Consider the following 57,671-nt stretch of genomic DNA (forward strand, 5'->3'; position numbering starts at 1 on the left):
GTACTCCTTGCCCGAGAGCTCGGCTGCCCGGTCGATCACAGGACGCACCTGATCGGTCTCGTACATGTTCTCGACGCCCTGGAGGATCATCGCGAGGCGCTCCATGCCGAGGCCCGTGTCGATGTTCTTCTTGGGGAGCTCGCCGACGATGTCGAACTCGACCTTCGAGCGCACGTTCTCGATCTGGTACTGCATGAACACGAGGTTCCAGATCTCCACGTAACGGTTGTCGTCCACGGCGGGACCGCCCTCGACGCCGTAGGCGGGGCCGCGATCGTAGTAGATCTCGGAGCACGGGCCGGCAGGGCCCGGCTGGCCCGTGGACCAGTAGTTGTCGCTCTTGCCCAGGCGCTGGATGCGCCCGGCGGGGATGGACGTGTTCGCGAGCCAGAGTCGCTCGGCCTCGTCGTCCTCCTCGTAGACCGTGACCCAGAGGCGCTCGGCTGGAAGGCCGTAGCCGCCGTCGTCAACGCTCTTGGTGAGCAGCTCGAACGCGAACTTGATCGCGTCTTCCTTGAAGTAGTCCCCGAAGGAGAAGTTGCCGCACATCTGGAAGAACGTGCCGTGGCGCGCGGTCTTGCCGACCTCCTCGATGTCGCCCGTGCGGATGCACTTCTGGACGCTCGTGGCGCGCGGGAAGGGCGCCTCCTCGCGGGCAGTCAGGTACGGGATGAACGGCACCATGCCTGCCACCGTGAAGAGGAGCGAGGGGTCGTTCGAGACGAGGGATGCCGAAGGCACGGCCGTGTGACCCTTGCTGACGAAATAGTCGACCCAGCGTCGGGTGATCTCGTGCGACTTCATGGCCTGTGCTTCAACCCTTCCACTTCCTTCTCGGCTGCGCTCTTGTGTGCGCGCCGTGCGCGGTGCGCAGATAGTGCGCTACCGCAACATTCCATTGTGCCCCGATTTCGCGGTCCGCCGCGAACTCCGGCGGGGCTCACCCGTCGAACCCGAGCCCCTTGCGCAGCTCTGCCTCGCGCTCCGCCATGCCCTGCCGGACCTGATCCGCGAAGTGCGCCGCGGAATCGACGAGGCGGCTCGCGGAGCGGTTGAGGCCGCCGGGCTCCGATTCGGCCCGCAGCTGCTGGACCTTGCGATAGGCCACGGCGCCGACGACGCCGCCGACGGTCAGCCAGAAGAGACGCTTCATGCTCTACCCCGTTCGTGTACCGAGCCGTTGATGAGATCCCCGGCTACCGGCTGCGCCGGCCCGAGGGCGTCGCGCCGTTGCCCCGCTGGGACCAGGCCGAGCGCACGCCGTACGTGAAGGACGCGACCTTGACCAGCGGCGAGCCGACCGTGGCCGCGACGAGGGACGAGAGGGCGGAGACGTTCGCGGTCGCGTCCGAGACGTTCGCGGCGATGCCGTCGACCTTCCTGAGCTGCTCATGGGTGGTCGAGACGGTCGAGGTGACCTCGTCCATGAGCGGCGTGGCACCGTCGGCGAGGGTCCGGATCGAGCCGCGCAGTTCGTCGAAGACCCGGCCCAGCTTGAGGATCGGCACGGCAAGCAGTGCGACGAGCACCGCGAAGACGCCAGCGGCGATCAGGCCGGCAATGTCGGACCCGGACACGTTTCCTCCTCACGGTGCGCCGCTCGGCGCCCCTCCGTTACCTTACAGGGGCATAACGGGGGCATAACGCAAGGAGCCCGCGGCTTGCGGCCGCGGGCTCCTTCCTGCTCGGCCGGGACGGCCGCGCTGAATCAGCGAGCGTAGTACTCGACGACGAGCTGCTCTTCGCAGGTCACGGGGACCTCGGAGCGCTTCGGGCGGCGGACCAGACGGGCCTGGAGCGCCTCGAGCTTGACGTCGAGGTAGCCCGGGACCGTCGGAAGGACGTCGCGGTGGGCGCCGGCGGCGGCAACCTGGAACGGCGTCATCGTCTCGGAGCGCTCGTGGACGCTGATGAGCTGACCCTCGGCGACGCGGAACGACGGGCGGTCGACGCGCTGGCCGTCCACGGTGATGTGGCGGTGCACGACGAGCTGGCGGGCCTGGGCGATCGTGCGGGCGAAGCCGGCACGGAGCACGAGCGCGTCAAGGCGCATCTCGAGGAGCTCGATGAGGTTCTCACCGGTGAGGCCCTTGGTGCGCTTGGCCTCTTCGAAGGCGCGGGTCATCTGGGCCTCGCGGATGCCGTACTGGGCGCGGAGGCGCTGCTTCTCGCGGAGGCGGACCGCGTAGTCCGAGTCCTGCTTCTTGCGCGCGCGGCCGTGCTCACCGGGGCCGTACGGGCGGCGCTCCATGTACTTGGCGGCCTTGGGGGTCAGGGCGATGCCCAGAGCGCGGGAAAGTCGCGTCTGACGGCGTGCACGAATGCTCGACACGTGTGTCCTTTCGTTTGCGGCGGTTCATGGATCCTGGCCTCCAGGAGGGAGAGCTGCGGCCCGCTGCTGCCTTGAGCTGCCGTCTGGGTGCTCCTACCTGAGAACAGGGGGCATCCACGACGTGCCAGACGGTTGTCTAGCCTATCATGAGCCGCGGATAATCGAGCGCAGCCGCTCGAGCCGGGCGGCGATGTCCCGCTCGGCGCCGTTGCCCGTCGGGGTGTAGTAGTCCTTGCCCACGAGGTCGTCCGGCGGATACTGCTGCTTCGCGACGGAGTGCGGGGCATCGTGCGAGTAGGTATAGCCTGCGCCATGGCCCAGCCGCTGGGCGCCTGAATAGTGCGCGTCGCGGAGATGCGCCGGTACGCCCGTGCCGAGGCCGGCCCGGACGTCCGAGATCGCCGCATTGATGCCCATGTAGGCGGCGTTCGACTTCGGTGCCGTGGCGAGGTGGACGACGGCCTCGGCGAGGACGATCCGCCCCTCGGGCATGCCGATGAGCTGGACGGCCTGCGCCGCCGCAACAGCGGTCTGGAGCGCGGTCGGGTCCGCCATGCCGATGTCCTCGGCCGCCGAGATGATGAGCCGCCGGCCGATGAAGCGCGGGTCCTCGCCCGCCTCGATCATCTTCGCGAGATAGTGCAGCGCCGCGTCGACGTCTGAGCCGCGGATCGACTTGATGAACGCGCTGATCACGTCGTAGTGCATGTCGCCCTGGCGGTCGTAGCGGACCGCGTGCACGTCGAGGGCCTTCTCCGCGTGCCGCACCTCGACGGTGACGGGCTCGCCCGCGGCGGCCGCGCCGTCGTCGTCCTCCTCCGGCGTGGGGCGCGAAGCCTCGTCGAGGGCGACGGCGGAAGCCGCTTCGAGCGCTGTGAGGGCCCGCCGCGCGTCTCCGCCGGCCAGGCGGACGAGGTGCTCCGCGGCGTCGTCGGAAAGCACGACGGCGCCGCCCAGCCCGCGCGGATCGGTCACCGCACGCTCGAGCAGGCCGGCGATGTCCGCCTCGGTGAGCGGCTGGAGCGTGAGCAGGAGGGAGCGCGAAAGGAGCGGCGAAATGACCGAGAACGAGGGGTTCTCCGTTGTGGCCGCCACGAGGACGACCCAGCGGTTCTCGACGCCCGGCAGGAGTGCGTCCTGCTGCGCCTTGGTGAAGCGGTGGATCTCGTCGAGGAACAGGACGGTCGTGGTGCGGTGCAGATCACGGGCCGTGAGGGCCTCGTCCATGACGCGCCGCACGTCCTTGACGCCGGCGGTGATCGCGGAGAGCTCCACGAACTTGCGGCCGGGGCCGCGCGCGATGACGTGCGCAAGCGTCGTCTTCCCGGTTCCGGGCGGCCCCCACAAAATGACGGAACTCGGCCCCGTCGGTCCACCGGAGGCCCCGGCGCCGGCGGCAAGCTGCCGCAGGGGCGAGCCCTGCCCGAGCAGGTGCTGCTGGCCCACGACCTCGTCGAGGCTCCGGGGGCGCATCCGCACGGCGAGGGGGCTGCGCGGGGCCTCGCGGCCCACCCGGCCGGCCCGGCCGTGCGGCGACGCGGGCGCGGCCGCAGAGGACGCGCCCTCGGCCTCGTCGCCGCCCGAGGATTCGAGTCCGAACAGATCTTCCATCACCCTTTACGCTACCGCCGCGCACCGACAGCTCGAGAACGCGAGAGGGGCGGCACCCGCAGGGGCCGCCCCTCGTCGTCGTCCGCGGGGTCGAATCAGGCTCCTGCCGTCTCGCCCTTGCCCTTCTCGGTCGGCTTGAAGTCCACGCCGGCCTCCTTGCGCTGCTCGGGCGTGATCGGCGCGGGCGCGGCCGTGAGCGGGTCGTAGCCGTTGCCGGTCTTCGGGAACGCGATGACCTCGCGGATGGAGTCCACGCCCGCGAGCAGCGCGACGACGCGGTCCCAGCCGAACGCGATGCCGCCGTGCGGCGGCGCGCCGTACTTGAAGCCCTCGAGCAGGAAGCCGAACTTCTCCTGCGCGGCCTCGTGGTCGATGCCCATGACCTTGAACACGCGCTCCTGGACGTCGCGCTGGTGGATACGGATCGAGCCGCCGCCGATCTCGTTGCCGTTGCACACGATGTCGTAGGCGTACGCGAGCGCGCTCCCCGGATCAGTGTCGAAGGAGTCCATGAACTCGGGCTTGGGCGACGTGAACGCGTGGTGCACCGCGGTCCACGCCGAGTAGCCGAGGGCGACGTCGCCCGAGGCCACCGCGGACTCGCTCGACTCGAAGAGCGGCGCGTCGACCACCCACACGAACGCCCAGCCGTTGGGGTCGATGAGGCCCGTCCGGTGGCCGATCTCGACGCGGGCGGCGCCGAGCAGCGCGCGCGACGCCGACTGCTCGCCGGCCGCGAAGAAGACGCAGTCTCCTGGCTGGGCGCCTACAGCCGCCGCGAGCCCTTCGCGCTCGGCCTCGGTGAGGTTCTTCGCCACTGGGCCAGCGAGCTCGCCGTCCTCCTTGAGGAGCACGTAGGCGAGGCCCTTCGCGCCGCGCTGCTTGGCCCACTCCTGCCATGCATCGAGCGTCCGGCGGGGCTGCGACGCGCCGCCCGGCATGACGACCGCGCCCACATAGGGCGCCTTGAACACGCCGAAGGTCGTGTCCTTGAAGTACTCGGTGAGGTCCGTGAGCTCGAGGCCAAAGCGGAGGTCCGGCTTGTCCGAGCCGTACTTCGCCATCGCCTCGGCGTACGTCATGCGCGGGATCGGGGTCGTGACCTCGACGCCGACGAGCTTCCAGATCGCGGCGACGATGCGCTCGCCGAGCGCAATGATGTCCTCCTGCTCCACGAAGCTCGCCTCGATGTCGAGCTGTGTGAACTCCGGCTGCCGGTCGGCGCGGAAGTCCTCGTCGCGGTAGCAGCGCGCAATCTGGTAGTACTTCTCGATCCCGCCGACCTGCAGGAGCTGCTTGAAGAGCTGCGGCGACTGCGGGAGCGCGTACCAGGACCCGGGCGCGAGGCGCGCGGGCACGAGGAAGTCGCGCGCGCCCTCGGGGGTCGAACGCGTGAGCGTCGGCGTCTCGACCTCGATGAAGCCCTCGTCGTGGAGCAGCTCGCGCGCGACGCGGTTGGCCTCGGAGCGCAGGCGCATGGCGCGCGCGGGGCCGGGGCGGCGAAGGTCGAGGTAGCGGTGGCGCAGGCGCGCCTCCTCGCCGACCTCGACGTGCTCGTCGACCTGGAACGGGAGTGGATCGGCGCTGTTGAGCAGCGTCACCTTCTTGGCGATGACTTCGATCTCGCCGGTCGCGAGGTGCGGGTTCTCGTTGCCCTCGGGACGGCGCTCCACCGTGCCCTCGATCTGCAGCACGAACTCGTTGCGCAGGCCGTGGAAGACCTCTTCCTCGCGCACGACCACCTGGGACACGCCCGAGGCATCGCGCAGGTCGACGAATGCCACCCCGCCGTGGTCGCGGCGGCGGGCCACCCAGCCCGCGAGGGTGACGGTCTGTCCAATGTGCTCGGCACGCAGCGAACCGAGGTCATGTGTGCGCAGCACAACGCTCCTCTTCAAACAAGTCGGATTTCCCGCAAGAGTCTACCCGTACGGCCCGGGGGCTCAGCCCTCGGCGGCCACGCTCGCGGCGGACCGCCGCACGCTCGGGATGATGTCCACGGCGGGCGGCATCCACGTCTCCGGGTCCGCTGCGAGCTGCTCGCCCGAGCGGATGTCCTTGACCTCGTGCCGGCCGTCGTGGTGCATGAACCAGACGAACGGGATCCCGCGGCGGTCCGCGTACTTGATCTGCTTTCCGAACTTCTCCGCCGTTGCGGCGACCTCCGTTGCGATCCCCCGCGCCCTAAGCTGCGCCGCCACGGCCTGCGCGGCGCCCCACGATGCGTCGTCGGCAAGGGCCACGAGCACCGCGGTCGGCACCGTGCGGCTCGCGACTGCCAGCTCGGCCGAGAGGATGCGGCTCACGAGCCGCGTGACACCCACGGAGAGGCCCACGCCGGGGAACTTGCGGTTGCCCTTCGTGGCGAGCGCGTCGTAGCGCCCGCCCGAGCAGATCGAGCCGAGGTGCTCGTGGCCCACGAGGACAGTCTCGTAGACGGTGCCGGTGTAGTAGTCGAGCCCCCGCGCGATGCTCAGGTCGGCGATCACGGTCCCCGGGGCCGTGGCCGAGGCGGCCGCGATGACCTCCTCGAGCTCCGCAAGGCCCTCCTCGAGCAGGTCGTCCTCGACGCCGAGATCGCGCACGCGCTGTACGAACGAGGTGTCCTCGGTCCGGATCGAGGCGAGTTCGAGCGCGGCCTTGGCCTGCTCGGGCGTCGCACCGAGCTCCTCGTGGAGGAGCTCCGCGACACGCTCAGGCCCGACCTTCTCGAGCTTGTCGATGCTGCGCAGGACGCCGGCCGTGTCCGTGAGGCCAATGCCCCGGTAGAAGCCCTCGGCGAGCTTGCGGTTGTTGACCCGGAGCCGGAACGGCGGGATCGGCAGGGCGGAGAGCGCCTCGCAGATGACGAGCGCCAGTTCCACGTCGTAGCGGAACGGGAGCGTGCCGTCGCCCACGACGTCGATGTCCGCCTGGGTGAACTCGCGCGCTCGGCCCTCCTGAGGCCGCTCGCCGCGCCATACCTTCTGGATCTGGTACCGGCGGAACGGGAACGCGAGGTAGCCGGCGTTCTCGACCACGTAGCGCGCGAACGGCACGGTGAGGTCGAAGTGGAGGGCGAGGGCGTTCGCGTCCGCCTTGCTCGCGGAGTCCTCGTCGTCCTGGAGCCGGCTGAGGCCGTAGACCTCCTTGTCGATCTCGCCCTTGCGCAGCAGCTGGCCCACCGTCTCGACCGCTCGCGTCTCGATCGACGAGAACCCGTGGAGCTCGAAGGTGCGCCGCAGCGTGTCGAGCACATGGAGCTCCACCAATCGCTCCTGCGGAAGCCACTCGGGGAATCCGGACAGCGAGGCGGTACGTGCCATGAGGTGAATGCTCCTTGTGAAGGTGTCGGCGCTGCAAGGGTGACGGCGCAGCGAGGATGACGGCGTAAAGGATGCCAGCGTGCGTAGACTGGCTGATGCCCAAGTTTATGCGGTAGCCAGGGAGGTCAGTCCGCGTGTCGAAGCGCAACGCCCAGGAGTCGCGCCGTCGCGTGCAGCTCATGGAGGCAAAGCAGGAGCTGCGCCGCGGCCATGAGGCCCGCCGTCGGCGGGACAACGTCATCGCCTCGGCCGCCGTCGTCGTCGCCATCGCGCTGGCCGGCGTGCTCCAGGGAACGGTCTTCGCGTCCAATCCCACGGCGGCGGACTACGAGGCGGTCAAGGCGGGCCTCAGCAATCCGAGCGCGAGCCCGAGCGCCAGCGCGAGCCCGAGCGCGCCGGCGACCAACGCGCCCGGCGTCCCGGCCGCCAGCAGCGCATCCGGGAAGACGTTCAACGGCAGCCTCGTGCTCAACGGCGGAACGGTCGGAGTGCAGGTTGACGGCAAGGCGGCTCCGCAGGCCGCCGCCGTGTTCAAGTCGCTCGCCGATCAGGGCACGCTCAAAGGCCGCGTGTGCCACCGGCTCACCACGAGCGCGTCCGCGTCGATCCTGCAGTGCGGCGCCGAGGACGCGACCGGCAAGTCCGACGCGAGCTACACGTGGGGTCCGCTCGAGAACACGCCGAAGGACCAGAAGTACCCCGCCGGGACCATCGCGGTGGCACGCACGTCCAACAACGCCTACGGCAACGGCCAGCAGTTCTTCATCGCCTACAAGGACTCGACGTTCCCGGACGACTCGGCGGGCGGCTACACGATCGTGGGCCATGTGACGTCGGGCCTCGATGTCATCTCGAAGATCGGCGCGGCGGGCGTTACCCCGGGCGGAGCCTCCGCAGATGACGGGGCTCCCGTGACTCCAGTCACGATAGACTCGTTCACACTGAACTAAGCAGCGGGCGCCTGCCTGCACTCCAGTCCACACCAAGCGAAAGAACTTCTAGCGGTGACCGAAAGTCAGAAACCCGACGACTCCGCAGCTGCACAGGCTGCTCCCCTTCCATCCGTCCCCTCGCCGGCGGCCTTCGCGAAGGCCAAGCCGGGCCCTGTGCCCGCAGCCCCGGCGGCAGCACCTGCCGCTCCGCCGGCCGCCGTGCCGGTCAACCTGGAGGAAGCCCGCAAGTGGGGCCGCGTCGAGGGAGACGGGCACGTCTTCCTCACGGTCGACGGCGAAGAGCACACCGTAGGCCAGTACCCAGGGGTTTCGGAAGACGAGGCCCTCGCGTACTTCGCACGGAAGTTCGAAGACGTCGTCGCCCAGATCTCCCTCCTCGAGCAGCGCGTCTCGTCGCACGCGGCGGCTGGGGACATCCGCAAGGCCGCGGGTCACCTGCGGGCTCAGCTCGCGGAGCGGACGGTGCTCGGAGACGTCCGGGGCGCGGAGACACGTCTTGACGCCCTCGAGGCTGCCCTCGTCCAGGTGGAGGCGGAGCAGAAGGCTGAGCACGAGAAGGCGAGGGCCGAGGAGCTCGCGAACCGCGAGGCCATCGTGGCCGAGGCCGAGTCGATCGCGGGCCAGGATCCGCTGCGCACGCAGTGGAAGACGAGCGGCGCCCGCATGAACGAGCTGTTCGATGCGTGGAAGAACTCGCAGAAGTCCGGCCTCCGTCTGGGCCGCGCCGCCGAGGACGCCCTGTGGAAGAGATTCCGTGCTGCGCGCACCCAGTTCGACCGGCACCGGCGTGCGTACTTCTCGCAGCTCGACAGCGCGAACGCCGCGGCGAAGTCCGTCAAGGAGCAGCTCATCGCCGAGGCCGAGGCGCTTCAGACCTCGACCGAGTGGGGCTACGCCGCGGGCGAGTACCGCCGTCTCATGGACGAGTGGAAGGCCGCGCCGCGCGCCAACCGCAAGGAGGACGACGCGCTGTGGTCCCGCTTCCGGGCGGCCCAGAACGTGTTCTTCGAGGCCCGCAAGGCTGCGAACGAGGCGATCGACCGCGAGTTCTCCGAGAACCTCACGGTCAAGGAGGCCCTCCTGGCCGAGGCGCAGCAGCTGCTCCCGATCAAGGACGTCGCTGCGGCCAAGAAGGCGCTGCAGTCGATCCGCGACCGCTGGGAGGACGCCGGCAAGGTTCCGCGCGCCGACATGGGCCGCATGGAAGCGGGTCTTCGGAAGGTCGAGGACGCCATCCAGCACGCCGACAACGAGAACTGGCGCCGCACGGACCCCGAGATCCAGGCCCGCACCGATTCGGCGCTCTCGCAGCTCGAGGCGTCGATCGCGAGCCTTCGGGACGACCTCGCGGCAGCTGAGAATTCCGGAAACGCCCGCCAGGCCGCCAAGGCCCGGGAGGCGCTCGAGGCCCGCGAGGCGTGGCTCGAGACACTGCGGAAGTCCGCGAGCGAGCTCGGCTGAGCCGCTCAGCCAGATTCTCCAGAGGCCCCGCCTCCGTCCGTGAGGGACGGGCGCGGGGCCTCTCGGTTATCCACATACGGCCGCCGGCGGTCGCGGCGCGGACGCTCCGTGGGGAAGCATGGACCGCATGCCTCCTCCGCCCGCCGCGCCGAGCCAGCCCGTCCGCCGGTCTCCGTCTGCGGCCCCGGCTGCAATCCTGACGCCGGGGCGGCCCTTCTCGCCTGCGGAGCTGCAGGCCATGGCGAACGACGGCGTGCTCCGCCTCCTCGTGGGCGACTCCTACGCGCCAGCCGCCGTACCGCTCACCGCCGAGCTGAGAGCCACGGCGCTCGCCGCGGCGTACGAACCGAGGCTCCGCGCCCGCACCGTGGTGGGACGGCAATCTGCCGCGTGGATCTATGGGTGCGCGCCCGCGCCCGCCGTCCCCGTGCTCCTCGTCCCGGCACCGCGCCGCATCTCCTCTGCCCGCAAGGCCCGCGGAATCCTCGTCCACGAGGTCTGGCTCGGCGAGTACGACGTCGTGGAGCTCGGCCCACTCTTCGTCACGAGCCCGCTCCGCACGGCGGTCGACCTCGCAATGCACGGAGACACGCCGATTGCCTCCGTCGCACTCAGGAGGCTGCTCAGCCGACGCGGACTCGGCCTCACGCCGTCGCTCGTCGCCCGCGCCCTGGACGCGCTCCCCCGCCAGCCGCGCAAGCAGCGCGGCCGCGACGTCATCGCGCGCCTGCTCCGCGAGACGCGGAGCCCGTCGGCGTGAGCCTAGGTGCGGCGACGGTTTCCGGTTGTGCGGTAGACGTCGAAGACGCCGTCGATGCGGCGCACGGCGCTCAGCACGTGGTTGAGGTACTTCGGGTCGCCCATCTCGAACGCGAACCGCGACAGGGCGAGCCTGTCGCTCGACGTGTGCACGTGGGCCGAAAGGATGTTGACGTGATTCTCCGCAAGCACCCGCGTGACGTCCGAAAGCAGGCTCTTGCGGTCGAGGGCCTCGACCTGGATCTCCACGAGGAAGACGCTCGACTGGGTCGGCGCCCACTCCACCTCGACGATCCTGTCCTGCTGTGCGCGCAGGCCGGCCGCATTCGTGCAGTCAGTGCGGTGGACGGAGACCCCGGAACCGCGCGTCACGAAGCCGAGGATCGGATCAGGCGGCACGGGTGTACAGCACCGCGCGAGCTTGACCCACACATCGTCAACGCCCTTGACGATGATGCCCGAGTCGGAATAGCGCGGCGGCGCCGGCGTCGTCGCGGCGATGGTCTCGGCGATGTCCTCCGCCGTGCCGGCGGCACCCCCGAGGCTGTCCACGAATTTCTCGACGACCGACTGGGCCGAGGCATGGCCGTCGCCGATCCCCGCGTAGAGTCCCGCGATGTCCTGATAGCGAAATTCCTGCGCGACCGCGAGGAGCGCGTCGTGGCTCAGAAGGCGCTGAAGCGGAAGGTTCTGCTTGCGCATGGCGCGCGTGAGCAGCTCCTTGCCCTTGTCGATGGCCTCCTCGCGCCGTTCCTTGCTGAACCACTGGCGGATCTTGTTGCGGGCGCGGGCGCTCTTGACGAAGTTCTGCCAGTCCTGGCTCGGGCCGGCCCCCTCCGCCTTGGACGTGAAGATCTCGACGACGTCGCCGTGGTTCAGCTCACTGTTGAGCGGGACGAGCTTGCCGTTGACGCGGGCGCCGATGGTCCGGTGGCCCACCTCGGTGTGGATCGCGTAGGCGAAGTCGACTGGAGTCGACCCCGCGGGGAGCGCCATGACCTCGCCCTTGGGCGTGAAGACGAAAACCTCGCGGGCGTTGATCTCGAAGCGCAGCGAGTCGAGGAATTCCCCCGGGTCCGAGGTCTCCTGCTGCCAGTCGACGAGCGAACGCAGCCAGCCCATCTCCGCGGCTCGGCCGTCCGGGGCGTGAGAGGTGCGGTTCGGCTGGTCCTTGTACTTCCAGTGGGCCGCGACGCCGTACTCGGCGCGTCGGTGCATTTCATGCGTCCGGATCTGGATCTCGACCGGCCTGCCATTGGGGCCGATGACCGTCGTATGGAGCGACTGGTACATGTTGAACTTGGGCATCGCGATGTAATCCTTGAACCGCCCCGGGAGGGGGTTCCACCGCGCATGCATCGCGCCCAGCACCGCATAGCAGTCCCGCACAGAGTCCACGAGGATGCGGACGCCCATGAGGTCGTTGATGTCGTCGAATTCCTTCTGGCGGACGATCATCTTCTGGTAGATCGAGTAGTAGTGCTTGGGGCGCCCCGTGACCTCGGCGCGGATCTTGCTGGACCGGAGATCCTCGGCGATCTGGTCGCGGATCACGGCGAGCTGCTTCTCACGCTCGGGGGTCCGCGCGCCCACCATGCGCACGATCTCCTCGTACACCTTCGGGTACAGCGCGGCGAACGAAAGGTCCTCGAGTTCCCACTTGATCGTGTTCATCCCGAGCCGGTGCGCTAGCGGCGCGAAGATCTCGAGCGTCTCGCGCGCCTTGCGGGCCGAGGATTCCGGCGAGACGAATCGCCACGTCCGGGCGTTGTGCAGCCTGTCGGCGAGCTTGATGACGAGGACGCGGATGTCCTTCGCCATCGCCACGACCATCTTCCGGACGGTCTCGGCCTGCGCCGCATCGCCGAACTGGACCTTGTCGAGCTTCGTGACGCCGTCGACGAGCATCGCGACCTCGGGACCGAAGTCCTTCCGGAGCTGGTCGAGGGTGTAGGACGTATCCTCCACCGTGTCGTGCAGCAGGGCGGCGGCGAGCGTGGTGCCGGTCATGCCGAGCTCCGCGAGGATGGTCGCGACCGCTACCGGGTGCGTGATGTAGGGGTCACCGCTCTTGCGCTTCTGCCCCTGATGGCTCCGCTCGGCGACCTCGTAGGCACGCGTGATGAGCTCGAAGTCCTCGCGCGGGTTGTTGGCCCGTACCGTGCGAAGCAGGGGCTCCAGGATCGGCGAATGCGCCGACATGCCCCGGCCTGTGAGCCGCGCGAGGCGGGAGAACGTCCGGTCGCGGCGCCCGAGCATGGGGCGCTCGAGGAGGCTGTTCCCGCCGAGCGGCGATTCAGTCCCGCCAGGCGTCGGCTGCTGCGACGCGTCGGGCACGGTTTCGGAGGAAGCGGAGGACGACGCGGCGGGCTGCTGCGAGGGGGCGGGCTGCTGTGCCGCGCCCCCCTGAGCTGCGGCGGGTTCCTGAGGAGCCGCGGGTCGCTGGGAGGGTGCCGGCGGCTGTTGGGCGTGAGCGACCCCCGGCTGACCGGTTCCGGCTGACCCCGCAGACTGCGGGCCACCTGACCGGGCCGGCACGGGCGTCGGACGTTCCTCCAAGCAAGCCTCCTGAACGGTCTGAGGATTAACTCAGTCTATGCCCGTAGGAACATGCTGCAGAATTCCGCCCATTCCCCCGCGCACCCGATGTTCGCCGAGAGCGTCGAGGCGCTCCCGGCGAACATCGGGCCTTTCAGCTCAGGCGGTCGAGTCGGCGGGCTGCAGCCCGCGCCGGGACGCAACCTTCTCAGCCTGCTTGACGAGATCAGGCTCGCCTTCGCGCAGCCACGCGTACATCGGGGCGGCGATGAAGAGCGTCGCTGCAGTGCCCACGAGGATGCCGACGAACAGCGCGAGCGACAGGTCGCGGAGCGTGCCGGCACCGAGGAGTCCCGCACCGATGAAGAGAATCGCGGCAACCGGAAGGACGGCGACCATCATCGTGTTGATCGACCGGACCAGCGTCTGGTTGACCGCGAGGTTGACCTCCTCGGCGAACGTCCGGCGCGAGGACGTCTTGATGTCCGCCGTGTTCTCGCGGATCTTGTCGAACACCACGACCGTGTCATACAGCGAGTAGCTCAGGATCGTGAGGAACCCGATGATGGCGGACGGCGACACCTCGAAGTCACTGATCGCGTACACGCCCTCCGTCACGAAGATGGTCACGATCATGCCGGTGAGCGCCGAGAGCGACATCTTCCATGTGCGGAAGTACAGGGCCATGAGCACGGCCGCGAGCCCCACGAAGACCACGAAGCCGAGGAGCGCCTGATTCGTGACGTCGGCGCCCCACGTCGGGCCGATGAACGTCGAGGTCACGTTGTCCTGGGACACGCCGTAGGCGGAGGCGAGCTTCTCCTTGACCTGAAGGGTCTGGGTGTCGGAAAGCTGATCTGTCTGAACCTGGATCGTGCCGCCGGCGACGTTCGAGACGCGGGGAGCCGCGCCGGAGACCACCGAGTGGACGGCGTCCTGGCCCGGCACTGTGTCCGACGTCTTGGTCTGGGAGACCGTGAACTGGGAGCCGCCGCGGAAGTCGATGCTGAGGTTGAACCCACCCCGCAGGATCGGGACGACGATTGCGATGACCACGGCCACCGCGGCGACCAGGAACCAGATCTTCTTCTTGCCGACGAAGTCGTACGAACGCTTCCCGGAGTAGAGCTCGTTGCCGAAGCGGGCGAGGACAGTCGTCGACATCAGTTCTCCTCCTGAGAACGCTCGGTGCGCTGGCGCGACTTGCCCGCAGCCGCGAGATCAGACTTCGAGCCGTTGTCGGCAGCCGCTGCGGCGCGACGCTCGGCGATGGTCATGCGGCGGCCGGCCTCGGCGGCCGCGGCCGCGTTCTTGGGCTTGAGCGTGGAGCGCGCCGACTCGGACGCCTCGCGGAGCCGTCCGGCGCCGCGGTACAGGGGAACCGCTCCGAGCTGGACCGGGTCGAGTCCCGAGAACCGGTGGCCTTCGCCGAAGAACTTGGTCCGAGCGAGGAGTTGCAGCGTGGGGTGCGTGAACATGAACACGACGATGAGGTCCGCGATGGCCGTGAGGCCAAGCGTGAATGCGAACCCGCGGACGTTGCCGACCGCGACGAAGTAGAGCACGACGGCGGCGAGCAGGTTGACGGCCTTCGAGGCGAGGACCGTGCGCTTGGCGCGCTTCCAGCCGTTTTCGACGGCGGAGACGAGCCCCCTCCCCTCGCGGAGTTCGTCGCGGATCCGTTCGAAGTAGACGATGAACGAATCCGCGGTCTGGCCGATCGCTACGATGAGGCCCGCGACGCCGGCGAGCGAGAGCCGGTAGTTCTGCGTCCACCCCAGGATCGAGATGGCGAGGTAGGTCAGGAGCCCGGCTACGACGAGCGAGAAGATCGTCACGAAGCCGAGTGCCCGGTACTGGAAGAGCGAGTACACCACCACCAGCAGGAGGCCGATCGCGCCCGCCAGAAGGCCCATCTGCAGCTGCTCGGTGCCGAGCGTCGCGGAGATCTGCTCCTCGCTCTGGATGTCGAAGCTGATCGGCAGGGCGCCGAAGCGCAGCTGGTCCGAGAGCGTCTGCGCGCTGGACTGCGTGAAGTTGCCCGTGATCTGCGGGTGGCCGTCGGTGATGACGGCGAGGGCCTGCGGCGCCGAGAGCACCCTGTCGTCGAGCACGATGGCGAATTGGGCGCGCGGGTCGCCGCCGCTCGTGCTGCCGGCAGCGACGTAGAAGCCGTTGAGCCGCTGCGTGACGTCCTTGAACTTCTGCGTACCGTCCGAGTTGAACTGGATGTTCACGGCCCACTGGTTAGTGACCGCGCCCTGCTGGCCCTGCACGAGCCCGTACGTCGAACCGGCGATGTCCGCGCCGGGGATCTCCACGGGGCCGAGGATGTACTTGATGGCCTGCGAACCGGACGCCGCCGGCTGACACGTCACAAGGGGCTTCGCGGGATCGGAGCGCTGCGTGGACTCCGGCTGAGGCTGGGTGCAGTCGAGCGCCTCGTACTGCTTGTACAGATCAGCGGTGATCCAGTTCGTGTCGCTCGCGTTCGTCGGAGCCGCCGTCGGTTTCGGGAGCTGCGCGTCGGGCAGGAGCTTGTCCTTCGCCACGGCCGCGGGATCGCCCGCGGTCAGGACCGGACGGAAGTTCATGTCAGCCGAGGCCTGGATGAGCTGGCGCGTCTGCGCTGACGGCGTACCGGGGAGGCTCACCACGACGTTCCGGCTCGACTGCGTGCTGATCTCCGCCTCGGAGACGCCCGAACCGTCGACACGCTGGCGGATGATCTCAACAGCCTGGTTGAGCTGGTCCTGGGTCACGGCGCCGCCGCCGGTGACCTTCGGGGCCAGGATCATCTGGGTGCCGCCCTCGAGGTCAAGCGCGAGCTTGGGGGCCCACGACGCCTGTCCCGCGATGACACCCCCGCCGAGGACGGAGACGAGGGCAACGAACAGGACAACGAGCCAGATGACTGTCCTGAGTCCCGGCCGCTTGGTGCGGGAACGAGCCATGGGTTCCTAACTCCTGACGTGGAAGACGTCCGCGCCCGGACGGACCAGACGCGGACGAGGATGTTGAGACTCTACTTGCCTTCGCCCTCGAGGCGCTTGAGGGACTGCTCGGGGGTCTCGTGCAGCTGCGAGTCGGGGCTCGGAGCGGCGGCAGGATGGCCGTGCTCCTCGCCGTGCGCGGTCTCGAAGTCGGCGGGATCGGTGGCGACGGCGGCAGCGTCGCCCTCGACGACCGGCTCGCTCGGCTCCACGACCTTCGAGACGGCCTGACGGTGCACCGTCGCGGTCGTGCCGGGCGAGAGCTCGAGCACGACCTTGTTCTCTGCGTCGTCGACCTCAAGGATGCGGCCGAACAGCCCGAAGCTGGTCATGACCTCAACGCCGGGGACGAACTTCGTGCGCATCTCTGCCTGCTGCGCCTGCTGCTTCTTGTTGCGCCGGAACATCGTGAAGATGAAGAACGCGAAGACGACGAGCAGGAGGATAGTCATCAAGTCCATGGCTGAGTCCAATCTCTTTCGGAGGACGCGTCGCAGTGGGGGACGCGCGTCAGTCCCGGGGCCAGCCCGGGCACGGCGTTACAGCCCGCATCAGCGGAGTGTCTTCTCTCAGTCTACGGGCAAGCGGCTAGAACAGTTCCCGAAGGCGCGCTGCCGTCAGCGCCAGTCGGCCAGGACGTCGTCGCCCTCGTCTGCGTCGTCGCCAGCCGGAGGCGCCGAATCGAAAAGCGTTGCGCTGTAGGCGAACGGGGCATCGGGCGGAACCGGCAGTCCGAGGTGCTCAAACGCCGCCGGAGTGGCGATCCGGCCGCGCGGCGTGCGGCCCATGAGCCCCTCGCGGACGAGATACGGCTCCGCGACGGTCTCTACCGTCTCCGGTTCCTCGCCGACCGCGATCGCGAGCGTCGAAAGCCCCACCGGGCCACCGCCGAACTTCGTCGCGAGGGCCGTCAGAACGGCGCGGTCGAGCCTGTCGAGCCCCCGCGCGTCGACCTCGTACATGTCGAGGGCCGCCGCAGCCGAGCGGGCGTCGATGCTCTCGATCCGATGGACGAGCGCCCAGTCCCGCACGCGGCGCAGCAGCCGGTTGGCGATGCGCGGCGTTCCGCGCGAGCGGCCCGCGACCTCGGTGAAGCCGGCCGACGTCACCCGGAGGTCGAGCAGCCCCGCGGATCGCCGAAGCACTAGCTCGAGCTCCTCGACCGAGTAGAACTCGAGATGCCCCGTGAATCCGAACCGGTCGCGCAGGGGGCCAGGCAGCAGGCCCGCCCTCGTCGTCGCGCCGACCAGCGTGAAGGGCGGAAGGTCCAGCGGGATTGCGGTCGCCCCGGCGCCTTTGCCGACCACGATGTCCACGCGGAAATCCTCCATGGCCATGTACAGCATTTCCTCGGCGGGCCGGGACATCCGGTGGATCTCGTCGAGGAACAGCACCTCCCCCTCGGAAAGCGAGGAGAGGATCGCCGCGAGGTCGCCAGCGTGCTGGATCGCCGGGCCCGAGGAGATGCGCAGCGGCGCGTTCATCTCGGCCGCGATGATCATCGCAAGGGTCGTCTTGCCGAGTCCGGGCGGGCCGGAGAGCAGAACGTGGTCGGCGCTGCGGCCCCTCATCCGGGACGCCTCGAGCACGAGCGAGAGCTGGCGGCGCACGCGCTGCTGCCCCACGAAGTCATCGAGATGCTTCGGCCGCAGGGCGGCTTCGATCACGCGCTCCTCGGGCTCCTCGCCGCTTGAGACGAGCGACGGCTCAGCCACGGGCACCGGCCTTGGCGGGGGTCCGCGCTCCCTGCCCGAGCCAACGGAGCGTTGCCCGCAGGATCTCCGGCACACTTCCGGCCTCCGCGAGCTCAGGACGGTCCTCGAGCGCACGGTCGATGCTCGACGACGCGTCCTTCTCGGACCAGCCCAGCGACGTCATCGCCTCCACCACCTGCGGCTTCCAGGCCCCCTGTGCGCTCCCAGCGGACGACGGCGCGGCCTCGCCGGGCGCGCCCAGTGGAACCAGTTTGCCCTTGAGCTCCAGAACGAGCCGAGCGCCGACCTTGGGCCCGATTCCGGGCACCTTCGTGAACGTCTTCGCGTCTTCGGAATGCGCCGCGACGCGGACGGCCTCCGGGCTGTGCACTGCGAGCACCGCAAGGGCCAGGCGCGGCCCCACACCCGCAACACCCAAAAGCACCTCGAAGACCTCGCGTTCTTCGGACGAAGCGAAGCCGTAGAGCGTCAGGGAATCCTCGCGCACCACGAGGAGCGTCTGCACCGTCCCCTCCTCGCCCACGCGAAGCCCCGCAAGCGTCCGCGGAGTCGCGGCAAAGGACATGCCCACTCCCCCCACGTCGATTACCGCCGCCGAGAGACCCACGTGCGCCACTGCGCCGCGCAAGAAGCTGATCACCGCTCGAGGACCCTTCTGCCGTCCGAACACATCTACGAACAATCTAGCGTCGAGGACCGACAGAATCCGTCAGGAGCCGCGGCGCGCCCTGGACTCTGCCACGGGCCCCTCCTCCGCACGCTGCTGCCACCTCAGTTCTTGCGGCGCGCCCTGGACTCTGCTTCCGTCCACGCCCGCTGCGCCGGCGTCATCGCGGTGGCCGTCATCGCCGTCGTACGTCCGACGGCGGAAGGCGAGCCGGGCGCGGAGCCGCGCCACGCGTGCGCCAGGGCCAGCGCGAGCGCGTCGGCGGCGTCGGCCGGGCGGGGTGAGGCGTCGAGACGGAGGATCTTGGTGACCATGCGCGTCACGGCCTGCTTGTCGGCGCGCCCGCTGCCGGTGACCGCGGCCTTGACCTCCGACGGCGTATGCAAGGCGACCGGGACGCCTCGGCGTGCCGCGGCGGCAATGACGACGCCGGAGGCCTGCGCGACGCCCATCACGGTGCTCACGTTGAGCTGCGAGAAGACGCGCTCGACCGCGACGACCTCGGGCTCATAGCGCTCGAGCCACTCGTCGATGGCGTTCGCGATGACGAGCAGCCGCGCGTCGAGGGGTTGCTCGGCGGACGTGCCGACGACCCCGACCCCCACGAGGGTCGCTCGCCGGTCGCGGGAGACGTCGACGACGCCCAGGCCGCAGCGCGTGAGGCCCGGGTCGACGCCGAGCACGCGGAGGCTCTCCGATGCCGCCGCTCGGGGGGTTGCCATCGAACGTCAGTCGGCCTCGAGGGCCGCCATGACTTCCTCGCTCATGTCCGCGTTCGTGTACACGTTCTGGACGTCGTCGAGGTCCTCGAGAGCGTCGACGAGCCGGACGAACTTGCGCGCGCCATCGGCATCGAGCTCGACCTCCATGGAGGGCACGAACTCCGCTTCGTCCGTCTCGTACTCGATGCCGGCCTCCGTGAGCGCGTCGCGGATGCCCTGGAGGTCGTGCGGCTCGGAGTAGACGATCCAGTTCTCGCCGCCGTCCTTGACCTCCTCGGCGCCAGCGTCGAGCACGGCCATGAGCACGTCGTCCTCTGACAGGCCGTTCTTGGCCAGGCTCACAACGCCCTTGCGGGTGAAGAGGTAGCTCACCGAACCCTGATCGGCCATCGAGCCACCGTTTCGGGTCACCGCGAGGCGCACTTCCGCCGCGGCGCGGTTCCGGTTCTCCGTGAGGCACTCGATGAGGAGCGCCGAGCCCTGCGGGCCTCGGGCCTCGTAGGAGATCTCCGTGTACTCGATCGACTCGCCGGTCAGCCCCGCGCCGCGCTTGATGGCGCGGTCGATGTTGTCGTTCGGGACGGAGTTCTTCTTGGCCTTCGAGACGGCGAGGTCAAGCGCAGGGTTACCGGACAGGTCGGGCCCACCGAGTCGCGCGGCGACCTCGATCGTCTTGATGTACTTGGCGAAGGCCTTCGCGCGCTTGGCGTCGATGGCCGCCTTCTTGTGCTTGGTGGTAGCCCATTTGGAGTGGCCGGACATGCCTACGCTTCTCCCTTGATCATGCGGATGAAAAGTTCATGGACCCGCCGCTCACCGGTCACCTCGGGGTGGAACGATGTGGCGAGCAGGTTTCCTGAACGGACTGCGACAATTCTAGACCGGCCGCCCAGCGTGGCCGTGTGTGACGCGTGCTGCGGGTCGACCTCCGCGAGCACCTCGACGGAGTCCCCCACCCGCTCGACCCACGGCCCACGGATGAAGACGGCGTGGACGGGACCGCGCGCCTGGTCGATGTCCTTGAAGTCGAGATCGGTCTCGAAGGACTCGCGCTGGCGCCCGAACGCGTTGCGGCGCACCGTGATGTCGAGCCCGCCGAACGTCTCCTGGGGCCGGCCGGACAGGTCCTGGGCGGGGTCCGCGATCTCATCTGCGAGCAGGATCATGCCGGCGCAGGATCCGTAGACGGGGAAGCCCTCGGAGATCTTGCGCTTGAGCGGCTCGGCGACGCCGAACGCCCGCGCGAGCTTGTCGATCGAGGTCGACTCGCCCCCCGGGATCACGAGCCCGTCGAGGCGGTCGAGCTCCTCTGGCCGCCGGACCGTCACGGGACGCGCACCCAGCACGGCGAGCGTTGCGACATGCTCGCGGAAGTCGCCCTGCAGAGCGAGGACGCCGATGCGGAGCCCGGTCTGTGCAGACGGCGCGGGCTCGGCCGGGGTTTCGGACTGGGTCGGTAGGTGCTCGAAGGCCGCGGAACTCACCCATACAGTCTAGTCGCGGGGCCCGAACACCCCGCGCGCGAAGGTCATGCGGCGGGTCCGGTGGGGATCACGCCGGTGGTCGCGCCGGTAGCATGGACGCCGGACCGTGTGACGACAACAGATGAGGATTGCCACATGTGCGGTATCGCCGGCTACTACGGGTTCGGTCAGGATCAGGCTCTGCTCGAGACGATGAACAGCTGCATCCAGCACCGGGGACCCGACGGCGAAGGCTATTTCATCGACGACGCCCCCGCCGGGACGGTGGGCCTCGCGCACCGCCGCCTCGCGATCGTCGACCGGGCCCACGGCCAGGAACCCATGATCAGCGCCGACGGGGACACGATCCTCGTCTACAACGGCGAGGTCTACAACTACCGCGAGCTCCGCGCCGAGCTCGAGGCTCTGGGCCGGAGCTTCGTGACGGTCTCCGACACCGAGGTGGTGCTCCAGGCCTTCGAGGAGTGGGGCACCGACGCGTTCGACCGATTCAACGGCATGTTCGGGCTCGCGATCCTCGACCGGAAGAAAGGGCGGCTCGTCCTGGCCCGCGACCACTTCGGCATCAAGCCGCTCTACTGGGCCAACGCGGGCACTGAGCGCGAGCCGCAGCTCCTGTTCGGCTCGGAGATCAAGCCGCTCCTCGCAACGGGCAAGATCGAGGCGAAGCCCAACGAGCGAATCCTCTACCGCTACCTGCGCTTCCGGATCCACGACGATACGGCGGAGACGTTCTTCGACGGGGTCAACAAGCTCCTTCCGGGCGAGATGCTCACGGTGGAGCTCGAGTCGGGTCGCTTCAAGATTTCGAGCTACACGCGCCTCCGCGAGGAACTCCTGGAGCTCTCGAAGGTCGAAGCTCCGTACACCCCTGCCGTCGTCGACGAGTACCGGAACCGCTTCACGGAGGCGATCCGGATCCGCCTCAACTCCGAGGTTCCCGTAGGCAGCGCGCTGTCCGGCGGCCTCGACTCCTCCGCCGTCGTCGTCACGATCAACCGGCTCATGCAGGAGAACGCCGAGGGCCTCGAGGCCGTCGGCGCGAAGCAGAACACGTTCAGCGCGGTGTTCCCCAATGCGATCAACGACGAAGAGGCCTACGCGGACGCCGCGATCGCGGTCTGCAGCGGGAACATCGAGGCGCACAAGATCAAGCCGACCCCGGAGAGCTTCGACGCGGACCTCGAGGACTTCGTGCGCACCATGGAGGAGCCGATCATCTCCTCGGGCCCCTACGCGCAGTACTGCGTCATGAAGGAAGCGTCGAAGCACGTCACCGTCCTGCTCGACGGCCAGGGCGCCGACGAGATGATGGCCGGCTACATCCCGTACTACTTTGCCTACCTCCGCCAGCTCAAGGACGACGGCGACTTCGGGACGCTCGCCAAGGAGTCGTCGTCGAGCCTCGACATCTTCTACCGCCTGGGCCGCTTCCGGCTCCGCGGCATGGCGAGCGGCAAGAAGACGGTCTCGATGGCGACCCTGCTCAAGAAGGACTGGGCGCAGCAGTTCACCGGAGAATCGTTCGGCAACATCCCGGCGAACCTCAAGCTCCGCCTCATCGACGACCTCTTCGCCAAGTCTCTGCCCTCGCTCCTGCGCTACGAGGACAAGAACACGATGCGGTTCTCCCTCGAAGGGCGCGTGCCGTTCCTCGACAAGGAGGTCGTGAAGTACCTCTTCAGCCTCTCGGACGAGGCGATCATCAAGGAGGGCTGGAACAAGCGCGTGCTGCGCGACGCGACGCGCGGCCTCCTCCCCGAGATGATCAGCAATCGCCGCAACAAGATCGGCTTCACCACGCCCGAGGCGGAGTGGTTCAAGCTCATGAAGGAGCGGATCTACAAGATCTTCATGTCGAACTCCTTCTACAGCCGCCCGTACTGGGACCGCGAGCAGGTCCTGACGGCGTTCGAGGAGTACCTCAACGGCAAGAACGATGCCGACACGATGATCTTCTGGCGGCTCCTCAACGTCGAGCTCTGGTTCCGCGAGTTCATCGACAAGGACGAGGCACCCGCGGACGTCAAGGTCAACAAGAGCGACTACGAGGCGAACCCGGGCAAAGAGCTCGACATCGTCTCCGCCGGCCAGACGTTCCGCCGCTATCCCCTCCAGACCGAGGTCTTCGCGCGGAACACCGCCCTCGAGCCGGCCGTGACCGGCTACGTCGAACGGTTCTTCGCGGGCCTGTCCCTCGCGCCGGAGGAGGCACGCTCCGCCGTGGAGGGCCGCCCCTGGTACGTGCTCGTGAGCGAGAAGATCGTCGCGATCACTCAGGGCCGGTCGTTCCCCGTGTGGGACATCGAGGTCTCCCCCGCAGCTCGCGTCCTGAGCAAGTTCGTGACCCGGACGCCCGCGGGCATCGGCCTCGGAAGCCCGTGGTCCATGCAGATCGCGATCAACGAGGTTGGGCTCCCGCTCATCGTCAAGGCGGCCGCGGCCTCCGTCGTCGGCAAGTTCCAGGGCAAGAACGGCGTCTTCTACGACGTGGTGGGCCACAACATCAACGCGATCGACGGCGCGACCCCGTACAGCCTCGGCGCGGCCAGCAATTCGGTGAAGCTCGCTCCCAAGGATCCCGACGGCGTCGCCCGTGCCATCAGCGCGGCGGTTCGCGCCGCCCTGCCGGCCGACGCCACGGCGACCTTCGGCGGGACCGCGATCATGGACGCGAACGACCTTGGCGTCGTCGTCATGGGCCACGACACCGTCCTCCCGAAGGAGACCATCGCGGGCATGTTCAAGGACAACCCGCAGGGCCAGGGCTCGCAGGCAACGCCGATGTCGCTCGTCTTCGCCCAGGAGAGCCCCGCGGGCGAGCGCCAGCCCCAGGACTGACGGCAGCGGGTCCGCCCGCCCCTCCAACTGGCACCGCGTCCACTGCGGCCCCGGGTTCTTGCCCGGGGCCGCAGTGCGTGAAAGGCTCCTTTCATGGCCAATCCCCTCCTGACCCCGAGCGCCCTTCCGTACGGGCTGCCCCCGTTCGCCGAGATCCTCGATGAGCACTACGCTGAGGCCGTCGAGGCCGGCATCACCGAGCAGCTCGCGGAGATCGAAGCGATCGTGGGTGTGTCGGAGCCGCCCACGTTCGAGAACACGGCCGCCGCGATGGAGCGCAGCGGCAGACTGCTCACGAGAGCCGTCGCGGCCTTCATGACCATGGTGTCCTCGCACGGGACCGAATCGATCCGCGCCCTCGAGACGCAGCTCATGCCCAAGCTCAGCGCCCACGAGGACGCGATCCTGCTCGATCGGCGGCTGCGCGACCGTTTCGCCGCAATCGACGTCTCGGGCCTGGACCCCGAGGCGGCGCGGCTCGTCGCGGAGTGGCTCAACGACTTCCGGCGCGCCGGGGCGAACCTCGACGACGCCGGCCAAGCGCGCCTTCGCGAGCTCAACGCCGAGCTATCCCGGCTGGGCACGGAGTACGGCCAGCGCGTCGCGCAGGCGATCAACGACGCCGCCGTCCTCGTGACGGACGAGGCTCAGCTCGAAGGGCTCAGCGACGACGACCGCGCGAGCGCCGCACAGGCAGCCAGGGCGGCAGGGCACGAGTCCGGCTGGCTTATCACCTTCATCCAGCCGACCAACCAGCCGCTCCTGTCGGTGCTCGAGGACCGCGAGCTGCGGAGGCGGGTCTTCGAAGCCTCGGTGGCACGAGGGAGCTCCGGCGGCGAGACCGACGTGCTCGGACTTGTCCGCGACATGGTCCGGCTCCGGGCCGAGAAGGCCGCACTCCTCGGCTATGCGAGTTTCGCCGACCTCGCCGTCGACGACCAGACCGCGCCGTCGCTCGAGGCCGTCCGCTCGATGCTCGGCCAGCTCGCGCCCGCCGCCGTCCGCAACGCCGCGTCCGAAGCCCAGGCACTCGCCGAGACCGCGGGCCACGCGCTGGAGCCGTGGGACTGGTCCTTCTACTCCGCCGCCGTACGCCGCGACAAGTACGCCGTGGACGAGAAGGCGCTGCGCCCCTACTTCGAGCTTGACACCGTGCTACGTGACGGCATCTTCTTCGCGGCGGGGCGGCTCTACGGCCTGCGCTTCGAGGAGCGCCCGGACCTCGTGGGCTACCACGCAGACGTGCGCGTGTGGGAAGTCTTCGACGCCGACGGCGCCGGGCTGGGCCTGTTCCTGGGCGACTACTTCACACGGCCCACGAAGCGCGGCGGCGCCTGGATGAATGCGCTCGTCGAGCAAGCCTCGCTGACCGGGGACCGGCCCGTGGTCATCAACAATCTCAACATCCCCAAGCCCGCGCCCGGCGAGCCGGCCCTGCTGACGCTCGACGAGGCCCGCACGGCCTTCCACGAGTTCGGGCACGCGCTCCACGGCCTGCTCTCCGACGTCACGTTCCCCAAGTTCTCCGGCACGAACGTGCCGCGCGACTTCGTCGAATACCCGTCCCAGGTCAACGAGATGTGGCTCCTGTGGCCCGAGGTGGTGGCGAATTACGCGCGGCACCACGAGACCGGGCAGCCCCTCCCCCAGGAGCAGATCGTCGCGCTCGACGCGGCGAAGCTGTGGGGCGAAGGCTTCGCGACCACCGAATACCTCGGCGCCGCGCTCCTGGATCTCGCGTGGCACCGCCTGGCGGCGGGCGATGACCCAGGGGACGCGCTCGAGTTCGAGGCGAAGGCGCTCTCCGAGGCGGGCATCTCGGTCCCGCTCATCCCGCCGCGGTACCGCACGGGGTACTTCCAGCACATCTTCGCTGGCGGCTGGTACGCCGCGGGCTACTGGTCGTACATCTGGAGCGAGGTCCTCGACGCAGACACGGTGGAATGGTTCAAGGAGAACGGCGGGCTCACGCGAGCCAACGGCGAGACGTTCCGCGCCGAACTCCTCTCCCGGGGCTTCTCCCGGGATCCGCTCGACTCGTTCCGGGCATTCCGAGGCCGCGACGCCGCCGTCGCCCCGCTCCTGGCTCGCCGCGGCCTCGGCTGATCCGCAGCACAGGGTCCTTCTCCCCTGACGCGTCGAGCCCCGTCGCGCAAGACTGGGGGGCGAAGCGAGGGGACCGTCGATGCACGTCTTCAAGGACAGGGCGGAGGCCGGCCGGGAACTCGCGCGGGCGCTTCTGGGACATCGAGGCGAAGACCTCGTAGTGCTCGGACTCCCGCGTGGGGGCGTCCCGGTCGCGTTCGAAGTCGCCATGGCCCTCGAGGCCCCGCTCGACGTCATCGTGGTGCGGAAGCTGGGCGTCCCGTTCCAGCCCGAGCTCGCGATGGGTGCCATCGCCGAGCACGGTGCGCGGGTCATCGATCCGCGCATTGTGCGCATCGCCGGTGTGTCCGAACGCGAACTGTCCGCCGTCGAGGCCGCCGAGCGCGAACAGCTTGCCGAGCGGGCCGCGACCTTCCGCGCGGCCCGGCCCGCCGAGCCTCTCGACGCCCGCACCGCGATCGTCGTCGACGACGGGATGGCGACGGGCTCGACGGCGCGCGCAGCCTGCCGCGCGGCACGGAGCATGGGCGCGGCGCGTGTGGTCCTCGCCGTCCCAGTCGCCGCCGCGGACACGCTCCGGACGTTCTCAGACGCGGACGAAATTGTGTGCCTCGCCGCGCCCGAGTCGTTCGTCGCCGTCGGACGCTACTATCGCGACTTCTCGGCAACGGACGACACCGGCGTGGTCCAGCTCCTCGACGCCGCCTCGCGGCGTCCCGCCGCAGAGCAGGCCTCGCCGCAGCCGATCGACGAGGACGTCACAATCACCGCGGGCGGGACACGCCTCGAAGGCCACCTCCGGCTTCCGCCGCGGGGCGGCGTGGTGGTGTTCGCGCATGGGAGCGGCAGCAGCCGCCACAGCCCGCGCAACCGGGCCGTGGCGCGCGTCCTCGAACGCGCGGGGCTCGGGACGCTGCTCCTTGACCTCCTGGCCCCGGACGAGGAGCTCGATCGAAGCGCCGTGTTCGACGTCAGTCTGCTCGCGGGCCGGCTGCTCGTCGCCACCGAATGGCTCCGGGGAGTCGCCCCCGATCGGGACGTCGGCTATTTCGGGGCGAGCACGGGCGCCGCGGCGGCGCTGTGGGCGGCGGCAGCGCCGGGTGCCCAGATCTCAGCCATCGTGTCCCGCGGAGGGAGGCCGGACCTCGCGGGTCCACGGCTCGCCGACGTGCGCGCCCCGACGCTCCTCATCGTGGGTGGGGCCGACCAAGTGGTCCTCGGCCTCAACCGCGACGCCGCGTCCCAGCTCCGCTGCCAGCACCGCCTCGACGTCATCGTCGGCGCGACCCACCTCTTCGAGGAACCGGGCACGCTCTCCCAGGTAGCGACACTCGCGAGCGAGTGGTTCACGCGTTACCTCGAGCACGGCTGATGCAGGTGAGCAACAGACGACGGCGGCCCGCACCTGGTGCGGGCCGCCGTCGACTTCGCTGGTGGGCGTAAGCCCTGCAACAGTCCCTTTACCAGCCGCGCTCGGCGAGGCGGTGGGGCTCGGGGATCTCGTCGACGTTGATCCCCACCATGGCCTCGCCGAGGCCCCGGGAGACCTTGGCGATCATGTCCGGATCGTCGAAGAACGTGGTGGCCTTGACGACCGCGGCCGCGCGCTGGGCCGGGTTCCCGGACTTGAAGATGCCCGAGCCGACGAACACACCGTCCGCGCCGAGCTGCATCATCATGGCCGCGTCCGCCGGGGTCGCGATGCCGCCGGCGGTGAACAGCACCACGGGGAGCTTTCCGGTCTCGGCGATCTCGCGCACGAGCGCGTACGGGGCCTGGAGCTCCTTCGCCGCGACGTAGAGCTCGTCCTCGGCCATCGTGGTCAGCCGCTTGATCTCGGCGCGGATCTTGCGCATGTGGGTCGTGGCGTTGGAGACGTCGCCCGTGCCGGCCTCGCCCTTGGAGCGGATCATCGCGGCGCCCTCGTTGATGCGCCGGAGTGCCTCGCCCAGGTTGGTCGCGCCGCACACGAACGGGACGGTGAACTGCCACTTGTCGATGTGGTTCTCGTAGTCCGCGGGAGTCAGGACCTCGGACTCATCGATGTAGTCCACGCCGAGGGACTGGAGCACCTGGGCCTCGACGAAGTGACCGATGCGGGCCTTGGCCATCACCGGGATCGAGACGGCGCTGATGATCGAATCGATCATGTCCGGGTCCGACATGCGAGAGACGCCGCCCTGCGCACGGATGTCCGCCGGCACGCGCTCGAGGGCCATCACGGCCACGGCGCCGGCGTCCTCGGCTATCTTCGCCTGCTCGACGTTGACGACGTCCATGATGACGCCGCCCTTGAGCATCTCCGCCATCCCGCGCTTGACGCGGTCACTGCCAGTGGTCGGAGCCGAGGAGTTTGCTTCAGTAGACACGTACTCGTCTTTCTATTGGCTGCTCACGGGAAGGTTCCCTGCGAGAGGAACCTGGAAATCCTTGGATTGAAACCCAGTCTATCGCCGCGGGAGGCTCCCCGTGAGCGGTGCGACCCACTAGAACATCTCGGGCCTGGATGGCCATCTGCACAGCCCAGACGATGTTCGCTCAGGCCGGGCCGGACTCGGCGCGGGCTTGGCTGCGGACGGTCAGTATCCGCTGCACGATCGTCACGGCGCTCGCGGCGGCGAGCAGCACAAGCGTCCAGAAGAGGAAGGGAGTCGGGAGGCCCAGGCCGCAGAGGCCCGCGACCACCAGCACGGACACGAGCCGCTCGGCCCGCTCGGCGATCCCCACATTCGCGGTGTAGCCGAGCGACTCGGCCTTCGCGCGCGCGTAGGAGACGAGATTGCCGAGCAGGATGGCGACGACGGCGACGCTCCCCGTCGCGGGCTCGTGGCCGTTGCCGAGGTACCAGAGTGCGAGCCCGAGAAAGATCGAGCTGTCCTGGACCCGGTCGAGGGTCGAGTCGAGGAAGCTGCCCCAGCGGCCCGTCCGGCCCATAGTCCGGGCCATGATGCCGTCGATGACGTCCGAGAACACGAAGAGCGTGATCACCACGACGCCCCAGAACAGCTGGCCGAGGGGGAACAGCACGAGCGCCGCGAGGCTCACGCCTGCCGTGCCCGCGAGCGTCACGGCATCCGGGGAGACCCCGAGCTTGAGGAGCACGCGGGCAAGCGGCGTGAAGAGGCGCGTGAAGAACTCGCGCGCGTGTCTATTCAGCACTCGCGGCCTTCCCGCCGTCACGGGCGAGCTCCGAGCGGGCGCCCGCCGCGCCGTCGGCCCCGTCCTGGGGCCATGCCTCGGCAAGGAGGCCTCGCGTCTCGTCGAGCGTCTGCGTGATCTGCTTCGTCTGGGCGATGATCGGCAGGAAGTTGCCGTCCCCGCCCCAGCGGGGCACGACGTGCTGGTGGAGATGCGCCGCAATGCCCGCCCCGCCCGCGTCGCCCTGGTTGATGCCCACGTTGAAGCCGTGCGGGCCCGCAACGCTCCGGATCACGCGCATCGCGGTCTGCGTGATCCCGGCCATCTCAGCCGTTTCCTCCGGGGTGATGTCGGTGTAGTCGGCGACGTGGCGGTACGGGCACACGAGGAGGTGGCCCGGGTTGTAGGGGAAGAGGTTGAGCACCGCATAGCACGTGTGCCCGCGGTAGACGATGAGCGAATCCTCGTCGCTCCGCCGCGGGGCGGCGCAGAACGGGCAGTCCTCCTGCTTCCGGAACTGCCCCTGCCCGCCCTTGACGTAGGCCATGCGGTGCGGAGTCCACAGGCGCCCGAACGCATCCGGGGCCGCGGGCAGCTCGAAGCTGTCCGTGACCTCGGAGTCCTGCTGGGGATTGCGGGCGCCCGTGGAATCCGTCACGTCAGCGCGCCCTCGTCCGCACGGCCTCGACGATGCGCTTGACCGCCTCCTCGACGGCGACCCCGTTGTCCTGGCTCCCGTCGCGGAAGCGGAACGAGACGGCGCCGGCCTCGGCGTCCTCGCCCCCCGCGATGAGGACGAACGGGACCTTGTCCTTGCTCGCGGTGCGGATCTTCTTCGGGAAGCGGTCGCTCGAGGCGTCCACCTCTGCCCGGATCCCCTCGCGCTTGAGGCGGGCGACGACGTCGTCCATGTAGTCGTTGAACGCCTCGGCGACCGGAATCGCCACAACCTGCACGGGGGCGAGCCACGCTGGGAAGGCGCCCGCGTAGTGCTCCGTGAGGACGCCCAGGAAGCGCTCGATCGAGCCGAACTTCGCGGCGTGGATCATGACCGGCTCCTGGCGGGTGCCGTCCGCGGCCTGGTACTCGAGGCCGAACCGAGCCGGCTGGTTGAAGTCGTACTGCACGGTGGACATCTGCCATGTGCGGCCAATCGCGTCGCGGGCCTGCACCGAGATCTTGGGCCCGTAGTACGCCGCCCCGCCCGGATCCGGCACGAGCTCGAGCCCGGTCTCGCGGGCCACGCTCTCGAGGACGGCTGTCGCCTCGGCCCACTGCTCGTCCGTGCCGATGAACTTGTCCGACTCGGGATCGCGGGTCGAGAGCTCGAGGAAGAAGTCGTCGAGCCCAAAGTCCCGCAGGAGCGAGAGGATGAAGTCCAGAAGATGCTTGACCTCGCCCGGAGCCTGCTCCTTCGTGACGTACGAGTGGGAATCGTCCTGCGCGAAGCCGCGCACGCGGGTCAGGCCGTGGACCACGCCCGACTTCTCGTAGCGGTAGACGTGGCCGAACTCGAACAGCCGCATCGGCAGCTCGCGGTAGGAGCGGCCCCGCGAACGGTAGATGAGGTTGTGCATCGGGCAGTTCATCGCCTTGAGGCGATAGTCCTGCCCGGGCTTCGTGACGTTCCCGTCCTCGTCGCGTTCCTCGTCGACGTGGAGCGGCGGGAACATCGTGTCCGCGTAATACGGCAGGTGGCCCGACGTGTGGAAGAGCCCGTCCTTCGAGATGTGGGGCGTGCCGACGTACTGGAAGCCCTCCTCGATGTGCCGGCGGCGGACGTAGTCCTCCATCTCGCGCTTGATGATGCCGCCCTTGGGATGGAAGACCGGCAGGCCCGAGCCGAGCTCGTCCGGGAAGGAGAACAGGTCGAGTTCGGCGCCCAGCTTGCGGTGATCGCGGCGCTCGGCCTCGGCGATCCGGTCCTGATACGCCTTGAGGGCCTCCTTGGTGGGCCACGCGGTGCCGTAGATGCGCTGGAGCTGCTTGTTCTTTTCGCTCCCGAGCCAGTAGGCGGCGGCCGAGCGGGTGAGGGCGAACGCGTTGGAGATGAGCTTCGTGTTCGGCAGGTGCGGTCCGCGGCACAGGTCGCACCAGATCGCTTCGCCGCTCTTGCGGTCGAGGTTGTCGTAGATCGTGATCTCGCCGGCGCCGACCTCGACGTTCGCGCCCTCCTTCGTGGCGCCCTCGGACTGGTGGTCCTTCGCACCCAGGATGATGAGCTTGTATGGCTCGTTCGCCATGGCGGCCCCGGCCTCGACTTCGCTCACGGCCCGGCGCTTGAAGATCTGGTTCTGGTTGACGATCTTGAGCATCATCTTCTCGAGGGTCCGGAGGTCCTCGGGAGTGAAGGGCTCCTCGACGTCGAAGTCGAAGTAGAAGCCGTCCTTGATGTACGGGCCGATGCCGAGCTTGGCGTCCGGGCGGAGCTGCTGGACCGCCTGCGCCATGACGTGGGCGGTCGAGTGCCGCAGGACGTTGAGCCCGTCCTCGGACGCGATGTCCACGCCTTCGACGACTGCGCCGTCCGGGACGGGCTGGTCGAGGTCCTTGAGGACCCCGTCGACGCGCGCGACGACGATCTCGCGGTGGCCCTCGAAGAGGTCCGCCCCCGTGGTGCCCTGCGTGACGGTTCGCTGCTCTCCGTCGACGGTCACAATGATCTGCTGGGCATCTGGCACGGGTGTGTCTCCTCTTCGTCATCGGCTTCATAGCTTGTGGCATACGGGGACCACAGCCAGCCACCGACAAGACTAGCCGAAACCGTAGGGCCGTTCGGCCGGGCTCACGCCGCCGAGCTGGGCCGGGGGCCGGGAAGGACGGGACGCTCGGGGTCCACGGTGCGCTCGAGCTCCGCCAGGTCCCACGCCATGTCCGCGTTGACGCTGATCCCGCGCGGGCCGGACCGGCGCGTCCGGCCGCGGATGAGGAGGAGCGGTTTGCCGAACAGGAGCGGTCCGCACCTCTCCTGCGCGTCGGTGAAGAATGCCGAGTCCACGCAGCCCGTGCCGTCGTCGACGCTGATGAACACGACGCGCTTGCCGCCGTGCATGGGCGGAGTCTGGGTCGCGACCCGCACCCCCGCGACGAGCACCTCCGTGCCGTTGTGCAGGTCGAGCAGCTTGTCCGCGGTCGTCACGCCGAGCCGATCGAGCAGCGGGCGGTGGCTGTCCATGAGATGAGCGCTGGCGTCCACGGACATGAGGTCCAGCTCACGCCGGACCTTCTCGTCGAGGCTCGGCTCGGGCAGCTCGGACGGGAGGTTGGCGAGCTCGACGTCGCCGATCTCGAGCGAGAGCTGCCCCTCGATCGCGTCGTCGCGCCGCACCGGGCGCGGCGCAAGCTCCGCGAGATGCGCCACGAGGTCGGCGCGGCTCCCCCGGTCCGCGGCCGCGCGGTGCAGCGAGTCAAACGCACCGAGCTCCGCGAGGCGCCGCAAGCTTGCCCGGTTGACGCGCGCGCGGTCCCGCAGCTCGGCAAGCGACGCGTAGGGCTGGCCTTCGACGATGCGCCTGACCTCGTGCCCCGACAGGCCGTAGATGCCGTTGAGCGCGAGCCGGATCCCGAGCTTGCCCGCGTCAGGCCCAGCCTCGATCCTCTCGACCCGGTACTCGTCTCGGCTCGCGTTGATGTCCACGGGCAGGATCGGAATGCCGAGGCGGCGCGCCTCCGCGACGAGCAGCCGCTTCGGGTACATGCCCGGATCGTGTTCGAAGAGGCCCGCGAGGAACGCCTCGGGGTGATGGGCCTTGAGCCACGACGACTGGTACGTGGGGACCGCGAACGCTGCCCCGTGGGCCTTGCAGAAGCCGAAGCTCCCGAACGCCTTGAGCGTTCCCCAGACGGAATCGATCACGTCCGGGCTGTAGCCCCTCTGCGCTGCGTGCTCGCGGAAGTACGCCTCCACCTCCGGCTCGCGCGCCGCGTTGCCGAGGAGCCTCCGGAACACGTCCGCCTGGGCCAGGCCGCACCCAGTGAAGAGATCGAACGTGCGCAGGATCTGCTCGTGGAAGATGGTCACGCCGTGCGTCTCGGCGAGGAACGGCTTCATGTCCGGGTGCGGGTACCGCTCGGGGGCGAAGCCGAACCGGTGCTCGAGAAACGGCCTCACCATGTCCGACTTCATGGGTCCGGGCCGGAAGAGCGAGATATCGATGATGAGGTCGTTGAAGTCGCGTGGCGCCATCTTCCCCACGAGCTCGCGCTGTCCCGGCGATTCGATCTGGAAGCAGCCGAGCGTGTGCGTCGAGCGGATGAGCTCGTAGGTGGGCTCGTCGTCGAACGGAACCGCGTCGAGATCGATGGTGGTCCCCTCGATGCGCTCGACCTCCCGCACGGCGAACGCCATCGAGCTCTGCATACGCACGCCGAGGACGTCCAGCTTGAGCATCCCCATGGGGTCCATGTCGTGCTTGTCGAACTGGCTCATGGGCAGGCCCATCCCGCTCGGCTGCACCGGCGTGCGGTCCAGAAGCCCGGCATCTCCGAGGATCACGCCGCACGGGTGCATCGAGATATGCCTCGGCAGCCGGTCGAGGCGCTCGGTCAGGTCCACGAGGAGCTCGAGCTGCTCGCTCTTGCCCACGCGTTCGCCGAGGTCGCGCAGCTCGGGCTTCTCCGCGAGCGCCTCGCGGAACTGGCTCGCGTCGAATCGCCACAGCTGCTTCGCGATGTCGCCGACTTCTTCCTGATCGAGTCCGAGCGCGCGGCCAGCGTCCCGCACCGCACCCCGGGCGCGGTACGCGTTCTGCATGCTCATGAGGGTGACCCGCTCCGAGCCGAAGCGCTCGAAGATCTTCCGGTAGACGTGGTGCCGCTCGGCGCTCTCGACGTCGATGTCGATGTCCGGAAGGGTCGAGCGGTCCAGCGAGAGGAAGCGTTCGAAGATGAGGTCATGCCGGAGCGGGTCCACCTGGCTGATGCCGAGGAGGTAGTTGACGAGGCTCGAGGCGCCGGAGCCCCGCGCTGCCGAGCGGACTCCCATCCCCCGGATCATGTCCGCGACCTCTGCGACGGTCAGGAAGTAGGAGGCGAAGCCGAGCCCGCCAATGACCTCGAGCTCGTGCCCGAGCCTCGCTTCGACCGAAGCGGCCAGCTTGCCGGCGGCCTCTGGGAAGCGACGGGAGATGCCGGCGCGGCAGCGCTCCGCGAGCTCCTGAAGGGGCTCGCCCGCGATGCCGATCACCGACGCCTCGGGCACCACGGGCCGGCCCCACCCTGCGTCCTCCACCGGGTCGAGGCGGAGCCCGGCGGCCTCGACGATCTCGCGGGCCGCGCGCCGCATGAGCGCGGCGGGCTTGAGCCACGCCTCGCCCTTCGACGGCGCGAGCGAAGTGAGCGTCCGCGCGGCGTCCAGGATCTCCGCCGTCGCGGCGCCGCCCTCCTCGACGTACCGGACGGCGTTCGTGAGGACCGCCGGGACATGGTGCTCGGTCGCAAGCCGCAGCATGCGGACGGCGTGGACCGTGCTCAGCGGCTCCCCGGGTGCCGTCAGGTGCGTCACGAGTTCGACGGCGAGTATGCCCGCCGGCATCGCGTCGAGCCAATCCCGGAAGAGCGTCCTCGGCCGGAGGAAGCGGCGGCCCGACAGCGCGCGGCCCACGTCCGAGCCCGGCCCGAGCAGGACAGTGAGCACGGGCTTGCCCGATTCGGGATCGAGGCAGCGCGCGGCGAGTTCCGAGCGCAGCACGCCAGGCGGGACCGGGCTGTTGGCGTGGCCGTTCGTGTGCGCGTGCGCATCCGAGACGAGGCGGCACAGTGCCCGCCAGCCCGCGCCCTGGTTGCCGCCGTGGGCGAGGACGATCACGCGGCCCGCCTCGCCAGCCGCACCGCGCCGCGGCTTGCGGCCGCCCGGGTGCGCGCCGTCGTCGTTCGTCGCCTCTGGCTCGGCGAGGACCGCGAGGTCGACCCCCACAATCGGATCAAGGCCGTGCGCGCGGCACGCCCCGAGGTGCTTGACCGCCCCGTAGAGGCCGTCGCGGTCCGTGCAGGCGAGCGCACTCGCGCCGTCCGCCGCCGCGGCGGCCGCGAGCTCCTCGGGCCACGACACTCCGTAGTGCGCGCTGAAGGCGCTCGAGGCGTGGAGGTGGGTGAACGGTTCAGCCACGGGAGCTTGCTCCTGGAGCGTCGAGGAACTCGGCAGTGTCGGGGACGGCGTTCAGGACGGCGTTCTGGACAGCGTTCTGAACGCCGCTCTGGACGATGTTCGAGACGGTATTTCGAAAACTAGGGTTCGAATCTATTTTCGAACAGTTTCAGTGTAGCCCCCCTCGCGCAGGCGGGTTAACGGGGAATAATGAAGCCATGTGCGGCAGATACGTCATGGCCAAAGCCGTCGGCGACCTCGTGGCCGAATTCGACGTCCAGGAGTCCTACCTCGAGTCGATCGAGCCCAGCTACAACGTGGCCCCGACCGATCCAGTCCCGCTCATCCTCGACCGCCGCGATCGCGAAACGCGCGAGATCTCACGCAAGCTGGTCCTCTCACGCTGGGGGCTCGTCCCCTCCTGGGCGAAGGACACCAAGGGCGCGGCGAGGCTCATCAACGCGCGCATCGAAACCGTCACGGAGAAGCCTTCGTTCCGCAAGGCGGCCTCCCAGCGGCGGGGACTGCTCCCGTCGATGGGCTATTACGAATGGCAGAAGACCGAGACGGGCAAGATCCCGACGTTCCTCCACGGAGCGGAGCAGGAGACGCTCGCGTTCGCCGCGCTCTTCGAGAACTGGCCGAACCCCGCGCTGCCCGACGACCACCCAGAGAAATGGCTGCGCACCGCCACCATCATCACCAACGCGGCCTCGGACGCCATCGGGCACATCCACGACCGCACCCCGCTCATCGTGTCCCAGGACATGTGGGCTGACTGGCTCGACCCCGAGACCACGTCCGAGTCCGACGTGCGCGCGCTGCTCGACTCCATTCCCGAGCCGCACCTCGTGCCCCGGATCGTGGGCGACCGTGTCAACAGTGTCCGGAACAACGGCCCGGACCTCATAGACGCAGTCGAGGAGCCCCAGGGCGGCCTGTTCTCCTGAGCCGCGCTGAGCCGCGCGCCTGAGCCCTGGTGAGCCGCGCTCTCCGCCGAGCTCGCGGCCGCGCTCCCTGCAGCCCTACCTGCCCGGCTCGCCACTCGCTACTCCTCGAACCGGTAGCCTTGGCCCGCCTCCGTGATGAGGTGCCGAGGGCGCCCCGGATCGGCTTCGAGCTTGCGCCGCAGCTGGGCCATGTAGACCCGGAGGTACTGCGTCTCCTCGCTGTAGGCGGGTCCCCAGACGGTCTGCAGGAGCTGACGCTGGGTCACGAGGTTGCCGCGATTCGCGACCAGCATCTGCAGGACGCCCCATTCGCGGGGCGTGAGGTGGACCCGCTGCCCGTCGCGGGTGACGGTCGCGGCCCCGAGGTTGATGTGGAGCTCCCCCGCGTCGATGACGCCGCCAGTCGTGGCGTGGGAAGACCGGCGTTCGACGGCGCGCAGGCGGGCCAGCAGCTCATCGAGCCCGAACGGCTTCGTGACGTAGTCGTCGGCCCCGGCGTCGAGGGCCTCGACCTTGTCGGTCGAGCCGTGGCGGGCCGAGAGCACCACGATGGGCATGTCGGACCAGCCGCGGATGCCGCGGATCACCTCCGCGCCCTCCATGTCCGGCAGTCCGAGGTCGAGCACAAGGACATCGGGCGGGTTGGAAGACGAGACGCGCAGTGCTTCGTTGCCGTTCGTCGCGACCGCGACGGCGTAGCCCTCGGCGCGCAGATTGAGCTGGAGGGCCCGCAGGAGCTGGGGCTCGTCGTCGACCACCAGGACGCGCTTCATGCCAGCTCCCTCGCTTCTCTCTGACCTGCCGGGTTGGGATGCGGCGGCGCGACGCGAATCATCTCACTCACTCCCGCGGCCCAGCGTACAGCGGCATCCGCAGCACCATGGTGAGCCCACCACCAGGTGTCGGCTCGGCCGCCAGTTCCCCGTTCATCGCCTCGATGAAGCCCTTCGCGACGGCAAGTCCGAGGCCGATGCCAGGCCCCTTCTGCTCGTCGCCGAGCCGCTGGAACGGCTCGAACATCGCCATGACCCGCTCGGGAGGGATGCCCGTGCCGTGATCGACGACGCGCAGCTCGCTCACGGGGCGGTCCCCGATCGCCGGTCCGAGCAGGCCGCCCGCGGTCGCGACGACCACGATGTTGCTGCCCGCCGCGTACTTCACGGCGTTTTCGACGATGTTGGCGAGCGCCCGCTCGAGGAGCCCCCGGTCGCCGTCGACCGCGGGCAGGTTCGGGGCAAGGTCCACGCGCACGGCCTCGGGTGGGAGGTCGGCGAGCGCCTCGGAGACGACCTCGAGCCACGTCACTGGCTCGTGCAGCACGGTCACGGCGTCGCTCTCGATGCGGGACATGTCGAGGAGGTTGGCCACGAGCTTGTCGAGCCGACCCGAGTAGGAATCGATGGCCTCGAGCATCTCGGCTTGCTCGCCCGCAGTCATCTTGCCGCGCTGACGGCTCAGGGCAGTCGCCGCGAGCCGGATCCCGGCGAGCGGCGTGCGCAGGTCGTGCGAGACCGCTCGCAGGATCGAAGTCCGGATGCGGTTCGCCTCACCCAGCCGAATGGTCTCGCGGACGCTCGTCGCGAGCTCCTGCCGCTCGAGCAGCGCGGCCAGATGGGCTTCGAACGCGGCGAGGAGGCGGCGTTCACCGCCGCTGAGCGGGCGCCCGCGCCACGCGACGGTGAGCCCAGGCTCGAGGCGATCGGCGCCGTCGGCCTCCTCCGGGTGCGCCGGCGCGTCTTCGCCCGCCCGCGCCCTCACGGCCCACGAGCCGTCGCCGTTCTGGGCGAGGACGCTCACCGCGGCGAGTTGGAACTCGCCCCGGAGCTGCTCGAGGAACTCCTCCGCGCTCTGGTCCCGGGCCAGCGATCCGCGCGCTAGCTCGCTGAGCGTCCCAGCCTCGGTCCGGGCCCGCGCGGCGTCCTGCGAGCGCCGTGCCGAGACGCCCACGACGAGCGAGAAGGCCACGGCGACGGCCAGGAACACGACGAGGGCGAAGAAGTTCTGCGGATCGTCGATCGTGAGGCTGCCGATCGGCGGTGTGACGAAGTAGTTGAGCAGGATGGAGTCGAAGACTGCGGCGACCACAGCGGGCCAAAGCCCGCCCACGAACGCGACGGCCACGACGGCGCACAGGTGCGCGAGGGCCTGGGTCGTGAGGTTCAGCTGCGGGAACGGCAGGAGCGCCGCAGTCATCACGATCGGGAAGATGAACGCGAGTGCGTAGCCCACGATCGTCCGACGGCGGCCCAAGGCAGGCGTGAGCCGCAGCCTGGGAGCGCGGCCGGCAAGGGAGTGGGTCACCATGTGCACGTCGATCTCGCCGGAGTTCCGGACGACGGCGCTGCCCACGCCTCCGCGGCCGAGCAGCTGCTGGAGGCGTGAGTGCCGGGAGATGCCGACCACGATCTGCGTCGCGTTGACGCTCCGGGCGAAGTCGAGCAGGCTCGCCGCGACGTCGTCCCCGGCGAGCTGCTGATAACTGCCGCCGAGGTCCTCGACGAGCTTGCGCTGGGCAGCGAGAGACTTCTCCGAGCCCTCGCTGAGTCCGTCCGGGCGCCGGACATGGACGGCAAGCAGGTCGCCTCCGCTCACACGGGAGAGGATGCGCGCGGCGCGCCGAACGAGCGCCTCACCCTCCGGTCCGCCCGTGAGCGCGACGACGACGCGCTCGCGGGCGGGCCATGACTCGTCGATCCGGTGGCGCTGCCGGTATTCCGAGAGCCCCTCTTCGACCCGATCTGCGAGCCAGATGAGCGCGATCTCGCGCAGCGCTGACAGGTTGCCGAGCCGGAAGTAGTTGGCCAGGGCGGCATCGATCTTGTCCGGCGCGTACACGAGGCCAGAGCTGAGCCGCTGGCGCAGGAGTTCTGGCGGGATGTCGACGAGCTCGATCTGGTCGGCCCTGCGGACCACCGCATCCGGCACCATCTCCTGCTGACGTGTCCCGGTGATGGACTCCACGACGTCGTTGAGGGACGCGAGGTGCTGGACGTTGACGGTCGTGAGGACGTCGATCCCCGCGTTGAGGAGCTCCTCGACGTCCTGCCACCGCTTCTCGTTCCGGCTGCCGGGTGCGTTCGTGTGCGCGTATTCGTCGACGACCGCCGTATGCGGCCGGCGCTCGATGACGGCGTCGACGTCCATCTCGGGGAGCCGCGTCCCGCGGTACTCGACCATGCGCTGGGGCACGTGCTCGAGGCCCTCCGCGAGCGCCGCCGTCTGCGCCCGACCGTGGTCCATGACCACGGCGACGACGATGTCCGTGCCCGACGCCGCGAGCCTGTGGGCCTCTTCGAGCATCCCATAGGTCTTGCCGACGCCGGGCGCGGCGCCGAAGAAGATGCGCAGGCTCCCTCGATCCATGCCTTGATTCTTCCAGCTGGCCTACCTAAGGAGCGCGGCGACCGCGAGATTGAGCTTCGTGGTGTTGACCGCAGGCTGTCCGAGCAGGCTCAAGACTGGGTTGTTCGTCGCGTCGGCGACAAGCTGCTCGACCTGCGCCGTGCTCAGGCCCGTGGCCTTTGCCACACGCGGCACCTGGAGCTCGGCGTAGGCGGGCGAAATGTCCGGGTCGAGTCCCGACGCGGACGCGGTCACGGCGTCGAGCGGCACCGCCGACTCCGCGACCCCCTCCCGGGCCGCGATCGCCGTGCGGGCGTCAGACTCCGCCTTCGCGAGAGCCGGGTCTGACGGTCCGAGATTTGAAGCCCCAGACGTCGTCGGGTCCCATTTCACCGCGGACGGGCGCGGGAAGAAGAACCTGCTGTCCTTCTCTGGGACGGCCTGCACAATGAGCATCGACGCGGCCGGCTGGCCGTTGAGCTGCTCGATCGAGCCGTTCGCCTGCCGGGACGCGACGGCCTGCCCCACGCCGAACATGAAGAGTGGGTAGAGCACGCCGAGCAGGATCGTGGCGACGGCAAGGAAGCGGTACGCGGTGCCGAACTGTCGGAAATAGGCGCTCACGGTGCCTCCTAGTGCAGCCCCGGCACGACGGCCAGGAGCAGGTCGATGATCTTGATACCGATGAACGGGGCGATGAGCCCACCTACGCCGTAGATCAGCAGGTTCCGCCGCAGGGCCTGCTGCGCGGACACAGCGCGGTAGCGCACGCCGCGCAGGGCGAGCGGCACGAGGAGCACGATGATGATCGCGTTGAAGATGACCGCCGCCATGATGGCGCTCTTCGGACTCGTCAGGCCCATGATGTTCAGGAGGCTGAGGCCCGGGAACACCGCGACGAACAGGGCGGGGATGATCGCGAAGTACTTCGCGACATCGTTCGCGACCGAGAACGTGGTGAGCGAGCCGCGCGTGATGAGCAGCTGCTTGCCGATCGCCACCACGTCGATGAGCTTCGTCGGGTCCGAGTCGAGGTCCACCATGTTGGCGGCCTCCTTCGCGGCCTGCGTGCCCGAGTTCATCGCGACGCCGACGTCCGCGGCGGCCAGCGCCGGGGCGTCGTTTGTGCCGTCACCCGTCATCGCGACGAGCTGCCCTGCCTCCTGCTCCTGCCGGATGCGCGTGAGCTTGTCCTCTGGGGTCGCCTCGGCCATGTAGTCGTCCACGCCGGCCTCCTTCGCGATGGCGGCGGCGGTGAGCTTGTTGTCGCCCGTGATCATGACCGTGCGGATGCCCATGCGGCGCAGCGCGGCAAAACGGTCGGCGATCCCGGGCTTGACCACGTCGGCGAGGTGGACGGTGCCCAGCACGCGAGGACGGCCGCCGTCGTCCGACGCCACGACAAGCGGGGTGCCGCCGTCGTTCGCGATCGCATCGACGTCGTCCCGCACCCCAGGAGGCACGTCGCCTCCCAGCTCGCGGACCCAATGGGCGACGGCGGAGGCCGCACCCTTGCGGTAGCGCTGATGGCCGTCGTCGAGCCCGCTCATGCGGGTCGTCGCCGTGAACTCGACAGCCGTGACCTGGCCGCCGCGCAGCCGTGTGAGCTCGGCGAGATCCGGGCCGGTGGCTCCGCGCTCAGCGGCGAGGTCCACGATCGAGCGGCCCTCGGGTGTCTCGTCCGCGAGAGAGGAGAGGCGAGAGGCCTCGATGAACTCGCCCTCGGGCACCCCGGGCGCGGGCAGGAAGTTCACCGCGCGGCGGTTGCCGAACGTGATGGTGCCGGTCTTGTCGAGCAGGAGCGTCGTGATGTCGCCGGCGGTCTCGACCGCGCGGCCGCTCGTGGCGAGGACGTTGTGCCGCACGAGGCGGTCCATGCCCGCGATGCCGATCGCGGGGACGAGCGCCCCGATGGTCGTGGGGATGAGGCACACGAGCAAGGCCACGAGCACTACGGGCGAGGGGATCGCGCCCGCGAGGTTCGCGAACGGTACGAGCGCCGCGGTCACGACGAGGAAGACGATGGTGAGGGCAACGAGGAGGACGTGCAACGCGATCTCGTTCGGCGTCTTCTGCCGCTCGGCGCCCTCTACGAGCGCGATCATGCGGTCGATGAACGTCTGGCCTGGATCGGCCGTGATGCGCACGACGATCCGGTCGGAGATGACCTTCGTCCCACCAGTCACGGCCGAGCGGTCACCGCCGGACTCACGGATGACCGGGGCCGATTCGCCCGTGATGGCGGACTCGTCCACCATCGCGAGGCCTTCGACGATCTCGCCGTCCGAGGGGATCACGTCGCCGGTCTCGCAGACCACGAGGTCGCCCTTCCGGAGGTCCGGGGCCGGGACTGACTCATCGATCCCACCCTTCAACCGGCGCGCGATGAGCCCCTCGCGGCCCGCGCGGAGACTGTCCGCCTGAGCCTTGCCTCGGCCCTCGGCGAGGGCCTCGGAGAAGTTCGCGAAAAGGACCGTCAACAGCAGCCAGATGGTGATGACGAGGCTGAAGACGACGTCGGGGCTGCCCTGGGCGATTTGGACAACGCAGGCGATCGCAGAGACCACGGTGCCGAGGAGCACCGTGAACATGACCGGCGAGTGCCTCAGCTGGCGCGGGTCGAGCTTGACGAACGATTCGGGGATCGCGTCCAGGATCAGCTGGCGGTTGAACGCCTTGCGCCGCTTGTACGCGTGGCCGGACAGCTCCGTGACACGGGGGGCGGGCACGTGGCCTGGCGCGCCGTGCGGCGGGTTGGGCTGAGCCGGGGTGCTGTGTTTGGTGGGTGTGGTGGTCATCTGAGGGTTCCCTCTGCGATGGGTCCCAGCGCCAGGGCCGGGAAGTAGTTCAGGGCGGTGAAGAGGACCGCGACCGTGCCAAGCAGGCCGGCGAACAGCGGACCGTAGGTCGGGAGTGTGCCGGGCGAGGGCGGGATGGGCTCTTGCTGCGCGAAGCACCCGGCGAGGGCCAGGACCAGCAACATCGGCAGCACGCGGCCAAGCCACATCGCGACGTTGATGAGCGACGAGATGATCGGGTCCGAGGCGCTGAGGCCAGCGAAGGCCGAGCCGTTGTTGTTCGCGGCAGAGGTGAAGGCGTAGAGCAGCTCGCTGAACTGGTGCGGGCCTTGGGACGGTGCGTCCCCGACTACCGACGGGATCAGGACGGCGGCACCGGTCAGAGTGATCACCAGGACAGGGGTCACCAGGAGGTACAGCGCCGCGAGCGTCATGTGCCGAGCCTGGATCTTCTTGCCCAGATACTCAGGGGTGCGTCCCACCATGAGGCCGCCGAGGAACACGGCGACGATTGCGAGCACGAGCATGCCGTACAGTCCGGAACCCACGCCGCCGGGGGCGACCTCTCCGAGCATCATGTCGAACATCGCCATGCCGCCCGCGAGCGGTGGAAGCGAGTCGTGTGCGGCGTTGACTGCGCCCGTTGACGTCAGCGTCGTCGCGGTGGCGAAGATGCCGCTTGCCGCGGGGCCGAAGCGCTGCTCCAGGCCCTCGCCGAGGCTCGGCCAGGCCGCGATGGCCCACGCCATCAAGCTCTCGGTGATCAGCCACAGCGCGCCCATGACCGTCAGGATCGTGTAGCCCTGCTTCTTGCTGCCGACGATGCGCCCGAATGTATACGGGAGCGAGAACGGGATCATCAGGAGGAGGAAGACTTCGAAGATGTTCGTGAACGCGTTGGGGTTCTCGAACGGGTGGGCGGAGTTCGCGTTGAAGTACCCGCCGCCGTTCGTACCCAGGATCTTGATGGCCTCCTGGCTCGCGACCGGCCCTCCGGGGATAGTCTGCGAGACCCCCGTGAGCGGGTTGGCGACGGAGGTGGGCCAGAAGTTCTGCACGATACCCGCGACGATGAGCACGGCCGCGGCGATAGCCGCGAGCGGGAGCAGCACGCGGAATGTCAGGCGCGTCATATCGACCCAGAAGTTGCCGAGCGAGTCTGTCCCCTTGCGGGCAAAGCCGCGGATGAGGGCGAAGACGACTGCGACGCCGATTGCGGCAGAAGCGAAGTTCTGAACAGCGAGGAAAGCCATCTGGATGACGAATCCGACGGTCGACTCCGGCGTGTAGGCCTGCCAGTTCGTGTTGGTGATGAACGAGATGGCCGTGTTCATCGCCACCCACGGGTCCACGCCCGCGACCTGGCCCCCGGAGAGCAGCGGCTGAACTCTTTGGGCGACATACAGAAGGATGACGCCGGCGACCGAGAGCGCGACCATGCTGCGCGCGTAGGCCTTCCACGTCTGCGAGCTGTCCGGGCTCACGCCTGTGGCCTTGTAGATCCAGCGTTCGAAGCGAAGATGGCGGTCGCCGTCTGCGACCCTGGCGAGGTAAGCGCCCAGAGGGCGGTGGACAGCGGCCAGGGCGACGATGAGGACTGCGATCTGGGTGATGAAGGAGAGGAAACTGAACTGCATGGCTCACTTGCCTCCGGGCCGGAACAGCTGATCCACGAGATAGATGCACAGAACGAGGGCCAGCAAGCCCAGCAGCGCCCAGGCGATGACCTCGGCGCTCACTTGCGATCCACCAACTTCGACAGCCCGGACGTGGCCCACATCACTAGGCCCGCGAGCACGATAAAGATCGCCACGACGGCTACGTCGGCCATGACAGGCCCCTTTCACGGCCGCACCCTGCGGCCTGTGGAATCAGTGAAACGCCGGCATCCGGCGCGCAAGGGCGCCTTGACGCCGTCCTTACGTCCGCGGGCCTGACCTTTACAGGTCCTTGATATGCAACCCCTGACGCCGGCAGGAGCCCGGAGGTCAGATTCTCCCGGGCATAGCGTGGGAAGCCGCCCCGTTGGGGTAAGGAGCGGATAAGGCAGTGCCCAGACGGCCTGCCTCGCCCCGTACTAAGCCGAGAAGGAGAAGGAGTCGCTATGCCCCGCATCCCCGTCCACACGATCGACAGCGCGCCGGATCAGTCCCGGCCGCACGCCGAACGGCTCGAGCGGAAGATGGGCAAGCTCATGAACATCCACGCCGAGATGGCCCACTCCCCCGTGGTGATCGCGGCGTACCAGGGCATCCAACAGGCCATCGCCGAGCACGGAACCTTCGATGCCCGCACGCGCGAGGCCATCGCGCTGGCCGTCGGCAATCAGAACGACTGCCAGTACTGCCAGGCCGCGCACACGATCTCCGCGCGGAAGGCCGGCCTCTCGGACGAACAGATCCTCGCCCTTCGCGCCGGAGAGGTCGGCTTCGACGATCGTCTCGCGACGCTCACCGAGGTGGCCCGCGCGGCCGCGGCGGACACGGGCAACGTGCCCGAAGCGGTCTGGCAGGCCGCGCTCGACGCGGGGTGGACGAGCGAGGAGCTCACGGAGACGTTCGCGCACATCGCGGTCAACCTCTACACGAACTACTTCAACCACTACGCGCACACCGAACTCGACGTGCCGGCGGCCGAGCCGCTCAGCGCGTGAGCTAGTCGCGCACCCACAACGGATGCCCCGGCCTGAGCGCCGGGGCATCCGTGCGTCCGGGGCCAGCGGGCGCAGGGTGCCGTCAGCGACGATAGGCCTCGATCGCAGCGGCAATCGCGATATCCTCATCGAGGCCGCGTCCGCGTACCCGACCTTCCGACCGCGCCTCGAGAGGCCCTGCGAAAGCTCACATGAACAACAAAGCCGCCCGCCCGTTCGCCCGACCGGAGACCGTCCTGTGAGTCCGATGTCCGTAGCCGCCTATCTGCCGTCGCCCACGGTCAACGCGATCAAGCTGGGCCCCCTCTCGATCCACTTCTACGCGCTCTGCATCCTCGCAGGCATCGTGTTCGCGTGGTGGCTCACCGAGCGGAGGTGGGTCAGCCGAGGCGGCAAGTCGGGCCAGGCGCTCGACATCTCGCTCTGGGCGGTGCCGTTCGGGATCGTCGGAGGCCGCATCTACCACGTCATCACGGACCCGGAGCTGTACTTCCTTCCCGGCAAGAATCCATGGAACGCGTTCGCCATCTGGGACGGCGGCCTCGGGATCTGGGGCGCGATCGCGCTGGGCGGCCTCGGCGCCTGGATCGGCTGCCGGCGCGCCAAGGTGTCCCTCCCCGCGTTCGCCGACGCGCTCGCCCCGGGTCTCCTGTTCGCGCAGGCCCTCGGCCGGCTCGGCAACTGGTTCAACAACGAGCTGTACGGCGATCCGACCACGCTCCCGTGGGGCCTCGAGATCCACCAGATGGACCCCAGCACCGGGTCTGCGGCGCTCAGCCCCGACGGGACGCCGGTCGTCCTGGGCTATTTCCAGCCGACCTTCCTCTATGAGGCCCTTTGGAGCACGATCGGCGGCATCGTGATCCTTGTGCTCGCGCGGCGCTTCCGGCTCCCGCGAGGAGCGGAGTTCTCGCTCTACGTCATGATCTACACGGCTGGCCGTTTCGTGGTGGAGCTCATGCGCTCGGACTACGCGAACCTCATTCTCGGGCTCCGCGTCAACACGTGGGTGGCGGGGCTCGTCTTCCTGGGCGGCGCCGTGGCCTTCGTCCTCGTCATGCTGCGCGCCCGCCGAAGTCCTGCTGCGGCAGGCGCCGACACCGAGGCGACTGAGTCCTCCCGGACAGCGGACGACGACGACGACTCGCCCCGAGCGTCCCGGACGGCGGACGACGGCGACGGCTCGCCCCGAGCGTCCGAGTCGCCTGCGCAGCCGAACTCCGACGCCTCGCCTTCCGAGGGCTAGGCGAAGGGTCTTGGCAAGCGGCGAGAGGCTTTCACGGCGGCTCGGGCTGACCGACGCGGTCGTGATCGGCCTCGGCTCGATGATCGGGGCCGGCGTGTTCGCCGTGTTCGGTCCAGCCGCCCGCGCCGCAGGCCCATGGCTGCTCGCGGGCCTCGCCATCGCCGCGCTCGTGGCCTACTGCAATGCCGTAGCCTCGGCGCAGCTCGCCGCAGCCTACCCGACCTCGGGTGGAACGTACGTCTACGGGCGTGAGCGCCTCGGCCCGTGGTGGGGCTTCACGGCGGGGTGGGGCTTCGTGATTGGGAAGACGGCCTCCTGCGCGGCCATGGCCCTCACGTTCGCCACCTACGCCGTCCCGGGTCCGGAGTGGCTCCGGCGCGTCATCGCCGTCCTCGGCGTCCTCGGTCTGGCGGGTCTCAACTACCGCGGCGTCACGAAGACCGCCGCCCTCACCCGAATCCTCGTGTCCATCACGCTCGCGTGCCTCGCCGTCCTCGTGGTGGGGATCTGGCTGAGCCCGCACACGAGCCTCGCGAACATCGCGGCGACAGGTCCGGCCGGTTCGGGAAGCGTCTATGGCGTGCTCCAGGCGGCCGGACTCCTTTTCTTCGCCTTCGCGGGCTACGCGCGCATCGCCACGATGGGCGAGGAGGTCCGCGATCCGCGCACGACGATCCCCCGGGCGATCCCGCTCGCGCTGGGCATCGCCGTCGTCGTCTATGCGCTGGTCGGGGTGGCCGCCCTCGCGGCCGTCGGGTCCGCCGGCCTGGCCGGCTCGCCCGCGCCGCTCGCGGATGCCGTCCGAGCGGTCGGCGCGGCCGAACTGTCGCCTATTGTGCGCCTTGGCGGGGCCGTCGCGAGCCTCGGCGCCCTGCTCGCGCTGATCGCCGGCATCGGGCGCACGAGCCTCGCGATGGCCCGGGAGCGAGACCTCCCGAGCTGGCTCGCGGCGGTCCACCCGACGCACAGGGTGCCTCATCACGCGGAGCTCGCGCTCGCCGTCGTCGTGAGCGTCCTCGTCTTGACCACCGACCTGCGCGGGGTGATTGGCTTCTCATCCTTCGGCGTCCTGGTCTACTACGCCGTGGCCAACGCGGCGGCGTTCACGCAGCCTGCGGCGGACCGGCGGTGGCCTCGCGCGCTCAACGTCGTAGGGGCGGCGGCGTGCCTTGTGCTCGTGGCGAGCCTCCCCGCGGGATCTGTGGTGGCCGGGCTCGTGATGTTCGCCGTAGGCCTGCTAGGCCGCACCGCGGTGCTGCGCGCCCGTCGCGCCCGCGGCGGCGCGTAGGCTGGGATACCGATCCGGAATACCCGAGCGGTCGCCGCGGTTTCCGAAAAAAGAGACCCACACACTCCCGAAGGAGCACGCTGATGCACGAGTTCACCCCCGCCGACGGCACCATCACGATGTTCTCCACGAGCTGGTGCGGCTACTGCAACCGGCTCAAGAAGCAGCTGGACGCCAAGGGCATCGGCTACACCGAGGTGAACATCGAGGAAGTCGCCGGAACGGCCGAGCTCGTGGAGCAGATTAACGGCGGCAACCGCACGGTCCCGACCGTCATCTTCCCGGACGGCACCGCCGCGACCAACCCCTCGGCGGCCCAGGTCAAGGAGAAGCTCGGCGTCTGACCGCGCGCTAGCGCTGCCCGGGCCGGCCCCTTTGAAAGGATGCGGCGGCTCCCGCCGGGGCACGCCGCGTCCGGCGCGGATCCGTCGGCACTAGGAGACAGCGGGAGCCGCCGGCTCGAGGCGTACGACGACGGACTTGGACGCGGGCGTGTTGCTCACCTCTGCGGTCGACTCGAGCGGGACGAGCACGTTGGCCTCGGGGAAGTACGTCGCGACGCAGCCCCTCGCCGTCGGGTACGAGACGATCCGCAGCCCGCGCAGGGCGCGGTCCACGCCGTCGTCCGCCTCGCTGTGGACATCCACGTGCTCGCCGTCCACGAGCCCGAGGTCGGCGAGGTCCTCGGGATTCACGAACAGCACGTGCCGACCCTTGTGGATGCCGCGATAACGGTCGTTGAGGCCGTACATCGTGGTGTTGAACTGGTCATGGGACCGGACGGACTGGAGCAGCAGCCGCCCCTCCGGGACCCGGATCGTCTCGAGCTCGTTGACCGTGAGGACCGCCTTCCCGGTGGCGGTCGGGAAACGGCGCTCGTCCCGCGGCGGGTGCGCGAGCATGAAGCCCCCCGGCTGACGGATGCGGACGTTGTAGTCCTCGCAGCCAGCGCACACATGCCCGATGTGCTCGCGCACGGTGTCGTAGTCGCGCTCGAAGCCGGCCCAGTCGACCGCGTGGTCCGGGCCGAGGACCGCCCTCGCGAGCCTGCTCACGATCGCGACCTCGGACAGGGCGTCCCGGGAGACGGGCTCGACCCGACCCGCCGAGGGATGCACCGCGCACACGGTGTCTTCGACACTCACGAACTGCGGGCCGGACGCCTGGAGATCGATCTCGGTGCGGCCGAGCGTCGGGAGGATGAGCGCCTCCTCCCCCACGAACGCGTGCGAACGGTTGAGCTTCGTCGAGATGCTCACGCTGAGGCGGGCACCGCACAGCGCCGCCTCGGCGACGGCTGTGTCCGAGATGGCCGAAACCAGGTTCCCGCCGAGCGCAACGAACGCCCTGACCTTGCCGTCACGCAGCGCCTGGATGCTCTGCACCGCGTCGAGCCCTGGGTGGCGCGGCGGATCGAAGCCGAACTCGCGGTGGAGCGCGTCGAGGAACGCGGGGGGCATCTTCTCCCAGATGCCCATGGTCCGGTCGCCCTGCACGTTGCTGTGGCCGCGGATCGGCGAGGGCCCGGCGCCCGGCTTGCCGATGTTGCCGCGCAGGAGCAAGAGGTTGATGATCTCCCTGATGGTCGCCACAGCCTTCTTGTGCTGCGTGAGACCCATGGCCCACGTGATGATGACCCGGTCGGCCGCGAGGTAGCGCGCCGCAAGCTCGTCGATCTCGGCATCGGCGAGGCCGGTCGCCGCGCGGACCTCGTCGTCGTCGACCTGCGCAAGGTGCGCGGTGAGGGCCTCGAGACCCTCGCAGTGCTCCTCGAGGAAGGCGTGGTCCAGGACCGTGCCGGGGGCTGCGGCCTCAGCCGCGAGGACGCGCTTCGAAAGCGCCTGGAGCAAGGCCATGTCTCCCGCGAGGCGGATCTGCAGGAATTGGTCGGCCAGGTCGGTGCCGTGCCCGATCAGCCCGCGAGGGCGCTGCGGGTTCTTGAAGTTGATGAGCCCGGCCTCGGGCAGCGGATTGACGGCCACGATCTGGGCGCCGGCCAGCTTGGCCTCCTCGAGCGCGGTGAGCATGCGGGGATGGCACGTGCCCGGGTTCTGGCCCATGATGATGATCAGATCGGCCTTCGCGAAGTCGGTATACGTCACGGCGCTCTTCCCCACGCCGATCGTCTGGGCCATCGCGGCTCCCGTGGACTCATGGCACATGTTCGAGCAGTCGGGCAGGTTGTTCGTCCCGAACGCCCGGACGAAGAGCTGGTACGCGAACGCTGCCTCGTTGCTCGTGCGCCCGCTCGTGTAGAACGTGGCCTGGTCCGGCGAGTCGAGGGCGTTGAGCTCACGGGCGATAATCCCGAAGGCGTCGTCCCACGTCACGGGGTGGTAGTGATCAGTGCCGGCTGGCTTGTAGACCGGCTCGACGAGTCTCCCCTGCTGCCCCAGCCAGTACTCGGTGCGCTCGCGGAGCTCGCTGACCGGATGCGCCGCCCAGAAGTCGCTGTCGATCCGGAGCGGCTCCGCCTCCCAGGTGACTGCCTTCGCTCCGTTCTCGCAGAACTCGGCGACCTTGCGGTCCGGCGGGTCCGGCCACGCGCAGCTCATGCAGTCGAACCCGTCCTTCTGGTTGAGGTTCGCGAGCGTCGCGGCCGCGCGGCCCGGTCCCATGCGGCTGAGCGCGAGCGGGATCGTCTCGGTCAGACTTGGAAGCCCAGCCGCACTGCGTCGCGGCGGCCCGACTTCCAGCTCGGCGTCGGTGACGTCGTCGTGAATCGGCTTCCTGGCCATGCCAGAGGACACCTCTCCCGAGACCCCGGGGCGGGCCCCGTACCCCTCCGGTCTAGCACCCGAGGCAGAGCGAGGGCAATGACTTCGGGGGCTCCGGGCTGGGGGACGGCAGCGACGACGACGGGGCGACTTATCGCCGGAACGTCACGTGCACGACGCCGCTCTCGGCCGTCTCCGTGGTGACCTCGTAGCCCGACTCGAAGCCGCGCAGGTCGTCCCAGATCCGGATGCCGCGCCCCAGCAGGATCGGCGCGATGGCGACATGGAACTGGTCGACGAGCCCGGCTTTGAGGAAGTCGCGAGCCACGGTGGCTCCCCCGCCGATCCGGACGTCCTTGCCGTCGGCAACGGCAAGGGCGCGATCGAGCGCCTCCTGCGGGGTGGCCGACAGGAAGTGGAACGTTGTGCCGCCGGCCATCTCGATCGAAGGCCGCGGAGCGTGCGTGAGGACGAACACCGGCACGCGGAAAGGAGGCTCGTCGCCCCACCAGCCCTGCCAGTCTGGATCGTCCGGGAAGTTGTGCAGGCCGAACATCCCCGCACCCATGATCTCCGCGCCCACCTCCGCGAAGTACGCCTCTCCGTACTTGTCGTCGACTCCGGTGGTGCCCTCCCCCGAGGGGTCGTGCAGCACCCGTTCACGGAAGGTACGGGTGGCCACGTAGGCGGCAACCAGCCGCGACCAGTCTTCCCCCATCGGGTTCTCCGCCGTCTGATCCGTCGTCGTCGCGAATCCGTCGAGCGAGATATTGAGGTCCACGCGTACGGCCATGAGAGGCTCCATCCCCAAGCGATTGCAGTCCGCACTCACCCTAGTTGAGGCATAGGCGCTGTCAAGAAACCGCCGCCGCCCCACGCTCGGGCGCGGATCCGGGACGCCGTCTACGACGCCGTCTACGCGGTCGGCACGCGGCGCGGGGAGGCCAGCGCCCCGCGGTCCCGGTACATCGCGAGCAGCGCCGCCTCGACGTCGTCGACCGTGAGGCCTGGCACGAGCTCGTCGGCCGCACCGGCCGTCGACGGTTCGAACGGAAGCCCCAGCGCCCGGTACACGTCGGTCAGGACGGCGCGAACCGGCTCGGCGTCGCTCACCACGAAGACGGATGAGAACAGCCAGGCCCCGGCGACCACGCGCTGGGCCGTCCCGACGAGCTTGACTGGCGCTGCCGCCGTCGAGCGCGCCCCCGGAACGCCATGAACGCTGTATTCGCCCGGGCAGTACTCCCCCGGGATTTCGCCGACGCGCGCATCGAGCCCGAGCGTGCGCAGCGCCCCCGCGTAGAGCCCGCCGAAGACCTCGAACCGTCCCTTGTGGCCCACCATCGCCTCCGCGGCCGGCTCGATGTGGTCCACGATGAGCGTGCCCTCGTGGTACGCCGCGGCGCGCCCGCCAGCCTTGCGCACCACGGGCGCGAAGCCCCGCGCGAGCGCCGCGGAGCGCGCCTCCTCGAAACCGGGGAGCCGCGTGTCGCGCTGGCCGAAAGCCATGGTCGGCCGGGGTCGGTACAGTCGCAGGGTGGGCCCCCGCAGCCCTCGTTTGACCTCGTCGAGCAGGAGCGCGGCGCGGTCGAGCTGGGCCTCGGGGTCCCTCGCATCGAGGTCCTCGATCAGCGCGAGCGGTGCCGCTCCGCCGTCGTTCCATTCAGCCATTGACCCCGCCTCAGGTCCGCCGCAGCGTGAGGATCTGCTCGGCCCGGCCGAACGGGCCGTCGAGGTCGTGCAGGACGGACGAGGTCAGTCCGATCCCGTCGGCGCCGAACGTCACGGCGTTGTCGATGCCGAGCCACTCCCCCGCGGGCTGCCGGTACAGGTGAATCTGCAGATCCACGTTCGGGAACGCCCAGCTGCCCGGGCCGGGCGGCACGCGCGTTGCGATGCCGTTCGCGGTGTCGACGAGGCCCATGAGCCGGACCCAGTCGGCGCTCGGCTGCCCGTTGATGAGCGGGTACGGAGTGCGAATCCAGACGGTTCCGCTGCCGGAACGATGGTGGGTGGCCTGGTACATCTCGAGCGAGCGGATATAGCCGCCCGGCCACTCCGTGGTGCCGTCCCAGCGCTCGCATTCCTCGATGGACGGGATCCGCGGGTCTTCGAACGCCGCGACCTCCGATGTGTCGCTCTGCAGGAGCCGCCACGCCGTGGCGCGGATTGCGACGCGGCCTCGGGCCGAGAGCTCGGCCTGGATCAGCTCGATGGTGCGGCCCGGCCGCACCGTCGTCGTGGTGACCTCGCACTCTCCGCCATGGATCAGCCCGAGGATCTCGTAGCTGATGCGCGCAATCCGCAGCCCGTCGCGGGGCTCGTGCCGCTCGAGGGCGTGAGCCAGAAGCCCGGATGCGGGGGCCATGTGCTGCTCGTGCGGGTTCCACGCGCCTTGGACGTGGATCGTGGACTGATAGCGGCCGCCGCCGAGGTCCTCATAGTAGAAGTCGCCCTGAGCGAGGCCGGTCTGGTCCGTCCACTGCTGCGTCTCCGTCACGCCATTCCTTTCGTCCGGCGCGGCACCCTCGCCCGCCTCGTCCACCCTAGCGGTAACGCCGCGCCCGCCCGGACCCTTCCTGGCGGGCCCGGGGCGGGGGCCGCCCCGCAGTCCCTGGACAGGCCATCGGGTCAGGACAGGCGATCGAGCCGCTCGCGCGCGAGGCGCACGGCCCGCTGCTCCTGCTCGGCCACGCGCGCGGCAAGCTTCCGGGTCCGCTCCGCGTAGCCGGCCTCGCGTTCGACGGCGGCCACCTCGCCTTCCAGCGCAGCCAGACGCTCCTTGAGCTCGGCAAGCTGCCCGGTCAGATCCCGCTGTCGAGCGGTCACCTCGGCGGCACTGGCTTCGGCGTCCGCGAGCTCGGCCTCGGCCGCGCTAGCGGTCTGCTCGGCCTCGGCGAGCTCCGCGCGCGCGTGCTCGCGGTCCCGCTCTCGCTCCTTCTCGCGCTCGGCCTCGGCCCGCCGTCGTGCCTCGGCGTCGCGCGAGGCGGCCCGCGCGCCGTCGGCCGTTGCCGTGCGCGCGAGCGCGTCTTGCTTCGCCGCCTCCGGAAGGCTCCCCGGCACTGCGACTGCATCGGTGAGGTCCACGGGGTCAATGCCGTTGCTCGCGAGGGCCCGGATCAGCTGCCCGCTCCGCACGGCGGCGGCCGCGTCCGGGTCGGCCATGGCCGCTCGGAGCGTCTGCTCGAGGTCCGTCGCTGCGGCCTCGCTCACGCTGCCCCCAAAGTCCCGAGCGAGCGCGCGCCCTTCGCGCACGACGGCGGTGACGAGCCGCTGCCGCTCTGGGCCGAGGCGGCGGATGGTGTCCGAATCGAGCAGTTCCTGCGCGGTGCGCAGTTCGGCGCCGAGATCGAGCACGCGGTCCACCTCGTCCGGGCGATGCCGGGCCAAGAGATTGGCGGCCCACGCCGCGGCGGACGGCTTGGGAAGGCGTCCGATCTGCTTCGCGACGAGCGACTCCCCCGCCGACCGCGCGGCCCGCGCCTTCTCGTTCCGCGCCGACGTGAACTCACCGGGCGGGAGGGCATAGAGCTCGGTGGCGACGGCTGCCAAGTCCATGCCTCACATCATAGGTTTGCGCCCGGACACCGGCGGGTGCGGCTGTGCGGCTGTACTGCCGCCGATTCCTCGGGGGCTATACGGCCGCTGCCCTCGACCGCATCACCGGGTGCAGTTTCACTCGAAGATGCGGCCGAGGGCAGCAGCTGCAGCGCGGCTCCCGTCAGAGGGTCGCGGTGTCAATCACAAAGCGGTAGCGGACGTCGCTCGCGACAACGCGCTCCCACGCCTCGTTGATCTTCTCCGCCGGGATGACCTCGATCTCGGCCCCGAGCCCGTGCTCGGCGCAGAAGTCAAGCATCTCCTGGGTCTGCCGGATGCCGCCATTCTTCGTCCCGGCGAGGCGGCGGCGGAAGCCGACGAGCGAGCCGGGGCTGAAGCTCATCGCGTTCTCGGGCAGTCCGGCGGCGACGAAAGTGCCGTCGAGCGCGAGGAGGGAGAGGTACGCGTCGAGGTCCAGGTCGGAGGAGACGGTGCTCACGATGAGGTCGAAGCGGCCCTTGAGATCCTCGAACGTGCTCTCGTCCGAGCTCGCGTAGTAGTGGTCGGCCCCGAGCCGGAACGCATCGTCCTGCTTCTTGAGCGACTGGCTGATCACAGAGACCTCGGCGCCGAGAGCGTGGGCGATCTTGACGCCCATGTGGCCGAGGCCGCCCATGCCGACGATCGCAACCTGCTTGCCTGGCCCGGCCTCCCACGTCTTGAGTGGCGAGTACAGGGTGATTCCCGCGCACAGGAGGGGCGCCGCGACGTCGAGGTCGAGCGCCTCGGGAATCCGGAGGACGTAGTCCTCCTCGACCGTGATGTGCGTGCTGTAGCCGCCGGCGGTCGGGAGGCCGTCGCGGCCGATCCCGTTGTACGTGCCGATCTCGCCCTCGAGGCAGTACTGCTCCTCGCCCGCCAGGCAGTTGACGCACTTGCGGCACGAGTCGACGTAGCAGCCCACGCCGACCCGGTCGCCGACGGCGTACTTCGTCACGTCGCTGCCGACCGCCTCGACGATGCCAGCGATCTCGTGGCCCGTGACGATCGGGTAGCTGATGGCGCCCCACTCGCCCCGGGCCGTGTGGATGTCGGAGTGGCAGATGCCCGCGAACTTGATCGCAATGAGCACCTCCTGGGGTCCCGGCTCCCGGCGCTCGATGGTGAGAGGGCCGAGGGGCTCGGTGGCGGACGGGGCGGCGTAGGCGCGTGCGGTGGGCATGCGGTCTCCTTTTCGCGGTATGAGTCTTGAGTATTCCCTCCACGCTAAGCGTGGAATGGCGTCGCGTCAGCAGTCATGGCACAGCGTGGGCTTCCTAGGACTCAGAGTCCTACCTTCGAGGGCCACGACGAACGTCTTGGGCTCGAGGGCCCACGCCGCGCGGTGCAGGGCCGTGGCGAGGCGTGCCCGCGTCTGGGTGAACCGTTCGATGCGGTGGGCCCGGCCATCGTCCACGACCGGCGCGTTCGGGAGTGCACTGCGGCTCTCGGCGTTCTGGAGGTTGACGATGAGCGCGAGGCCGATGATTGAGCTGTATTCCACGTCATTCAACGCTACGGGCCGTAGGCCACCTCGTCAGCAGGAAAGACGCACCCTGCTGATCCTAGGAGTGCCAGAACCACCCTCGCGGCGGATCTGTCGGGCCAATCGGGACTAATTGGCGGCCGCCGGGGGTTCAACGCTACAGACATCAAACACGCCTTGAGACGCTGACGGAAGAGACCGCTTGATAATGACGCACGCCGACGTAGGTTTTCGCTCCGAGAGAGGGCCGATCCTCATCGCCCTCATGCTGACCACGGGGCTCGTGGCCATCGACTCGACCATCGTCGCAACCGCGGTGCCGTCGATCGTGCACGACGTCGGCGGGTTCTCCTCGTTCCCGTGGCTCTTCTCGGCGTACATGCTCGCCCAGGCCGTCTCGGTCCCTGTCTACGCGAAGCTCTCCGACATGGTCGGCCGGAAGCCGATCGTCCTCGCGGGGATCGGCCTGTTCCTCCTCGGCTCGATCCTCTGCGGTGTAGCCGCCACGATGCCGGCCCTCATCGCCTTCCGCGTCATCCAGGGGCTCGGAGCGGGCGCCGTCCAGCCGATGGCCATCACCATCGCGGGCGACATCTACACTCTCGCCGAGCGGGCCAAGGTGCAGGGCTATCTGGCCAGTGTGTGGGCCATCTCCTCGGTGGTCGGACCGACGCTCGGGGGGGTGTTCTCCTCGCTCGGGATCTGGCGCGGCATCTTCCTCATCAACATTCCGCTCTGCCTCCTGGCCGGGTGGATGCTCGTGCGCACTTTCCACGAGAACATCGAACGCGCTCGGCACCGCATCGACTACACGGGCGCGAGCCTGCTCACGGGCTCGATGACGCTCGTGATCCTCGGCGCCCTCGAGGGCGGCCAGGCGTGGGCGTGGGACTCGCCGCTCAGCGTCGGCACGTTCGCGTTGGGCGCCGCCCTGTTCGCCGCGTTCCTCGTGGTGGAGCGGCGGGCGGCCGAGCCCGTCCTCCCGCTCTGGGTCGTGTCCCGCCGACTGCTGCTCACCACGACGCTCGTCTCCTTCGGCGTCGGCGCGATCATCCTCGGCCTCACTTCCTACGTGCCCACGTTCCTCGAGGGCGCCCAGTCGGTCTCCCCGGTCCTCGCCGGGCTCGCGCTCGCGGCGCTGACCATCGGCTGGCCCATCAGCGCGTCGCAGTCCGGCCGCCTCTACCTGCGGATCGGCTTCCGGGCGACGGCGGTGATCGGCATCCTCATCGCAGTCGCCGGGGCGGCGGTCCTCGCCCTCACCGCCTACACGCCGAGCGTCGTGCTCGTCGCGGTGAGCTGCTTCGTCGTCGGCCTCGGCCTCGGCCTCGTGGCAACGCCGACCCTCATCGCCGCGCAGTCGAGCGTCGAATGGAACGAGCGCGGGGTGGTCACGGGCACGAATCTCTTCGCCCGGTCGATCGGCAGCGCCCTCGGCGTCGCGGTCTTCGGCGCGGTCGCCAACGCGATCTACGCGGAGGCGCCGAACGCGGCCGGCCATCCACAGGCCATCGTGCCGGCGTCCGCCGCGGTGTTCCTCGCCGTCCTCATCGGGGCGGTGCTCACGGTCGTCGCCGTCGTCGCCATGCCGGCCGACCGCCGTCGGGCGTCGTCGGAGCCGGAGGAAGCCTCCACGGAGACGGCGGACGCTTCCTAGGACTGACAGTCCCCCTTTTCGGGGTCGTACGACGGCGGAGCCTCCGCCAGAATGGAAAGCATGGGTCAGAGCGCAGAGTTCGGGCGGTTCCTCAAGGCGATGCGGTCTCGCATCACGCCCGACGAGGCCGGCGTCACCGCCGGGACCACGGGACGGCGCGTGCCGGGGCTGCGCCGCGAGGAGATCGCCCTACTCGCTGGAGTGAGCACGGACTACTACACGCGGCTCGAGCAGGGGCGGAACATCCACCCCTCGCGCTCGGTGCTTGAGTCGGTAGCGCGGGCGCTGCGCCTCGACGAGAGCGAACGCGCCCACATGATCGACCTCCTCGAGCACTGCGCATCGTCGCAGCGGACGCCCGCGTCGCCGCAGAGCGCCCGGCCTGCCCTGCGTCAGCTTCTCGACGCGGTGGGCAACGTGCCCGCGCTCGTGCTCGGTCGCCGCACCGACATCCTGGCCGGCAACCGGCTCGCCTACCTCCTGCTAGCGGACTTCCCGAGCATGCCCGCGCACGAGCGGAATCTGACGCGCTGGATCCTCCTCGATCCCCACGCGCGCGAGCTCTTCACGGACTGGGAATCGGTCGCGGCTGAGGCCACCGGCGCCCTTCGCGTGGACATCGGGCGGAACCCGAGCGACCCCCAGGTCAACGAGCTCGTGGGCGAACTCGCAGTCCACAGCGAGCACTTCCGGCAATGGTGGGCGAGCCGCCGGCTCGTCACGGAGTACGCGGGCGTGCTGCGCATGCGTCACCCCGTGGTCGGAGAGCTCGAGCTGAGCTTCGAGGACCTCGCACCGCGGAACGATCCCGACCAGACTCTGCGTGTCTTCTCGGCGAAGCCCGGCTCCGCGTCGGCGGACTCCCTCGCGATGCTCGGGAGCTTCGGCGCCGACGGGTCCTCGATCGGTGGCAGCCGCCGGCTCGAGAACCGCACGCCCGCGGAGTCCCCAGCCGTCGAGGAGTAGCCCCGCAACCGGCCGGCTCGTGCGGACGCCCCGTCGAAGGCGTCAGAAGACCGACCAGCCCGTCCTCGAGGTCAGTTCGGCCAGGGCCGCCGCACCTGCCACCGAGTTCCCTTTCGCGTCAAGGCCGGGGCTCCACACGCAGACCGCGCACCGGCCAGGGACGACGGCCAGGATCCCGCCACCGACCCCGCTCTTGCCCGGCAGGCCCACCCGGTACGCGAACTCGCCGGCTGCGTCGTACGTCCCGCACGTGAGCATGATCGCGTTGATCCGCTTCGT

The 57,671-nt window shown here is 69.4% G+C and carries 47 protein-coding genes (2 of these 47 cut by a window edge); 13 read left to right on the plus strand and 34 right to left on the minus strand.

All coding sequences use genetic code 11. The features are described from left to right. The 7 genes from alaS to hisS all read right to left on the minus strand — a co-directional run. Positions 1-804: the 5' portion of an alanine--tRNA ligase gene (alaS, locus tag E6A26_RS07465; protein WP_136610569.1), read on the minus strand. The gene continues 1,875 nt to the left of window position 1, outside the view; the window shows 804 of its 2,679 coding nt (coding positions 1-804); it begins with the start codon at positions 802-804; the stop codon falls past the left edge of the window. Positions 805-940: 136 nt separating this feature from the next. Continuing rightward, positions 941-1,153 carry a hypothetical protein gene (locus tag E6A26_RS07470; protein WP_136610570.1) on the minus strand — a complete coding sequence of 71 codons (213 nt, stop codon included), beginning with the start codon at positions 1,151-1,153 and terminating at the stop codon, positions 941-943. Between the two features lie 43 nt (positions 1,154-1,196). Further along, positions 1,197-1,577 carry a DUF948 domain-containing protein gene (locus E6A26_RS07475; protein ID WP_136610571.1) on the minus strand — a complete coding sequence of 127 codons (381 nt, stop codon included), beginning with the start codon at positions 1,575-1,577 and terminating at the stop codon, positions 1,197-1,199. A gap of 131 nt (positions 1,578-1,708) precedes the next feature. Continuing rightward, positions 1,709-2,332: a 30S ribosomal protein S4 gene (gene rpsD, locus E6A26_RS07480; RefSeq protein WP_136610572.1), complete on the minus strand. Its 624-nt coding sequence runs from the start codon at positions 2,330-2,332 to the stop codon at positions 1,709-1,711. A 144-nt stretch (positions 2,333-2,476) separates the two neighbouring features. Then, positions 2,477-3,943, minus strand: coding sequence for a replication-associated recombination protein A (locus E6A26_RS07485; RefSeq protein ID WP_136610573.1), 1,467 nt, complete (start codon positions 3,941-3,943; stop codon positions 2,477-2,479). Between the two features lie 95 nt (positions 3,944-4,038). Next, positions 4,039-5,826: an aspartate--tRNA ligase gene (gene aspS / locus E6A26_RS07490; protein WP_136610574.1), complete on the minus strand. Its 1,788-nt coding sequence runs from the start codon at positions 5,824-5,826 to the stop codon at positions 4,039-4,041. A 60-nt stretch (positions 5,827-5,886) separates the two neighbouring features. Further along, positions 5,887-7,248: a histidine--tRNA ligase gene (hisS, locus tag E6A26_RS07495; protein ID WP_136610575.1), complete on the minus strand. Its 1,362-nt coding sequence runs from the start codon at positions 7,246-7,248 to the stop codon at positions 5,887-5,889. A 179-nt stretch (positions 7,249-7,427) separates the two neighbouring features. Here hisS and E6A26_RS07500 point away from each other — a divergent pair, with 179 nt between their 5' ends. The 3 genes from E6A26_RS07500 to E6A26_RS07510 all read left to right on the plus strand — a co-directional run bounded on the left by E6A26_RS07500 (position 7,428) and on the right by E6A26_RS07510 (position 10,422). Further along, positions 7,428-8,198 (plus strand): peptidylprolyl isomerase, encoded by a 771-nt coding sequence (locus tag E6A26_RS07500; RefSeq protein WP_136610715.1) that lies wholly within the window; start codon positions 7,428-7,430, stop codon positions 8,196-8,198. 15 nt (positions 8,199-8,213) lie between these two features. Continuing rightward, positions 8,214-9,662 (plus strand): DUF349 domain-containing protein, encoded by a 1,449-nt coding sequence (locus tag E6A26_RS07505; protein ID WP_136610576.1) that lies wholly within the window; start codon positions 8,214-8,216, stop codon positions 9,660-9,662. 127 nt (positions 9,663-9,789) lie between these two features. Then, entirely contained in the window at positions 9,790-10,422 is a 633-nt protein-coding gene (locus E6A26_RS07510) for a hypothetical protein (RefSeq protein WP_136610577.1), read from the plus strand. 2 nt (positions 10,423-10,424) lie between these two features. On the opposite strand, the gene E6A26_RS07515 is transcribed toward E6A26_RS07510, so the two are convergent. From E6A26_RS07515 to pdxT, 9 genes are all read right to left on the minus strand, one after another. Beyond that, on the minus strand, positions 10,425-12,680 hold the full coding sequence (locus E6A26_RS07515) for a RelA/SpoT family protein (protein ID WP_136610716.1): 2,256 nt from the start codon (positions 12,678-12,680) through the stop codon (positions 10,425-10,427). A 438-nt stretch (positions 12,681-13,118) separates the two neighbouring features. Then, positions 13,119-14,123: a protein translocase subunit SecF gene (gene secF, locus E6A26_RS07520; protein ID WP_136610578.1), complete on the minus strand. Its 1,005-nt coding sequence runs from the start codon at positions 14,121-14,123 to the stop codon at positions 13,119-13,121. After that, complete coding sequence (gene secD, locus E6A26_RS07525) at positions 14,123-15,913, minus strand: protein translocase subunit SecD (RefSeq protein ID WP_136610579.1); 1,791 nt, start codon at positions 15,911-15,913, stop codon at positions 14,123-14,125. Before secD ends, secF begins: the two co-directional genes overlap by 1 nt. Before the next feature lie 71 nt (positions 15,914-15,984). Further along, positions 15,985-16,404 (minus strand): preprotein translocase subunit YajC, encoded by a 420-nt coding sequence (yajC, locus tag E6A26_RS07530; RefSeq protein ID WP_136610717.1) that lies wholly within the window; start codon positions 16,402-16,404, stop codon positions 15,985-15,987. Positions 16,405-16,569: 165 nt separating this feature from the next. Further along, complete coding sequence (ruvB, locus tag E6A26_RS07535; RefSeq protein ID WP_136610580.1) at positions 16,570-17,667, minus strand: Holliday junction branch migration DNA helicase RuvB; 1,098 nt, start codon at positions 17,665-17,667, stop codon at positions 16,570-16,572. Next, positions 17,660-18,307, minus strand: coding sequence for a Holliday junction branch migration protein RuvA (ruvA, locus tag E6A26_RS07540; RefSeq protein ID WP_136610581.1), 648 nt, complete (start codon positions 18,305-18,307; stop codon positions 17,660-17,662). The genes ruvB and ruvA overlap by 8 nt, the downstream gene beginning before the upstream one ends. A gap of 131 nt (positions 18,308-18,438) precedes the next feature. Beyond that, on the minus strand, positions 18,439-19,056 hold the full coding sequence (gene ruvC / locus E6A26_RS07545; RefSeq protein ID WP_136610582.1) for a crossover junction endodeoxyribonuclease RuvC: 618 nt from the start codon (positions 19,054-19,056) through the stop codon (positions 18,439-18,441). A 6-nt stretch (positions 19,057-19,062) separates the two neighbouring features. Further along, entirely contained in the window at positions 19,063-19,818 is a 756-nt protein-coding gene (locus tag E6A26_RS07550; RefSeq protein ID WP_136610583.1) for a YebC/PmpR family DNA-binding transcriptional regulator, read from the minus strand. A gap of 2 nt (positions 19,819-19,820) precedes the next feature. Continuing rightward, positions 19,821-20,456, minus strand: coding sequence for a pyridoxal 5'-phosphate synthase glutaminase subunit PdxT (pdxT, locus tag E6A26_RS07555; RefSeq protein WP_234865227.1), 636 nt, complete (start codon positions 20,454-20,456; stop codon positions 19,821-19,823). A gap of 219 nt (positions 20,457-20,675) precedes the next feature. Between pdxT and asnB the strand changes: the two genes are divergently transcribed. The 3 genes from asnB (at position 20,676) to E6A26_RS07570 (ending at position 26,859) form a co-directional block, all read left to right on the plus strand. After that, entirely contained in the window at positions 20,676-23,381 is a 2,706-nt protein-coding gene (gene asnB, locus E6A26_RS07560; protein ID WP_136610585.1) for an asparagine synthase (glutamine-hydrolyzing), read from the plus strand. 93 nt (positions 23,382-23,474) lie between these two features. Further along, positions 23,475-25,487: a M3 family metallopeptidase gene (locus E6A26_RS07565; protein ID WP_136610586.1), complete on the plus strand. Its 2,013-nt coding sequence runs from the start codon at positions 23,475-23,477 to the stop codon at positions 25,485-25,487. A gap of 79 nt (positions 25,488-25,566) precedes the next feature. Next, positions 25,567-26,859 carry a phosphoribosyltransferase family protein gene (locus E6A26_RS07570; RefSeq protein WP_136610587.1) on the plus strand — a complete coding sequence of 431 codons (1,293 nt, stop codon included), beginning with the start codon at positions 25,567-25,569 and terminating at the stop codon, positions 26,857-26,859. An 88-nt stretch (positions 26,860-26,947) separates the two neighbouring features. On the opposite strand, the gene pdxS is transcribed toward E6A26_RS07570, so the two are convergent. The 5 genes from pdxS to E6A26_RS07595 form a co-directional block, all read right to left on the minus strand. Further along, entirely contained in the window at positions 26,948-27,856 is a 909-nt protein-coding gene (gene pdxS, locus E6A26_RS07575; protein WP_136610588.1) for a pyridoxal 5'-phosphate synthase lyase subunit PdxS, read from the minus strand. Positions 27,857-28,025: 169 nt separating this feature from the next. Then, a complete protein-coding gene (gene pgsA, locus E6A26_RS07580) occupies positions 28,026-28,646 on the minus strand; it encodes a phosphatidylinositol phosphate synthase (RefSeq protein ID WP_136610589.1) in 621 nt (206 codons plus the stop codon). Then, a complete protein-coding gene (locus E6A26_RS07585; protein ID WP_136610590.1) occupies positions 28,636-29,283 on the minus strand; it encodes an HIT family protein in 648 nt (215 codons plus the stop codon). Before E6A26_RS07585 ends, pgsA begins: the two co-directional genes overlap by 11 nt. 1 nt (position 29,284) lies before the next feature. Beyond that, entirely contained in the window at positions 29,285-31,306 is a 2,022-nt protein-coding gene (thrS, locus tag E6A26_RS07590) for a threonine--tRNA ligase (protein ID WP_136610591.1), read from the minus strand. A gap of 104 nt (positions 31,307-31,410) precedes the next feature. Continuing rightward, positions 31,411-34,731, minus strand: coding sequence for a DNA polymerase III subunit alpha (locus tag E6A26_RS07595; RefSeq protein WP_136610592.1), 3,321 nt, complete (start codon positions 34,729-34,731; stop codon positions 31,411-31,413). Between the two features lie 197 nt (positions 34,732-34,928). Between E6A26_RS07595 and E6A26_RS07600 the strand changes: the two genes are divergently transcribed. Beyond that, positions 34,929-35,660, plus strand: a complete 732-nt coding sequence (locus E6A26_RS07600; RefSeq protein ID WP_136610593.1) for an SOS response-associated peptidase — start codon at positions 34,929-34,931, stop codon at positions 35,658-35,660. 98 nt (positions 35,661-35,758) lie between these two features. Here E6A26_RS07600 and E6A26_RS07605 read toward each other — a convergent pair whose 3' ends face one another. The 5 genes from E6A26_RS07605 to kdpA form a co-directional block, all read right to left on the minus strand. Next, positions 35,759-36,433: a response regulator gene (locus tag E6A26_RS07605; protein ID WP_136610594.1), complete on the minus strand. Its 675-nt coding sequence runs from the start codon at positions 36,431-36,433 to the stop codon at positions 35,759-35,761. Positions 36,434-36,500: 67 nt separating this feature from the next. After that, a complete protein-coding gene (locus E6A26_RS07610) occupies positions 36,501-39,023 on the minus strand; it encodes a DUF4118 domain-containing protein (protein ID WP_136610595.1) in 2,523 nt (840 codons plus the stop codon). A gap of 21 nt (positions 39,024-39,044) precedes the next feature. After that, on the minus strand, positions 39,045-39,626 hold the full coding sequence (gene kdpC / locus E6A26_RS07615; protein WP_136610596.1) for a K(+)-transporting ATPase subunit C: 582 nt from the start codon (positions 39,624-39,626) through the stop codon (positions 39,045-39,047). Between the two features lie 8 nt (positions 39,627-39,634). Then, positions 39,635-41,800, minus strand: a complete 2,166-nt coding sequence (gene kdpB, locus E6A26_RS07620) for a potassium-transporting ATPase subunit KdpB (protein ID WP_136610597.1) — start codon at positions 41,798-41,800, stop codon at positions 39,635-39,637. Further along, a complete protein-coding gene (kdpA, locus tag E6A26_RS07625; RefSeq protein ID WP_136610598.1) occupies positions 41,797-43,437 on the minus strand; it encodes a potassium-transporting ATPase subunit KdpA in 1,641 nt (546 codons plus the stop codon). The genes kdpB and kdpA overlap by 4 nt, the downstream gene beginning before the upstream one ends. Positions 43,438-43,904: 467 nt before the next feature. Here kdpA and E6A26_RS07630 point away from each other — a divergent pair, with 467 nt between their 5' ends. The 4 genes from E6A26_RS07630 to E6A26_RS07645 all read left to right on the plus strand — a co-directional run bounded on the left by E6A26_RS07630 (position 43,905) and on the right by E6A26_RS07645 (position 47,331). Continuing rightward, complete coding sequence (locus E6A26_RS07630) at positions 43,905-44,453, plus strand: carboxymuconolactone decarboxylase family protein (protein ID WP_136610599.1); 549 nt, start codon at positions 43,905-43,907, stop codon at positions 44,451-44,453. A gap of 247 nt (positions 44,454-44,700) precedes the next feature. Beyond that, positions 44,701-45,699, plus strand: coding sequence for a prolipoprotein diacylglyceryl transferase (gene lgt, locus E6A26_RS07635; RefSeq protein ID WP_136610600.1), 999 nt, complete (start codon positions 44,701-44,703; stop codon positions 45,697-45,699). Between the two features lie 10 nt (positions 45,700-45,709). Beyond that, positions 45,710-46,987 (plus strand): APC family permease, encoded by a 1,278-nt coding sequence (locus E6A26_RS07640; protein WP_136610601.1) that lies wholly within the window; start codon positions 45,710-45,712, stop codon positions 46,985-46,987. Between the two features lie 83 nt (positions 46,988-47,070). Continuing rightward, positions 47,071-47,331, plus strand: a complete 261-nt coding sequence (locus E6A26_RS07645; protein ID WP_136610602.1) for a mycoredoxin — start codon at positions 47,071-47,073, stop codon at positions 47,329-47,331. A 90-nt stretch (positions 47,332-47,421) separates the two neighbouring features. On the opposite strand, the gene E6A26_RS07650 is transcribed toward E6A26_RS07645, so the two are convergent. The 7 genes from E6A26_RS07650 to E6A26_RS07680 all read right to left on the minus strand — a co-directional run bounded on the left by E6A26_RS07650 (position 47,422) and on the right by E6A26_RS07680 (position 54,787). Next, entirely contained in the window at positions 47,422-49,725 is a 2,304-nt protein-coding gene (locus E6A26_RS07650; RefSeq protein ID WP_136610603.1) for an FdhF/YdeP family oxidoreductase, read from the minus strand. Positions 49,726-49,855: 130 nt separating this feature from the next. After that, a complete protein-coding gene (locus E6A26_RS07655; RefSeq protein ID WP_136610604.1) occupies positions 49,856-50,497 on the minus strand; it encodes a dihydrofolate reductase family protein in 642 nt (213 codons plus the stop codon). 122 nt (positions 50,498-50,619) lie between these two features. After that, positions 50,620-51,375 (minus strand): lipoate--protein ligase family protein, encoded by a 756-nt coding sequence (locus E6A26_RS07660; protein ID WP_136610605.1) that lies wholly within the window; start codon positions 51,373-51,375, stop codon positions 50,620-50,622. A gap of 10 nt (positions 51,376-51,385) precedes the next feature. Further along, positions 51,386-52,204: a thioesterase family protein gene (locus tag E6A26_RS07665; protein WP_136610606.1), complete on the minus strand. Its 819-nt coding sequence runs from the start codon at positions 52,202-52,204 to the stop codon at positions 51,386-51,388. A 131-nt stretch (positions 52,205-52,335) separates the two neighbouring features. Beyond that, the gene (locus E6A26_RS07670) at positions 52,336-53,262 is read right to left on the minus strand and encodes a hypothetical protein (RefSeq protein ID WP_136610607.1); all 927 of its coding nucleotides are present in this window, start codon (positions 53,260-53,262) and stop codon (positions 52,336-52,338) included. 163 nt (positions 53,263-53,425) lie between these two features. Further along, entirely contained in the window at positions 53,426-54,466 is a 1,041-nt protein-coding gene (locus E6A26_RS07675) for an NAD(P)-dependent alcohol dehydrogenase (protein ID WP_136610608.1), read from the minus strand. A 66-nt stretch (positions 54,467-54,532) separates the two neighbouring features. Further along, on the minus strand, positions 54,533-54,787 hold the full coding sequence (locus tag E6A26_RS07680; RefSeq protein WP_136610609.1) for a hypothetical protein: 255 nt from the start codon (positions 54,785-54,787) through the stop codon (positions 54,533-54,535). 190 nt (positions 54,788-54,977) lie between these two features. Between E6A26_RS07680 and E6A26_RS07685 the strand changes: the two genes are divergently transcribed. Together E6A26_RS07685 and E6A26_RS07690 are read left to right on the plus strand one after the other, a co-directional pair. Further along, entirely contained in the window at positions 54,978-56,426 is a 1,449-nt protein-coding gene (locus E6A26_RS07685) for an MFS transporter (protein ID WP_136610610.1), read from the plus strand. A gap of 60 nt (positions 56,427-56,486) precedes the next feature. Then, positions 56,487-57,392 carry a helix-turn-helix transcriptional regulator gene (locus tag E6A26_RS07690; RefSeq protein ID WP_136610611.1) on the plus strand — a complete coding sequence of 302 codons (906 nt, stop codon included), beginning with the start codon at positions 56,487-56,489 and terminating at the stop codon, positions 57,390-57,392. Positions 57,393-57,434: 42 nt separating this feature from the next. On the opposite strand, the gene E6A26_RS07695 is transcribed toward E6A26_RS07690, so the two are convergent. Next, positions 57,435-57,671 carry the 3' end of a glutaminase gene (locus E6A26_RS07695; protein WP_136610718.1) on the minus strand. The gene runs 711 nt beyond the window's last position, so the window shows 237 of its 948 coding nt (coding positions 712-948); its start codon lies off the right edge, out of view — the gene reads right to left on this strand; the stop codon is at positions 57,435-57,437.

The organism is Sinomonas albida (genome assembly GCF_004919045.1).
Taxonomy (GTDB): domain Bacteria; phylum Actinomycetota; class Actinomycetes; order Actinomycetales; family Micrococcaceae; genus Sinomonas; species Sinomonas albida.

What these genes read in the sequence shown, in the direction of transcription:
- E6A26_RS07470 (WP_136610570.1), bottom strand. Translation starts at nt 1,153, where the DNA reads ATGAAGCGTCTCTTCTGGCTGACCGTCGGCGGCGTCGTCGGCGCCGTG.
- E6A26_RS07485 (WP_136610573.1), bottom strand. Translation starts at nt 3,943, where the DNA reads ATGGAAGATCTGTTCGGACTCGAATCCTCGGGCGGCGACGAGGCCGAG.
- hisS (WP_136610575.1), bottom strand. Translation starts at nt 7,248, where the DNA reads ATGGCACGTACCGCCTCGCTGTCCGGATTCCCCGAGTGGCTTCCGCAG.
- E6A26_RS07500 (WP_136610715.1), top strand. Translation starts at nt 7,428, where the DNA reads ATGGAGGCAAAGCAGGAGCTGCGCCGCGGCCATGAGGCCCGCCGTCGG.
- E6A26_RS07510 (WP_136610577.1), top strand. Translation starts at nt 9,790, where the DNA reads ATGCCTCCTCCGCCCGCCGCGCCGAGCCAGCCCGTCCGCCGGTCTCCG.
- E6A26_RS07515 (WP_136610716.1), bottom strand. Translation starts at nt 12,680, where the DNA reads ATGCTCGGGCGCCGCGACCGGACGTTCTCCCGCCTCGCGCGGCTCACA.
- secF (WP_136610578.1), bottom strand. Translation starts at nt 14,123, where the DNA reads ATGTCGACGACTGTCCTCGCCCGCTTCGGCAACGAGCTCTACTCCGGG.
- secD (WP_136610579.1), bottom strand. Translation starts at nt 15,913, where the DNA reads ATGGCTCGTTCCCGCACCAAGCGGCCGGGACTCAGGACAGTCATCTGG.
- yajC (WP_136610717.1), bottom strand. Translation starts at nt 16,404, where the DNA reads ATGACTATCCTCCTGCTCGTCGTCTTCGCGTTCTTCATCTTCACGATG.
- ruvC (WP_136610582.1), bottom strand. Translation starts at nt 19,056, where the DNA reads ATGGCAACCCCCCGAGCGGCGGCATCGGAGAGCCTCCGCGTGCTCGGC.
- E6A26_RS07550 (WP_136610583.1), bottom strand. Translation starts at nt 19,818, where the DNA reads ATGTCCGGCCACTCCAAATGGGCTACCACCAAGCACAAGAAGGCGGCC.
- asnB (WP_136610585.1), top strand. Translation starts at nt 20,676, where the DNA reads ATGTGCGGTATCGCCGGCTACTACGGGTTCGGTCAGGATCAGGCTCTG.
- E6A26_RS07565 (WP_136610586.1), top strand. Translation starts at nt 23,475, where the DNA reads ATGGCCAATCCCCTCCTGACCCCGAGCGCCCTTCCGTACGGGCTGCCC.
- E6A26_RS07570 (WP_136610587.1), top strand. Translation starts at nt 25,567, where the DNA reads ATGCACGTCTTCAAGGACAGGGCGGAGGCCGGCCGGGAACTCGCGCGG.
- E6A26_RS07600 (WP_136610593.1), top strand. Translation starts at nt 34,929, where the DNA reads ATGTGCGGCAGATACGTCATGGCCAAAGCCGTCGGCGACCTCGTGGCC.
- E6A26_RS07605 (WP_136610594.1), bottom strand. Translation starts at nt 36,433, where the DNA reads ATGAAGCGCGTCCTGGTGGTCGACGACGAGCCCCAGCTCCTGCGGGCC.
- E6A26_RS07610 (WP_136610595.1), bottom strand. Translation starts at nt 39,023, where the DNA reads ATGGATCGAGGGAGCCTGCGCATCTTCTTCGGCGCCGCGCCCGGCGTC.
- kdpB (WP_136610597.1), bottom strand. Translation starts at nt 41,800, where the DNA reads ATGACCACCACACCCACCAAACACAGCACCCCGGCTCAGCCCAACCCG.
- kdpA (WP_136610598.1), bottom strand. Translation starts at nt 43,437, where the DNA reads ATGCAGTTCAGTTTCCTCTCCTTCATCACCCAGATCGCAGTCCTCATC.
- E6A26_RS07630 (WP_136610599.1), top strand. Translation starts at nt 43,905, where the DNA reads ATGCCCCGCATCCCCGTCCACACGATCGACAGCGCGCCGGATCAGTCC.
- lgt (WP_136610600.1), top strand. Translation starts at nt 44,701, where the DNA reads ATGTCCGTAGCCGCCTATCTGCCGTCGCCCACGGTCAACGCGATCAAG.
- E6A26_RS07645 (WP_136610602.1), top strand. Translation starts at nt 47,071, where the DNA reads ATGCACGAGTTCACCCCCGCCGACGGCACCATCACGATGTTCTCCACG.
- E6A26_RS07650 (WP_136610603.1), bottom strand. Translation starts at nt 49,725, where the DNA reads ATGGCCAGGAAGCCGATTCACGACGACGTCACCGACGCCGAGCTGGAA.
- E6A26_RS07655 (WP_136610604.1), bottom strand. Translation starts at nt 50,497, where the DNA reads ATGGCCGTACGCGTGGACCTCAATATCTCGCTCGACGGATTCGCGACG.
- E6A26_RS07660 (WP_136610605.1), bottom strand. Translation starts at nt 51,375, where the DNA reads ATGGCTGAATGGAACGACGGCGGAGCGGCACCGCTCGCGCTGATCGAG.
- E6A26_RS07670 (WP_136610607.1), bottom strand. Translation starts at nt 53,262, where the DNA reads ATGGACTTGGCAGCCGTCGCCACCGAGCTCTATGCCCTCCCGCCCGGT.
- E6A26_RS07675 (WP_136610608.1), bottom strand. Translation starts at nt 54,466, where the DNA reads ATGCCCACCGCACGCGCCTACGCCGCCCCGTCCGCCACCGAGCCCCTC.
- E6A26_RS07685 (WP_136610610.1), top strand. Translation starts at nt 54,978, where the DNA reads ATGACGCACGCCGACGTAGGTTTTCGCTCCGAGAGAGGGCCGATCCTC.
- E6A26_RS07690 (WP_136610611.1), top strand. Translation starts at nt 56,487, where the DNA reads ATGGGTCAGAGCGCAGAGTTCGGGCGGTTCCTCAAGGCGATGCGGTCT.